This window comes from Xenorhabdus eapokensis, from assembly GCF_001908105.1.
In genome coordinates, this window is sequence record NZ_MKGQ01000011.1 from 57,672 (window position 1) to 115,342 (window position 57,671).

Sequence of the window (57,671 nt, forward strand, 5' to 3'; positions counted from 1 at the left end):
CTGGTGCCGAAAGTCGCCGCCATGCCATTTGCCATAACTTCACTGGCACCAGAATTTTTTAAGACGGCACTCAATGTCAGGCCACCACCGAACAGCATCAACACACCCCATTCGGTGTTATTCTGAATCTGTGACCATGTTGATACACCAGTGATACCAATCAGGATGGCTGCGCTCACGGCAATAATCGTATCCAAATCTTTGACACCACCCAACGCATCACTAATGAATGAACTGAAAATCCAGCACACTACGGTTAACAGGAAAATCCCCATAGCAATAACACGTTTGCCATTCCATTCCAGATGCTCCAATTCCAGATCAAATTTGTGATTCAAATTTGGCCGCAGCATGATATACATCACTCCCACCATAACAGGCAGGAGAATAATGACCATTGGCACGCCGTATTTCATCCATGTAAAGAAATCCATACCCAATTGTGCAGCCGCGATAGCATTGGGTGGACTACCGACCAACGTCCCCAGGCCACCAATACTGGCGCTGTATGCAACACCAAGCAGCACAAAAACAAAAGTATTGCGCTCAGTACGTACATCCAGATTAGCCAGAATGCCAAGAATGAGTGGTAACATCATGGCAGCAGTTGCGGTGTTACTTATCCACATAGAAAGCAGAGCAGTAATACCAAATATCAGCAATACCGCCACAGATAAACGACCACGAGCAATCATCAGCAAGCGGTTAGCTATCAATCTGTCCAGGCCTTGGATATGCAGCGCCGTTGCCAGTGCAAAGCCACCGAAGAACAAAAAGATTATTGGATTTGCAAAAGATTTCAGTGCATCACCGGTATTCATCAATCCCAGACCAACCGCCAGAATAGGAATACACAGAGCTGTAATGGTGACATGAATGGCTTCTGTTAACCATAACACGCCAACAAATACCATTAATGCCAAGCCTGCATTTGCTTTTTCACCATAGGGTAAAAACTTAAGTAATGTCACAAGCAAAATGATGTCCAGCGCGAGAATAATTAAACCTCTTTTATTTGAGGGTGTAGGCCCAATCGCTGGTGTTAAAGATTCAGAAGCGTCCATGAAGACTCCATAAACAATGAAACATAACTTTGTAATGTAAAAAGAATAATTGATGAATCATTGCCACAAATGTTAAGGAATTACATTACATGTGAAATAATAAGGAGTATTAGCAAAGAAGAAAATACGGGTTGTATAATTTTGGGATCTGCTACGCGGGATTTGTCTGGTTACCGCATTATTGTTCAAAAAAAGAACTAAATTTCTGTTGTCATATCACACTTTCGTCCTGTAATAAGATAAGTAACCAGTATGAAAAATAAAATTTTCTTTCAATAAAAAGGCGAAAGAGAATATCCTCTTTCGCCAAAACATAAAAAATATTTATTTTTTAGCAGGAAAAACCGACAATTATGCCTGGCCTTTCACTTCTTTCAGACCGTTGAAAGGTGCACGATTACCCAGTGCTTCTTCGATACGGATCAACTGGTTGTATTTAGCAACGCGGTCAGAACGGCTCATAGAACCCGTTTTGATTTGACCTGCCGCAGTACCAACAGCCAGATCAGCAATCGTTGCATCTTCAGTTTCACCAGAACGGTGAGAGATGACCGCGGTGTAACCTGCCTCTTTTGCCATCTTGATTGCAGCCAGAGTTTCAGTCAAAGAACCGATCTGGTTGAACTTGATCAGGATGGAGTTTGCGATACCTTTTTCGATACCTTCTTTCAGGATCTTGGTGTTAGTTACGAACAGATCGTCGCCAACCAACTGGATTTTGTCACCCAATACTTTAGTCTGGTAAGCAAAACCTTCCCAATCAGATTCGTTCAGGCCATCTTCGATGGAAACGATTGGGTATTCTTTGGTCAGTCCTTCCAGATAGTGGGTGAACTCCTGAGAGGTGAAAGTTTTACCTTCGCCTTTCAGTTCATAGTTGCCCGTTTCTTCGTTATAGAATTCCGAAGCTGCACAGTCCATCGCCAGAGTAATGTCTTTACCCAGTACGTAACCCGCTTTCTCAACCGCTTCTTTGATTGCTGCCAGCGCTGCTGCGTTAGATTCCAGGTTTGGCGCATAGCCACCTTCATCACCCACCGCAGTATTCATACCTTTGGCTTTCAGCACTTTTGCCAGATTGTGGAATACTTCAGAACCCATACGTACAGCTTCTTTCAGCGTGCTTGCGCCAACTGGCTGGATCATGAATTCTTGGATATCGACGTTGTTATCTGCATGTTCACCACCGTTGATGATGTTCATCATTGGCAGAGGCATGGAGAATTTACCTGGAGTACCGTTCAACTCGGCGATGTGCTCGTATAGAGGCATACCTTTCGCGGCAGCGGCTGCTTTGGCGTTCGCGAGAGAAACAGCCAAAATCGCGTTAGCACCGAAGTTAGACTTGTTTTCAGTACCATCCAGCTCGATCATGATTTTGTCGATGTTAGTCTGATCTTTCGCATCCTGACCGATCAGAGCCTGTGCAATCGGGCCGTTAACCGCAGAAACTGCTTTCAGTACACCTTTACCCATAAAACGAGATTTATCGCCATCACGCAGTTCCAGCGCTTCACGAGAACCGGTTGATGCACCTGATGGCGCAGCAGCCAAGCCGACAAAGCCCCCTTCCAGGTGTACTTCTGCTTCTACCGTTGGGTTACCACGGGAGTCGATGATTTCACGGCCAAGCACTTTAACGATTTTGGACATTAGGTTTTCCTCAGTACAAGTTAAATTCAGGACAATAGATTGAAACTAAAAGCCATTCTCTTAAAAGCTGCTATCTTAAAACTATGACTTCAACAGTAATTTGCTTAATATCAATCCATTGCCCCATATCTTATTTCAACTGGTCTTTCTGATACTTGCCAGCAGCTTCGACGAAGCCAGCAAATAACGGATGACCATCGCGAGGCGTTGAAGTGAATTCTGGGTGGAACTGGCACGCCACGAACCACGGATGTGCGGGGTTCTCGATGATTTCCACCAATTTGTTGTCGATTGAACGGCCAGCAATACGCAAGCCTGCATCTTCAATACGTTTCAACAGTAAATTATTCACTTCATAACGATGGCGATGACGCTCAACGATGTCATTCTGACCATAAAGTTTATGTACCAGACTGTTTTCAGTCAGATGGCACAATTGGCCACCAACGCGCATCGTTCCGCCGAGATCGCTCCCTTCGCTACGTACTTCTACGTTGCCGTTCTCATCGCGCCATTCGGTGATCAGAGCAACAACCGGTAACTTACATTCAGGATCGAATTCAGTCGAGTTGGCCTCAACCATTCCCGCAACATTGCGAGCGAATTCAATCAGAGCCACCTGCATACCCAAGCAAATGCCCAAATATGGGATCTTGTTTTCACGTGCATAACGTGCGGTCATGATCTTGCCTTCAATACCACGGCCGCCGAAGCCACCTGGTACCAGAATCGCATCCAGACCTTTCAATACGTCAACACCACGCGTTTCAACATCCTGCGAATCGATCAGCTTGATGTTGACCGTCAGGCGATTTTTCAGCCCGCCGTGTTTCAGTGCTTCAATCACTGATTTATACGCATCTGGCAATTCAACGTATTTGCCCACCATCCCAATGGTAACTTCACCCGATGGATTGGCTTCTTCATAAATGACCTGTTCCCATTCAGACAGATCCGCTTCTGGGCATTCGAGGCTGAATCGTTTACAAATATAATCATCTAAGCCCTGAGATTTCAAGAGGGCTGGAATTTTATAAATGGAATCAACATCTTTTAAAGAGATAACCGCTTTCTCTGGTACGTTACAGAAAAGCGCAATTTTTGCCCGCTCATTGGCAGGAACGATGCGATCAGAACGGCAGATCAATACGTCCGGCTGAATACCAATTGACAGTAATTCTTTCACGGAATGCTGGGTCGGCTTAGTTTTCACTTCGCCCGCAGCGGCCATATAAGGCACCAGAGTCAGGTGCATGAACAGCGTATTTTCACGGCCTACTTCCACCGCCATCTGACGAATGGCTTCAAGGAATGGCAGGGATTCGATATCACCGACAGTCCCCCCGATTTCCACCAACACAACATCATGGCCTTCTGCACCACGGATGATGCGGTCTTTGATTTCATTGGTGATGTGAGGAATAACCTGAATGGTTGCACCCAAATAATCGCCACGGCGTTCTTTGCGCAGCACTTCAGAATAGACACGACCTGTCGTGAAGTTATTGCGGCGTGTCATTTTGGTTCGGATGAAACGTTCGTAATGACCTAAATCAAGATCAGTTTCAGCGCCATCTTCGGTAACGAAAACTTCCCCGTGTTGGGTTGGGCTCATTGTGCCTGGATCGACGTTGATATACGGGTCCAGTTTCATAATGGTGACATTGAGTCCACGGGCTTCGAGTATAGCCGCCAAAGAGGCTGCGGCAATGCCTTTACCCAGAGAGGATACGACCCCGCCGGTCACAAAAATATAATTAGTTTTCATGCTGAACCTGAAAGTTTAGGTTTAAAAGGATGATGAATATAACAGGACGGGAAAGCAGTATACCCTAACCTTAATTTCGCTACAAACCATCTAAATGGGATGAGGTGCCACATAAACAGTAACATCACGAAACAAATACCCTATTTTCCATTTAAATTCATTAAGTTAATGATGTGAAATTTTTTCACCCAGTTCAGATGATTTAGCCGTTTAAGCGACATCCTTTTCGCTATGGCCATGCCATCAGGTTTGTGATTGCTATACCTTCTGACTTTTCACTCGCTGCCACATCGCTTCCATTTCATCTAACGTAGCCGTTTCCAGTGATAAGCCTTTGTCGAGGATCAGTTTTTCGACATTACGGAAACGATTTTCGAATTTCTGGCAGGCTTTTTGTAGTGCTATCTCTGGCTTATGTCCCAAATGACGGGATAAATTAACCACTGAAAACAGTAAATCCCCCAGCTCTTCTTCCAATCTGTCTTCGTCAACCACCACCTGTTTCGCTTCGTCCATGACTTCATCAATTTCTTCATAGACTTTGTCCAGCACCGGGCCAATGGTATCCCAATCAAAACCGACCGAAGCACAGCGTTTCTGAATTTTATAAGCCTTCATCAGAGCGGGTAAACTGGCGGGAATATCATCCAGTACCGAATGCTGATCTTTCTCCGCCCTTTCTGCGGCCTTACGTTGTTCCCAACTGCCGATTGCCTCTTCGCTGCTGATACCCGCTTGTTGATTGAAGATATGAGGATGGCGACGCTCCAGTTTGTCACACACTGCCTCACAGATATCGCCAAAATCAAATTGTTGCTGCTCCTGAGCCATCTGAGCATAAAACACGATATGAAACAGCAGATCCCCCAGCTCTTCTTTTAGCGCACTAATATCATTGCGCTCAATCGCATCAAGCACTTCATAGGTTTCTTCCAATGTATAAGGGGCAATCGTAGCGGAGGTTTGTGCCTTGTCCCAAGGACAGCCATCCTGGGGATGGCGCAACTGCGCCATAATCCCCTTTAGTCGTTCAATAGAGTTCGGTTTCATCTTAATCCAGGCTTTATCAATTACCGTGCAAACGTCTGGCTTCAATCACATCAGACAACTGGTTGAGCTTCGCCAATACCCGCCCAAGCACTTGCAAGTTATAAATCTCAATGTTCATATCAATGGTGGCAAGTTGTTGCTTAACATCACTACGGCTGCTGACGCCCAACACATTAATTTTCTCATTAGCGAGGATGGTCGTGATATCACGCAATAATCCACTGCGGTCATTGGCAACAACACGCACCACAAGTGAATAGCCGCTGGAATAACTCTCCCCCCACACTGCATCGACTATCCGTTCCGGTGAACTGGCTTCGAGTTCCGCTAACTGATCACAATCAGCACGGTGGATGGAGATCCCGCGCCCGCGTGTGATAAATCCAATAATCTCATCACCAGGGATAGGCTGGCAGCAACGGGCAATGTGGTGCATTAAATTACCCACCCCTTCCACGACAATACGGCCATTATCTTTGCTGGTATTACGTGGTGTATAGGTTTTGTTCTCCAGGTTGCGAAGCGCTTCGCGATCTTCTTCTTCTGCCGTAATTTTATTGAATTTGCTTTGCAGAAAATTTACTAACTGGTGGATGCGGATATCACCGACACCAATGCCCGCTAATACTTCTTCCAACGAGTGGACGTTATAACGGGCAATCAGCTCCTTCTCTGCTTCCTTGACCGTGAGCCCCAAATGTGCCAACTCATTGTCCAGCATCTGGCGGCCGGCAATGACGTTTTTGTCACGATCTTGTTTACGGAACCAATTGTGGATTTTTGCGCGTCCACGGCTGGTCGTTACATAGCCAAGGTTCGGGTTCAACCAGTCACGGCTTGGATTAGGTTGTTTCTGGGTAATAATTTCAATCTGATCGCCCATCTGAAGCTGATAGCTGAATGGTACGATGCGCCCACCAATTTTTGCCCCAATGCAGCGATGGCCGACATCACTGTGAATATGATAAGCAAAATCCAATGGCGTGGAGCCAATTGGCAAATCAATAACATCCCCTTTTGGCGTAAAGACATAAACGCGATCATCAAATACCTGACTGCGCACTTCATCCAGCATTTCACCGCTATCCGCCATTTCCTCTTGCCATGCGATCAATTTCCGCAGCCATGCAATGCGGCTTTCATAACTGTCGGATTTACCCCCTCCAATCGCCGTGCCTTCTTTATATTTCCAATGTGCTGCTACGCCAAGTTCCGCATCATCATGCATCTGACGGGTACGGATCTGGATCTCAAGCGTTTTGCCATTTGGCCCCAAAACGACAGTATGAATAGACTGATAACCATTCGGTTTCGGATTGGCAACGTAATCGTCGAATTCATCCGGCAAATGACGATAGTGAGTATGCACTATCCCCAGCGCTGCGTAGCAATCCTGCAAACGTTCGACAACAATCCGCACAGCACGCACGTCAAACAATTCATCAAAGGAGAGGGCTTTTTTCTGCATTTTGCGCCAAATGCTGTAAATATGTTTCGGACGCCCGTATATTTCAGCCCGAACCCCTTCTTTCAGCATATATTTACGCACAGTGGTCACAAATTTCTCGATATACTGCTCACGATCAATTCGGCGCTCATGCAATAACTTGGCAATTTTCTTATATTCATCGGGATGTAAGTAACGGAAACAGAAATCTTCCAGCTCCCATTTTAGCTGCCCAATTCCCAGTCGATTGGCAAGAGGAGCATAGATATTGGAACACTCTTTGGCCGCCAGCACCCGCTCATCTTCACTGGCGTCTTTCACTTCCCGCAAATGGGCAATGCGTTCTGCCAGCTTGATAATCACACAACGAAAATCTTCCACCATCGCCAGCAGCATCCGGCGAACATTGTCAACCTGTACCGAACAAGTCGCATCGGTATGCGTGGCTTTCAGTTGGCGAATGGCATCCATTTCCAATACCCCATGCACCAGATTCGTGATGGCCTTGCCAAATGTTTCGGTCACGGTTTCGCTATCGAGTAGCCTGGCATTAAGGATGGGAAAAAGTAGCGCGGCACGCATACTGTCATTATCCATGCTCAATGTGGACAGGATCTCCACCATTTCCACACCGCGCCATAGCAACAGTTCCGCATTGGGGTGACCCTGGACTTTTTCGTGACAATATCGCCAGGTTTCGACCAACTTTTCACTGGATTGTGGGTTAGTAATGTTTAAACTCGCGATCCATTTATCGACCGCAAATTCACCTGCCGGCGTGAGATGCGCACTTCTTACCGCAACCATAATTTCTCCCTACTCGATCTACTCGATCACCATTGGCTCACTGCTAAACAGCGCCATGGACTCTAGATGGCCTGTGTGCGGAAACATATCCAGCATCCGTACACTGACAAGATGATAACCCGCCTCCAACAAGACCTTGCTGTCCCGCGCGAGTGTGGTGGGGTTACAGGAAACGTAAACCACTTTTTCGGGGGCCAATTTTACAATATGTGGCATAACACCCGCCGCACCCGCGCGGGCGGGATCCAGCAACACTTTATTGAACCCTTGTGCTGCCCAAGGCTGCTGGTGAATATCTGATTCCAGATTTTCATGAAAAAAATCGACGTTATTAAGTTTATTGAGTCGGGCGTTATATTGCCCACTTGCCACCAGCTCAGCAACCCCTTCTACACCTACGGTTGCCTGTACTTGAGTGGCGATCGGCAAGGTAAAGTTCCCCATGCCGCAAAACAGATCCAATACTCTGTCAGTTGGTTGTAAATCCAGCCATGCCAATGCCTGTGATACCATTTGTTGGTTAACCACATCATTTACCTGAATAAAATCTTGTGGGCTGAACACCAGTTTCAATCCATTCACCTGATACCACGGTGCTGTTTGCCCTTCCATTAACGGCTCAAGGGATTTTTCATCACCCAGCAGATAAATCGCGACATGGTACTGCACCGAAAAGAGGCGCAGTGTTTCCTTATCTTCGGGCTTAAGGGGATCAAGATGGCGCAACACGACTAATGGACCACTATCAGCCAAGACCATTTCCACGTGCCCTAATCGTTTTACTGCATACAGGCTATTCAGGCACTGGGACAACGGCTGCAATAATTGTTCCAATTCAGGACGCATAACCGAACAATGTTTAATATGCACCAAATCGTTGGATTGGCTCTGGCGAAACCCCATCAATAATGTACGTTGCCTGGCGTGGTATTGCAGACCGAGCCTGGCTCTGCGCCGATAGCCATATTCTGGGCTGCGAATAATGGGATGAGCACTGATGCTAATGCCTGTTTCCCGCTGGATCAGGTGTTCCAGTACACTGGCCTTAGTTTTAACTTGCAACTCAGTGGCAACATGCTGTTGCTGGCATCCACCGCACACCTTGAAGTGCGGGCAACGAGGTGTAACGCGATGCGGGCTATCTGATAGCCTTTTCACGACCTTAGCTTTAGCAAATTGGCGTTTTTCTTCTGTCAGTTGGATTTGTGCCTGCTCATCTGGCAATAATCCTGCAATAAAGATGGTTTTTCCCTGATGGCGAGCAATGCCTTGCCCTTGTGCATCAAGGTTATCTGCGGTAACGGAAATAATGCCTCGGTTTACGGAGCGACGATTTGGGGAGTAAAATTGCACCATGATTCTGACTGACTTTGAAAAATTGAGTTCTGATTTTCCCACAATGGACGCCTATGACCAAATATAGCCTACGCACCCGTATGATGAGCCTGATATTGGTTCCTGTTTTACTGGTCGGAACGCTTGTGAGTATATCATTTATCTCATATCGCTATTACGAGTTGAAGAGCCTGATAGTCCGCAGTGGGATCAGCATTATTGAACCCTTATCCATTGCCAGCGAGGTTGGCATTAATCTGGATAATTGCCAGCAGGTTGATTCATTAATAAACAGCCTGCATCGCCGAAACTCTGAGATTGTCAGGGCAATTGCGATCTTTGATAAGCATAACAAGTTATTCGATATTTCGAATGACAAGTATGATGTCAATCGCTTGCGGCTCACTGCCAACGAAGCCATGCCGACAACCTTGGCCAAAACGGAATACGGCAACAGTATCATCCTGAAGATGCCCATTATCTCAGGCAACTCTTCTTCTAATCCCTGGAACACATCCACCAGCGATACGCCGCCGATTGGCTATATCGCCATTGATTTGGACTTACGCGTTGCCCAGCTCCAGCAATACAAAGAGATTGCCACCTCCATCATTCTGCTGATTTTGTGCCTTGGAGGCACAGCCTTATTTGCCCATGTGCTGGTGCGCAAAGTTACCCAGCCCCTCAACTGCATGGTTAAAGCCGTCGATCGCATCCGTCAAGGGCAACTGAACAGCCGTGTGACAGGGGCTATGCCTGGGGAATTAGCCGCGCTCCAAAATGGCATTAATACCGTGGCAGAATCGCTCTCGCAATATAAAGATGAGATGCAACTTCATATTGATCAAGCTACTTCCGACCTACAAATTACGATGGAGCAGTTAGAAATCCAGAATGTTGAACTGACTATCGCTAAAAAACGCGCACAAGAGGCGGTCAGGATCAAAACCGAATTTCTGGCCAATATGTCCCATGAATTACGCACCCCGCTTAATGGGGTCATTGGCTTCACCCGCCAGATGTTGAAAACCCCCATTACACCACAACAGATGGAGTATCTGTATGTCATTGACAGATCGGCTAATAACCTGCTGAAAATCATTAATGACATTCTGGACTTCTCACGGCTGGAATCCAATAAACTGGTATTGGATCAAGTGCCTTTTCTATTAAGGGATACTGTCAATGAAGTTATTGAACTGCTAACGCCTGCTGCCAACGCGAAAAATCTTCCCCTGCATCACCATATTGATGAAAAATTACCTAATCTGATGATTGGTGATCCCATTCGCTTACAGCAAATACTGACTAACCTGATTGGCAATGCCATTAAATTCACGGATAAAGGCCGCGTGATGCTGGATATCACATTACGCCAGCAACACCACCATCTTATACAGATCGATTTTACTGTGACTGATACAGGTATCGGTATTAAACCAGAATACCGCCCGATTCTGTTCCAGGCCTTCAATCAAGCAGATGCCAGCATTACCCGCCATTACGGGGGAACCGGACTGGGATTGAGTATCACTAAGCGATTGGTCAGTGAAATGAAAGGAGACATTGACTTTACCAGTGAAGTCGCTAAAGGGACGGTATTTTACTTTGATATCTGGCTGGAAAAAGATGAATATTCATTCGGATCATTGCCAGAGTATCTGCCAATCTATCCGGCATCATCGCGTTTACCCATGACCGTTATGGCCGTGGATGATAATCCCGCTAACCTGAAATTGATCGGCACACTGCTCAATGAACTCGTTGAGAATGCCTTGCTGTGCAGTAATGGCATGGAGGCACTGGAAATAGCAAAACAACATGCGCTGGATCTGATTCTGATGGATATTCAGATGGCGGATATGGATGGTATCCAAACCTCTAAGCAAATCCAACAACTCCCCCAACATCAGGAGACACCGATTGTGGCTGTTACGGCCTTTGCCTGCCACGAGGCAAAGAATGCCCCGTTTATTGACTGTCTTTCTAAACCCCTGGATGAAAACTGTCTGAAAACATTGCTGAACCAATACTGCCAGCAGAAAAAACCACAAGCCATTGATTGGGAGATAGCGTTACAGCAAACTGCCGGCAAAGCATCATTGGCGCGGGAGATGCTAGAAATGCTGGTAAAATCATTGCCCGACATGAAGAGCATGATTAAACAGGCTTTAACCGCCGATGGTGAGGCTATCCGCAAACACTTTCAGCATCATGTCCACCAACTGCACGGCAGTTGCTGCTACAACGGTGTGCCTAAACTGAAAGCAATTTGCGAACTGGTTGAAAAACAACTGCACCAAGGGGTTGCCCTGGCCGATCTGGAACCAGAATTACTGGAATTCATCGACGAGATCAATCATGTCATGGCAGCCGCTCCCGCTATACTTGAGGCTACTATGCCACTCGAACCCGTTACTTTGTGACCATAAACTTACGATATTCTTCGTAAGCATAATTATCCGTCATGCCACTGATATAGTCCTGAATAAGACGTGCCCGATAATAAAACTCAATCACCTCTTTTTCAGCCTCATCAGTGGCAACAATGCCTTCCACGGCCTCACCATAAGCTAAACGATGCTTGGTCGAAAGTTTGTGCAACAAGCGTGTTTCAATAAAATATTGTTTGTGGAAATTATTTTGGTTCAGTTCCATAAAATCCTGACGAGGTAACTCCAGCAAAGGGCTATATACATCCAGCAATCCGGTAATAATTCGGTATCCCTGTAACTCCAATTCTTCCACTTCAGGATGATTGAAAACCCGTTTACGGGTGACATTCTTTAAGGTTTTCAACAAACGATGCTCTTCCCCATTTCCTTCCAACAGGGCGTGATTAAATGTACCTGCATAAATTTCAGGCAAGTGTTCAATAAACAATTTGGCGGTATAAGGCACCAATTTACCGGTAATAAACACCCGTAAATACATGAAAAATTGTTCGTGGATATTACGACGAGCTTCGTTATTGGTGGTTTTCTTGTAGGCTTGTATCACCGTAGATTCGAACAAATCACCCTTCTGGTATCCTCCGTTTTCTTCCCACTCTTTTTTCAGGTATTCCACCAGTTGTTCGACGTTAAAAATGCCCTTTTCAACCGCATCATCTAAATCGGCAATGCAATATGAAATATCATCTGCGGCCTCCATAATGTATGTCAGCGGAAAGCGACAGAATTCCCCCATTTGCAGTTCTTTTTTCAATTCACGGATAAAGCTCTCTTCTGACCAGTAGTAACCTATTTTTTTCATCAGGTAACTGAATGCAGCAGGGGTTTCTTCCAGACGATAGGCCGGACAGGTATATTTCAATATGCAGCCGATCTGGGCATAAGTGAGATTCAAACGCAGCAGATTATGTGCCAGACGGATAGCCTGGGCATTACCTTCAAACTGACATAAATCTCTGCGCAATTGCCGACGGAAGAGATCTTTCTTTTCTTCTCCCGTCAGGCGCAATGCCGCGACCTTACAAGCATCCAGCCTATGCTCCATTTTCGGCAAATGGGGTGAATCGTCAGGATCTAATCGGCGGGAGAACCAATCTTTAATCGCTGCCTCGCCAAAATGGCCAAATGGGGGATTGCCAATATCGTGCATCAGGCAAGCCATCTCAATCAGGCTTTCAAAAGCAAGTAGACGATCATTCAACCCATATTTTTCCAATAAGTTCTGCTTTGCCAGCTCCGCGATAATCGTTTTTGATATATAGCGTCCTATTTGCTGCACTTCGAGCGAATGCGTCAGCCGGCTGCGTACAGCCGCATTGCGTTCTAATGGAAATACCTGTGTTTTCTGTTGCAACCGCCGAATCGCGGCTGAGTTGATGATCCGCCCACGATCACTTTCAAATTGGCGAATCACTTGCTCTTCATCATCGGGATGAATGGAAGATTTACTGAACTTACGTTGGTAATTCAACTTCTGCTTGAAATCAATATTAGACATTAATCCCCCATGCTAAATGAAACGATTATTTAGAACCGGAATCTGCGGTAAATAGCTATTCAATGATACACTCGCCGATTAAATCAGCCTGTAAATATAGGCATCAATCCATGAATAACAAGCGAGTATGACACAATGAAAATAGGTGTAATAGGTGCAATGGAACAAGAAGTGACTTTATTGCGTGACCAGATTGAAGGTCTGCAAACCTTGTCACGAGGTGGATGCGAAATTTATACCGGCAAACTGAATGGCGTTGATATCGCCTTGTTGAAATCGGGTATTGGTAAAGTTTCCTCCGCACTTGGCACCACCTTATTAATTGAGCATTGTCAGCCAGATATCGTGATTAACACGGGTTCAGCCGGTGGCCTTGACCCTAAACTGAAAGTGGGAGATATCGTGGTTTCCGAAGAAGTTCGCTACCATGACGCCGATCTTACCGCTTTCGGCTATGAAGCGGGACAAATGGCGCAATGCCCAGCCGCGTTTATTGCTGACGATAAATTGATCGCCTTGGCGGAAAAATGTATTCAGTCTCTTGATCTGAATGCCGTTCGGGGTCTGGTTTGCAGCGGTGATGCCTTTATCAATGGTTCAGAGCCATTGGCTCGCATTCGTTCTACTTTCCCGAAAGTGGCTGCGGTTGAAATGGAGGCGGCCGCCATTGGTCATGTTTGCTATCAATATAATATTCCCTTTGTTGTCGTCCGTGCGATTTCTGACGTTGCCGATCAAGAGTCCCATATCAGTTTTGATGAATTTTTGGTGGTCGCGGCGCGTGAATCGACACGGATGGTCAATGCCATGCTGACCGAACTGAGTAAACAGTAGTCCATATGTAAAGTGGAGCATCGATAATGCAATCATGGTTGAAAATAATTTCCCATCGATCCATTTGGCTGGCATTCTTATTCTTTTTGTATAGCTTTTGGTCTGGTTTCAGTGCTCCACTTTATGCGGCAGCGTCCCGTGTTATTAGCCTTGCCCCATCAACGACAGAGCTGGCCTATGCTGCGGGGCTGGGCGACCAGCTTATCGCTGTTAGCGCTTACTCTGATTATCCCGCAGCAGCCAAAAAGTTAGAACAAGTTGCTGATTGGCAAGGCGTCAATGTTGAACGGATCATCGCCCTGAAACCTGACCTGATTCTGGCATGGCGTGGCGGTAATCCCCAACGTCCTTTGGAACAACTCGCAGCTTTCGGCATCCCCATTTTTTATTCGGATGTGAAAAAAGTAGAAGATGTTGCGTCAGAACTGGAACGACTGGCTGCCTATAGCCCACACCCCGATATGGCTAAGCAATCAGCCACCGATATTCGCGCTAAGTTCAATCAATTAAAACAAAAGTATGCCAATCTGAACCCTAAGCCCGTGTTCTTGCAGTTTGGCACGCATCCGATTTTTACTTCCTCTAGCCATACCCTCCAAAGTGAAATTGTCTCCGTATGTGGCGGTAAAAATATTTTCGCTGATAGCCCCATTCCGTGGCCGCAGGTTAACCGTGAGCAAGTACTTACCCGCAAACCGGAAGTGATCATCATCGGCGGAACGGAAGAGCAAAAACAGCAGGTTGCCGATTTTTGGCGGCCACAAATGAATGTCGCTATTATCGCCCTGAACGATGACTGGTTTAGCCGTGCAGGACCGAGGGTTATTTTAGCGGCAGAACAGCTTTGTCAGCAGTTGAATCGTCCTAACTAAAATAATCTATCTTTTTATCTCAGTGTGTTTTTTCAGCACGCCATGAGCATTGGCGCCAGATGCGGTGACAAGGAAGCAGATAATTACCGCATCTCTTGTGCAATCGTTCTTGATCGCTTGATTCAGGCTATTTGTAGTGATCAAGAAATTCCGGACACATTTCTGGCCTCTTCCCACTGCCTTTCGTATTCAGCAGGAGAAATTCTCCCATTAAAACTATGAGGACGGATGTATTTCAGCGGGTGAATCTATGCGTTTTCATGCCAATTGTTGCCATGCTTACGCTAACTCAGGTGAAAACCCCGTTGTTATCCATAATCTTATTCACTATCCGCATCATTCAAAATAGCCATCGTGGAAACGATGGGATTATTGGGATTATTGGGATTATTGGGATTATTGGGATTATTGGGATTATTGGGGGAGGTTACTTTCATTTCTCGCAAATAGCCTCCTGTTTGGGAGGCTATTTATTACAATCATTGATTACAACAGTGAGTTTTCCAATCAGACACTGAAAGAAGAGCCACAACCACAAGTGGTTTTTGCATTCGGATTGGAAACAACAAAACGGGAACCTTCCAACCCTTCGGTATAATCCACACAAGCGCCTACCAGATATTGCAGACTCATGGGGTCAATAACCAATTCAACCCCTTGTTTCTGAATGGTCATATCACCTTCGTTAATTTGGTCATCGAAAGTGAAACCATACTGGAAGCCGCTACAACCACCACCGGTAATGTAAACCCGCAGGCGCAAGTTCGGGTTATCTTCATCAGCAACCAGTACTTTGACTTTATTGGCTGCGGCATCAGTAAACTGCAAAGGCAATGCAGCATCATCGCTCATATTTTTACTCCAGTCCGGTTCTCCGGTAAAAATTCTCGGAAAGTTATTTTATGCTTTCTGATCAGTTAGCCGAGATTATCCAATACCTGACTGATTCGTTCAAGTTTTGTCACATGAACGCCGTAATCCGAATGATGAGAAGATATGATAATTTGGCTTCCCTATCGGGGTAATTTAGAATGGAATTCCCATATCCCGCTATTTTTCAGGAGCTTTTATTAATGAGCCAGTCCGAAACACTTTACTCTCAGGCAAAACATGTGATCCCTGGTGGCGTCAATTCACCTGTACGTGCTTTTAACGGTGTTGGTGGGACACCTGTTTTTATTCAACGTGCTAATGGCGCTTATCTTTATGATGTTGATGGTAATGCCTATATCGATTATGTCGGTTCATGGGGACCAATGGTTCTTGGGCATAACCATCCGGCTATCCGCAACGCCGTTATTGAGGCTGCGGAACGTGGTTTAAGTTTTGGCGCACCAACCGCCGCCGAAGTGGAAATGGCAAAACTGGTCACTGAACTGGTGCCTTCCATGGATATGGTTCGTATGGTGAATTCAGGTACAGAAGCCACCATGAGCGCCATTCGTCTGGCTCGTGGTTATACCCAACGTGACAAAATCATTAAATTCGAAGGTTGCTATCACGGCCATGCCGATTGCTTACTGGTCAAAGCGGGATCGGGTGCCCTGACTATCGGTCAGCCAAACTCTCCAGGCGTACCCGCTGATTTCGCTAAACACACCCTGACTTGTGTTTATAATGATCTGAACTCTGTCCGTGAAGCCTTCGAAAAATACCCAGCAGAAATCGCCTGTATTATCGTCGAGCCTGTCGCAGGTAATATGAACTGCATTCCACCGTTACCAGAATTCCTGCCGGGTCTGCGTAAGCTGTGTGATGAATTTGGTGCGCTGCTAATCATTGACGAAGTGATGACCGGTTTTCGTGTCGCACTAGGTGGTGCGCAAGAATATTACGATGTTAAGCCAGATTTGACATCCCTTGGCAAAATCATCGGCGGCGGTATGCCTGTAGGTGCTTTTGGTGGCCGTCTGGAAATCATGGAAAAACTGGCTCCAACTGGCCCGGTTTATCAGGCCGGAACCCTTTCGGGCAACCCCATCGCGATGGCGGCTGGCCTTGCCTGCCTGAAAGAAGTGGCTCAGGTTGGTGTTCATCAACGCTTGAGCGAACTGACCGACAAACTGGCGGCTGGTTTAAAAAGTGCGGCATCAGCAGCCGGCATCCCGCTGGTAGTAAACCACGTTGGCGGCATGTTCGGTATCTTCTTTACTGATGCGGAAAGCGTTACCTGTTATCAGGATGTCATGAAGTGTGATGTAGAACGTTTCAAGCAGTTCTTCCACTTGATGCTGGATGAAGGTATCTATCTGGCTCCTTCTGCGTTTGAAGCAGGCTTTATGTCCATCGCTCATTCAGAGGAAGATATCCAACGTACTGTTGATGCGGCGGCACGTTGTTTTGCAAAACTGAAATAAAATATTCAACTTCCATTCAACTTCTCGGAAATCTCAGACGTCACTGTTTTCCATTTCAATGGCGTCTGGATAAATAGCCCGTATCGCCTGAATAGCTGACATCACCGCCAACATAGTTCGGGCGCCACCACAAAGAAAGATGAAACCATCAGAAAAAACCGAGGAAGACTCTCGACCAAAATCCATTTAAATACCGTCATTGAGTGGGAAATGCATTTGCCAGAATTAAACATTTTCGTGCAATAGAGAATAATCAATCAAATGCCTGCCCACCCTATGCTCATAGGATATTAAATAATCTGAATAAATATTCACATTTTTCTTCATATAACCTTTCTTTTTCCTCCAGATGTCTTACATAGCTATTCCATACAGGTTGATTTAAACCTTCCCAAGGTGGGAAAGTGGGTCTGCCATTCTCCCAGAATTGTACCTTTTTAATAACTTTGGGGTGGTTTCTGTGTCTGAAAATCCATCTTAATTCTTTCCCAGTTATATTTTTATCATCTTTTTTAGCTATCCGTTTAATATCTATACCATCAAGTATAAAATGTACATGTATATCCTGAGTTAACTCACTATTGCTTGTATTTACCCATGATAATCCTCCCTTACATTTTCTCCCAATAATTGATATATTATATTTCCTATGCCTTTCAGTTACATTTCGATATTTATTATCATTTCTTAGATGTGTAAAGAAATCTTTTTCATATTTTTTGTAATCATTAATATTAGCATTAACGAATTTGTGTTTTGCTTCAAATTTTTTTATCATATCCAGATGATCATTTTTTTCTTCCAAATCGTCGTAACGTTTTTTTTTGAGACATTTCTCCAAACGATTCTTATGTTCTAATTCCGCAGGAATTAAGTAATCATCAATTACGATTGGTGGGCAACGGTTTTCATTAAAGTGATCTTTAGCATCTCTAAAGTGGGGGTTTTTATCAAAATAATTGATTCTAGCCTCACTTAAACCATATATTAAATCACCTGCTTTAAATTTTTCTATGAAAGGAGGATGGAATGGCATATTTCTATTCTCTTTTAATTTAAATTAGTTTCATTATAATCACAAGTTTTTTAAAGATATGTATCTTATTTATATAGTTATTTAAATAAAATACAAAATGGATAAAAATAAGTAATTATCATACCTCAGGCACCGAGTTTTTTCTTAAGCAGTATTCGAGTCAATCGGGTTTTCTCCAAAGATAGTTCATTTAATTAAGCTCCCTACTCATTTTCGAGTCGGGAGCTTAATTTTATTATTTATCAAAAAATTATCACTGACCAAACATCTCACGTAGCCAGCCAGGCGCTTCTTCTTCATTCTCCTCTATCGGTTGTTGTACCGATTGCTGGCACAGTCTCTGTGGGTCATCAGTCCAAACTGGCAATACTCTGATACCACCTCCCTCACAGTTGAAACTGCCATCTTCATTGACTGACATATCCGCAATACCTTCCGGTGGACGGTTATTCAGCTCCAGTGGCGTTTCATTTTCCAGATAACGACGATAAATCGTCAGTGCACCCGTCGCTCCGGTTAAGTTGGTTGGGCCATTGTTATCACGTCCAGTCCAAACAATCGTGACTTCTTTGCCATCAATACCTGTAAACCAACTGTCACGCAGATCATTGGTTGTTCCGGTTTTCCCCGCCAGATTGTATTTACCATATTTTCCAATCAAAGAGCGTCCTGTACCTCGTGCTATGACTTGCTGCATACCATATAGCGTCAGATAGGCGGCCTGTGGCGGCACAACTCGCTCTGCCTGTGGATAGCTCTGGTAAAGCACCGTGCCATCTTCAGTAGTGATGGAGCGCAACGCAGAGAGTTTCGCCCGATTGCCACCGCTGGCAATCGTCTGAAATTCTTGTGCCATTTCCATTGGCGTTAGGTTAATCGCGCCCAATAACATAGAAGGGTTCTGTTGGATCTCTTTCGCGGGAATACCCAGTGCAATCAGGGTGCTGGCAATACGATCTAACCCAACATCCAGCCCCAAATTCACTGTCGGGACATTCATCGAACGTGCTAACGCGTCGATCAACATGACACGCCCACTGAAAGTACGGCTAAAATTCTTCGGTTCCCAGGGCTTTCCACCCGCCTGAGGGATAGAGATAGGTTCATCTGCCAGCCAGGTATTCAGGCGATATTTATCCGGCTGGCTCAATGCCGTCAGATAGGTGGCAGGTTTGGCAAGCGAACCAATCAAACGACGGGCATTCAAGGCTCGGTTAAATCCGGCATATTGTGGCTGGGAGCCGCCAACCATAGCACGAACTTCACCGCTGAAACGGTCAACAACGACCATCGCCCCTTCCAAATCATCAATCTTGCGTACTTTTCTCAGGGCAGCAATGCCCTCTTCAACCGATTTTTCCGCCGCATCCTGCGAAACAGGATCGAGGGTCGTAAAGATCTTCACCCCTGACAAATCATTGACTTTATCACCCATCTTTTCCTGCAATTCCTGACGCACCAATTGCATAAAGGCTGGCTGTGGCGTAATCACCCCACTTTTCGGTTTTACGCCTAACGGACGGGCACTGAGTAGATCATACAGCTCCTGATCGATAATTTTTCGGTTTTGGAGGATTTTCAAAACGATATTGCGCCGCTCCAGTGCGGCCTTAGGATTGCGCCACGGGTTATACCACGAGGCTCCCTTGACCATTCCCACCAGCAACGCCTGCTGATCCAAACTCAATTCATCAACCGGACGCCCAAAATAGTACAAACTCGCCAATGGGAAACCACGGATCTGTTCATCACCACTTTGTCCTAAATAAACTTCATTCAAATACAATTCCAGAATGCGATCTTTGCTATAACGTGCGTCCATCAGCAACGCCATGTATGCCTCATTCGCTTTACGGCTCAAAGTACGTTCATTGGAAAGGAACAGGTTTTTCACTAATTGCTGAGTCAGGGTGCTGCCCCCCTGAACCGCACGTCCCGCCATCAAGTTAGCTAAAACCGCACGGGCAATGGAAAACGGCCTGACGCCATCATGTTCATAAAAGTGCCGATCTTCTGTTTCCAGCAAAGTCTGAATCAGCAAATCAGGAAAGCCGGAACGCGGGACAAACAGACGTTGTTCACCATTCGGCGATTGCATCATGGTGATCAATTTCGGATCAAGGCGGAAAAAACCAAACTGGCGTTGGTTTTCCATGTTTTCAATGCCGGCAAGGTGGTTATTATCAAAGGTCAGTCGTGCCTGAATTTGCTCTTCTTTACCATCAGGAAAATCAAACGGACGGCGTAGCATCTCTATGCTATTCCCCCTGACTACAAATTCACCTGCTCGGGTGATTTTTGTCACTTTTCGATATTGCATACCTTCCAGCAGGTGGATCATTTCGTCCTTGCTGTAATTCATGCCAGGTTCAAGATTGACCATCCGTCCGTACACGGCTGCCGGTAAATCCCAGACTTTTCCGTCAATACGCTCACGAATTTTGTTATCCAGATAGAAACCATAAATGACAATGAGTACCGCTAGCACAATAAAGATCTTTAGCAACAACCACAAAAACCAATGCCCGCCTTTTTTAGGTGGGCGGGACTTAGGACTACGGGTGTTCTTCCCTTTTTTAGTCATGACGTCATCCTCATCATCGTCATTAAAATCATCATTTTTATCATAGTCATCCCGCCGATTGCGTTGGTTAGATGTTTGCCCACGACGAAGTTCAGATTTTTTACCCTTGCGTCCGATTGGCTGACGATCATCATCAGACATACCGAATTCTCCAACTGTTTATTAATTAACTGAAACAATTACATCTGTTTTTTCACACGCCTGGTTGGTGCCGTGTTGGCAGGATCATCAGGCCATAAATGTTTGGGGTAACGCCCTTTCATCTCTTTTTGCACCTCACGATAAGTTCCCTGCCAAAACGCGGCGAGGTCTTGCGTGATCTGTAATGGACGATGGGCAGGAGATAACAACTCAATGACAACCGGAACCCGTCCTTTCGCCAATACTGGATTTTGCTGCTCTCCGTACATTTCCTGCATTCTCACTGCCAGTACAGGAGGTTTATCATGGAAATACTGGATAGCGATTCTGCTCCCAGTTGGCACAGTGTAATTAGTAGGCAATTCATTATCCAGTATTTGCCGCTGTTGCCAATCAAGCAATCCTATCAAACAGGAGGACAGTTCAATCTGGCGCAAGCCTTTCAAGTCATCAACCCCCTCCAAGGCAGGAAGCAACCACTGTTCAAGGGTGTTCAACAATGCTTCGTCATCAATTGCAGGCCATTCGACCTCCGGTAACCATTCTGTCGCCCTTTGCAGACGAATACGCAACTGTAACGCTTCCTGTGACCAATTCAATGCCGACAATCCTTCCTGTCTGACCCAATTCAGCAAGGCTTCCTGTAATTCTGATGCCGAAGGCTTTGCCAATGGCTGTGCTTTGACAATTAATCGCCCACATTGCAAACGCTTCCACGCCCGTAACGAACCTTTACTATCATCCCACTCTACAGTTGTATGTTCAGTAAACAGAAGAGGGTGCTGTTTTATGGTCTGCTCAATGTCCAATGGACAAGCAAGTAAAACCCGCGCCTCAGGCTGGCTACTTCCTTGCTGTAACGAGGGAGCCACCAACCAGGCTTCTCCCGCAAGCGGCGCTTCACGTTCCAGTGCCACCCCCAAGCCATTGGCTAACTGAAAACGCCCAAGATTATCGCGGTTTTTGGCAATCCGATCTGGGAAACCCTGTACTAATAGTTCAGGTACAAGATCCAATCTGAGGTTCTTAATATGGCTTGCAAAATTCCTGACAAGTTGATTAGCCCTCTGCTGCCAATGACGCTGATTCGTCGTCATCCAATAGAGAAGATCAGGCTGTCCACGACGCGGAGGTTCTTCCAGAATAGCAACTAATTTCGCTGCTGTTATTAATGCTGCACTGCCTTCTCTTCCTTTACCTTCGCTCTCCTTGGCTGAACACAATATGGCAGCCAACCGCGGCTCACTACCGAATTCTGCCATTTGCCAACCACGGGCAGTCAGTTGCAAGTGATCGTCCAACGCTCCCAGACGCAGCAACAGAGATTCCGCAACGGCCAGTGCGGGTTGGGGTGGATTGTCCAGCCAATGAAGTTGGGTGCTGTCACGGCATCCCCATTGCAATAAAGAGAGCAGTAATCCACTTAGATCTGAATGTAAGATCTCTGGCTCACAGTGCTCTCTGGCTCTTTCTGCCTGATCCTGACTAAATAAGTGCCAACAAACACCGGCCTCTAATCGCCCAGCCCGCCCTGCTCGCTGAACCATAGATGCCTGGCTGATGCGTTGGGTAATCAAACGCGTCAGGCCACTCTTCGGTTCAAATCGGCCAGATCGTTCCAGTCCGCTGTCGACGACTAACCGGATACCTTCAATCGTCAAACTGGTTTCGGCAATATTGGTAGCCAGAACAACTTTACGCATCCCCACTGGCGCTGGCGTTATTGCCTTGCGTTGTTCTGACAACGACAATGCACCATATAATGGACACAACAACGTATCGTCATTGATCTTGCCTGCTAATTGCGACAACACCCGCTGAATTTCACCGACTCCGGGCAGAAACAGCAACAACGATCCCGTCTCCTGCTGCAATAACCGCAATACCGCCGATGCAACTGATTGTTCAAAAGGCTGATGAGAAGGAAGTGGATGATATGACCTTATTACCGGATAACTGCGCCCTTCTGACACAATCACAGGCGCATCGGCTAATAAAGCAGAAAGACGCTGGTTATCCAATGTTGCCGACATCACCAGAATACGCAGGTCATCGCGCAACCCTTCCTGTACATCCAGCAGCAATGCCAGTGCAAGATCGGCCTGTAAGCTACGTTCATGAAATTCATCAAGAATGACGAGAGAGACACCGCTTAATTCAGGGTCTTGTTGCAGCATACGCGTCAGAATTCCTTCGGTCACAACCTCAAGCCGTGTTGCAGCACTGACTTTGCTTTCTGAACGCATCCGGTAGCCTATGGTCATACCAACAGGCTCATTGAGTTGTTCGGCAAGGCGCTCAGCCACACTACGTGCGGCAATACGCCGCGGTTCCAGCATAATAATGCGCCCCGACAACTGTGCCTGATGTAAAATCGCCAATGGCAATCCGGTCGATTTTCCAGCTCCCGTTGGTGCATGTAATAACACTTGCTGCGACGTTTGCAATGCAGTAATAACGGATCCCACGACGTCATAAATGGGTAATACGTCACAAATAGGTAATGACAAAGGATCACCATAATGAATTAACTTTCAATGGATGCCATTGTAGCATTAGCGCTTTTGATTTCATTCGCCCACGGGTTATGAAGGAAAGTTTATGGAATTTTCACCTCCCCTGAAGCCTGCTACCTTAATCCGCCGCTATAAACGCTTTCTGGCCGATGTCCTCACGCCAGAAGGAGAAACACTCACCATACACTGTGCCAATACGGGGGCCATGACAGGATGTGCCACGCCAGGAGATACCGTGTGGTATTCCACATCCGATAATCCTAAACGCAAATATCCCAATAGCTGGGAATTAACACACACCCAAGATGGTCACTGGATTTGTGTCAATACTCTCAGAGCCAATGATCTGGCCTATCAAGCTATTGAAAAAAATACCATTTCAGAATTATCTGGATATGAGCACATGAGTCGTGAAATTCGCTATGGAAAAGAGAAAAGTCGTATAGATTTATTGTTGCAATCAAAACAAAAGGTTAACTGTTATATTGAAATCAAATCAGTCACATTGTTACAGGAAAATTATGGATATTTTCCCGACGCTGTCACAATTCGAGGGCAAAAACATTTACGTGAGCTATCATTGATAGCACAACAAGGCCAGCGGGCTGTTTTGTTATTTGCTGTCTTACATTCTGGGATTAGTCAGGTTGCAGCAGCAAAACATATCGACCCTGATTATGCTTTTCTTTTGGAACAAGCATATCAATCAGGGGTCGAAGTAATCTGTTATAAGGCCAACATGACAGAAAACGGCATGGTTATAAGTGACAAATTATCTTTTGTATCAATGGGATAATTTGTAAACAAATCATACTAACGAGAGGGGTTTTGCAACATATTTAGGCAGTAAACATGCCTGCCTTCACACCATTGCAAAACTAATGGCAGGAACAATTGCCAACCTCGCAGTCATCTGCTATTTATAGCGGCCTATTTTTTTCCCCCTCTTGTCGGGGGGTCGTTTGATAGTGCGTGTGTAAGGAGAAGCATTATGCAAGAAGGGCAAAAACGTAAAACCTCGTCCTTGAGCATTCTCGCCATCGCTGGGGTAGAACCTTACCAAGAAAAGCCAGGCGAAGAATACATGAACGATGCCCAGTTAAAGCATTTCAAGCTGATTCTGGAAGCATGGCGCAACCAACTCAGGGATGAAGTAGACCGTACTGTATCTCATATGCAAGATGAGGCAGCAAACTTCCCGGATCCAGTTGACCGTGCGGCGCAAGAAGAAGAGTTCAGTCTTGAATTACGTAATCGGGATCGTGAGCGTAAGTTGATCAAAAAGATCGAAAAAACGCTGAAAAAGGTCGAAGAAGAGGACTTTGGCTATTGTGAGGCCTGTGGAATTGAAATCGGCATCCGCCGTTTAGAAGCTCGCCCAACAGCCGATTTATGTATTGACTGTAAGACGTTGGCCGAAATTCGTGAAAAACAAATGGCTGGCTAACCAATAGGGTTAAGTACGGCGCTAAACGCGCCGTATGCCCCTATGTTGAATCCACTATGACTCAATCTGAACACTCCTCGTTATATATTGGGCGTTTTGCTCCCTCTCCTTCTGGCGATCTCCATTTTGGTTCTCTGGTAACGGCACTAGGCAGTTATCTGCAAGCCCGTGCTTGCCACGGAAAATGGCTGATGCGGATTGACGATATTGATCCCCCACGGGAAATTCCCGGAGCCGCCAACCGGATATTACAAGCCCTTGAGCATTACGGACTTTATTGGGATGGCGAAGTACTCTATCAATCTCAGCGTCATGACGCTTACCGTGCCATCCTTGATCAATTAAAACAGCAAGGAGATAGCTATTATTGCACCTGCACCCGCCAACGCATCCAACAATTAGGCGGCTTTTATGATAGCCACTGCCAACATTTACATCTGCCAGTTCACAACGCTGCAATTCGTCTAAAACAGCACCAGCCGATTTACGGTTTTTACGATAAATTGCAAGGCCATATCACTGTTCCTACAGAAATGGCCGAGGAAGATTTCATTATTTATCGCAAAGATGGTTTATTTGCCTATAATCTTGTCGTTGTTATTGATGATAACTATCAAGGTGTCACTGAAATTGTCAGAGGAGCTGATTTAATTGAACCCACAGTTCGCCAGCTATCTCTGTATCAGCATTTGAATTTTGCAACACCAAATTATGTGCATTTACCTCTCGTGTTAAATAAAGAGGGAAATAAACTTTCTAAGCAAAATCATGCCCAGCCGATCCCATTGAACGATCCAAGGCCATTGCTTATAGATGCGTTATCATTTTTAAATCAGCCCATTATTGCAGGCTGGCAGGATCTCACAACAGATCAACTGCTACAGCAGGCTATCATCGGTTGGAATATAAACGTGGTTCCGCCAAAAAAACCTAATTAATAGACTAAGTTAAATAAAGTCTTTCTATTGATACTGTAGGCATTCTCAAAAAATGTCCAGTAAGTTATGATTGGCGGCTGTTTTTTGTCTTAATTGATCAGTCACTACCGAGGTGTACCATTTTTAACCGAGTAGCAACTTTCTGCCGTAATCTGCTAATCCGCGATCACAGAGCAAAGCACGACACACCGGCAGTCAGTGAAAGGCCAGTCACCGTATCTGACCATTCTGCTCAAACAGAGAGCAGTCCTTTGCGTAAACATCGCAGAGGGAATTATTCATCTTCATCACATGCCGAAAACGACAAAATGAAGAAAAAATCCGCAAAGGCAGCGCCTTCGGACTCCCCGATCACGGTGATCCCACGCGAACAACACCAAATTTCACGCAAGGACATCAGTGATAATGCCTTGAAGGTTCTGTATCGCCTAAATAAATCAGGTTTTGAAGCCTATCTGGTCGGTGGCGGAGTTCGTGATCTACTGCTGCACAAAAAACCCAAAGATTTTGATATAGCAACCAATGCAACACCTGAACAAGTTCGTCAACTGTTCCGTAACTGTCGCCTTGTCGGACGTCGTTTCCGCCTTGCCCATATCATGTTTGGCCCTGATGTGATTGAAGTTGCCACTTTCCGTGGGCCACATGATCAAATTGGAAATAATGACCGCAACCAGTCACATAAAGCCCAAAGCGGCATGTTATTGCGTGATAATATTTTCGGTTCAATAGAAGAAGATGCGGTTCGTCGCGATTTCACGATCAATAGCCTCTATTATGGCATTGAAGATTTCGCACTGCGGGATTACGCGGGTGGCATGGCCGATCTGAATGCTGGCATTATTCGCCTGATTGGTGATCCAGAAACGCGCTATCGGGAAGATCCCGTGCGTATGCTGCGGGCAGTCCGTTTTGCCAGCAAACTGAATATGACTATCGAGCCAGCTACCGCTGAACCTATCCCGCGCCTTGCCTCTCTGTTGAAAGATATTCCAGCGGCACGTCTGTTCGAAGAATCTCTGAAACTGTTACAGACAGGACAGGGTTATAGGACTTATAAACTGCTGCGCGAATATCAGTTGTTCCAGCCATTGTTTCCGCTTATTCAACCTGGTTTCACCCAACGTGGTGATTCATCAATGGAAAAGCTACTGACACAAGTGCTGAAAAATACCGATTTTCGCTTACAAAGTGACAAAAGGGTTAATCCCGCTTTCTTATTTGCAGCCATGCTATGGTATCCATTGATTGAACATGCGGAAAAACTGACACAAGAAGGCGGATTACAATATTACGACGCTTTTGCGTTAGCCATGAATGATATTCTTGATGAACAGTGCCGTTCCATTGCGATCCCGAAACGCCATACCACAACCATGCGCGATATCTGGTTGCTTCAGCTTCGCTTGTCGCGCCGTCAAGGAAAACGAGCAAATAAATTGATGGAACATCCGAAGTTCCGTGCTGCGTATGATTTACTAGAATTACGCGCCAGCATTGAGCCACGCCATGAACTGAAAGAACTGGTACAGTGGTGGAGTGCATTCCAACAATCGACTGCATCACAACAGCGCGAAATGATATCAGGGCTGGGCAGCGAGCCCATTCGCCGCAGGACACGCCCCCACCGTGGTGGACGCATTCGCCAGAATAGGAATCATGGTTAATATGACGTTAGTCTATATCGCCATTGGCAGCAATCTGGCTGATCCTATGCAGCAAGTCAATAACGCACTTGCTGCCTTGCGCAAGATCCCTGATACCACCTTTGTGGTGCGATCATCTTTTTACCGAACTAAGCCAATGGGGCCACAGGATCAACCTGATTACCTCAATCTTGCTGTCGCATTGGAAACCCAATTATCTCCAGTTCGATTGCTTGATCACACCCAAGCAATCGAACTGGAACAAGGACGCATTCGTAAGGGCGAACGCTGGGGACCTAGAACGCTCGATTTGGATATCATGCTGTTTGGTCATCACATCATCAACACTGACCGCTTGACCGTTCCCCACTACGGGTTAAAACAGCGTGAATTCATGCTCTATCCACTTGCAGAAATCGCACCAGACCTTGTATTTCCCGATGGAGAAACTCTGGCAGAACAATTAAAAAAAGTGCCAGAAAACGGCCTGACGCTTTGGTTATAGCTTGTAATGTAGTAGAAAAGCAACTTGAAAAATAGAGGGTATAACGATTCAGGAGAGAATGATGAAACCAACAACCCTGGCTGATTTAAGTCAGTTAAAAAAAGAAAAGCGTAAATTTGCAACGATCACAGCTTACGATGCCAGTTTTGCCCACCTTTTTGCTGAACAAGGCATTCATGTCATGCTCATTGGTGATTCACTCGGCATGACCATACAGGGGTTCGATTCTACCCTGCCGGTTACGATTGAAGATATCTCTTACCACACCCGAAGTGTTCGCGCTGGCGCCCCTCATACTTTTCTCATCGCAGATATGCCTTTCATGAGCTACGCCACCCCCAAACAAAGTTTTGACAATGCGGCGGCATTAATGCGTTCTGGTGCCAATATGGTCAAAATTGAAGGCGGAGACTGGCTATGTGATACCGTCAACATGCTGACCGAGCGTGCCGTTCCCGTTTGCGGCCATTTAGGTCTGACACCACAATCAGTCAATGTATTCGGTGGCTATAAAGTTCAGGGGCGCGATGAATCCTCAGCCCAAAAATTATTTGACGATGCGATTGCTTTGGAAAAAGCCGGTATGCAACTCCTGGTGTTAGAATGTGTTCCGACTACACTGGCACAACGCATCACTGAAGCGCTGGACATTCCGGTTATCGGCATCGGCGCAGGCAATATGACTGACGGTCAAATTCTGGTTATGCATGATGCCTTGGGTATCACCGCAAAACCACCTAAATTTGCTAAAGACTTCCTCAAAGAAACTGGCAATATAAGGGACGCCATCCGCCTATACATTGAACAAGTAGAAAGCGGTGCTTATCCCGACTTGGCTCATTCATTCAACTGATTATTTTCCAGCATGACGGCTAATTAAAGGAGTACAGCAATGCTGATTATAGAAACGATCCCAATTTTACGCCGAGAAATTCGTCGCTGGCGCCAGGCAGGCAAGCGTATTGCTTTCGTTCCCACAATGGGAAACCTGCATGATGGTCACATGGCGTTAGTTGATACTGCCAAAGCGCAAGCTGACGTCGTTATTGTCAGCATTTTCGTCAATCCGATGCAATTTGACCGAGAAGATGATCTGGTCAATTATCCGCGAACTTTACAGGAAGATTGCGAAAAACTGAGCCGTCGCAACGTCGAATTGGTATTCGCCCCTAATGTTAACGAGATATACCCACACGGCTTAAACGGCAACCAAACTTTTATCGAAGTACCAGAACTCTCTCATATCCTTGAAGGTGCCAGCCGACCAGGACATTTCCGTGGCGTTACTACCATTGTCAGCAAATTGTTTCACCTGATCCAGCCTGATCTGGTTTATTTCGGCGAAAAAGATTTCCAGCAATTACAGATTATCCGCAAGATGATTGCCGATATGGCTTACGATATTACATTAGTTTCCGTGCCGATCGTCCGTGATAAAAATGGATTGGCGCTGAGTTCGCGTAATAATCTTCTGCCCGCTGAAGAGAAAAAAACTGCGCCTTTGCTGCACAAAATTATGCAATCGATGGCAGAAAAGCTGAAAAATGGCGAACGGGATACTGAACGACTCATTGAACAGGCATCTGCACATTTGCGTGAAGAAGGCTTTATGCCGGATGAGTTATTTATCCGTGATGCAGAAAACCTGATGCCATTAACAGCACAAAGTAAAAAAGCCGTGATCCTAATGGCTGCATGGTTAGGTCAAACACGACTGATTGATAATCAACAGGTTGATTTAGCTGACTGATTTTATGGGCTGCATGTATCCCTCACTCCGCCGCAATCAACGGCGGAGTATAAATTTTGGCTATTAGGTTCTTAGCCCTCGCCCTGATTCAATGAGATACCAGGCCAATGCATAGAATCCAACAATAAAGATCCCCAACATACCTAATGTCATCACCAGAGAAACATCCATAATACCGAGAAAACCGTAGCGGAAACCACTGACCATATAGACGATCGGATTAAGCTTTGACACTATCTGCCAAAAAGCAGGCAACAAGGTAAGGGAGTAGAATACGCCGCCTAAATAGGTCAACGGTGTCAGAACAAATGTTGGAATAATACTAATATCATCGAATGTTTTCGCAAAAATAGCATTCAGCAGCCCCGCCAATGAAAAGAGGATCGACGTTGCCAGCAAAGTGATCACCACCATGCCCCATGAATGTATCTGTAATGGTACAAACAATAGGGAAACCGATGTCACCATAATGCCAACGCATACCCCACGGGCTACTCCGCCCCCAACAAATCCAGCAATGATGATATGGGTTGGAACCGGAGCAACCAGCACTTCTTCAATACTGCGCTGAAATTTAGCGCCGAAGAAAGATGAAGAAACGTTAGCGTAAGAGTTGGTGATCACTGACATCATTATCAGCCCTGGCACAATAAACTGCATATAACCAAAGCCACCCATTTCGCCAATACGGGAGCCAACCAGATTGCCGAAGATGACGAAATAAAGGGACATAGTGATCACAGGCGGCAGTAATGTCTGCACCCAAATACGACCAAAACGAGTGACCTCTTTAATCCAAATGGTTTTCAGAGCTACCCAATATAGTTGGAACATCATCTATCTCCTTGATTATTATTGGTTAGTCCGACAAACAGTTCTTCCAGACGATTCGCTTTGTTACGCATGCTGCTGATTTGTATGCCCTGTGTACTTAGCTGGGTGAAAACATCATTTAATCCCTGACCACGTTTTACATCCACTTCCAGTGTTACTGCATCAATTTGACGGTAGTCGTAGCCTTCAACAATAGGCTTCGTCCCTTTCGGTGATAAATCGAGCAAGAATGTTTCACATTCAAGTTGGCTAAGCAGGTTTTTCATGCTTGTATTTTCCACCAGCTCACCATGTTGGATAATGCCGATGTTTCGGCACAACATCTCAGCCTCTTCAAGATAGTGAGTCGTCAGAATGATGGTAGTTCCCTGCGCATTCAATTCTTTCAAAAATTCCCACATAGATCGGCGCAATTCAATATCCACTCCCGCCGTAGGTTCATCAAGAATTAACAATTTTGGCTGGTGCATTAAAGCACGGGCAATCATTAAACGCCGTTTCATCCCACCCGATAAACGAATTGCCCGCTCGTTGCGCTTTCCCCAGAGATCCAATTGAGTAAGGTAGGTTTCCGCTCTCTCCAATGCCACATTGCGCGGAACACCATAATATCCCGCCTGGTTTAATACAATCTGAATCACCGTCTCGAACGGGTTGAAATTAAATTCCTGTGGAACAAGGCCAAGCTGCCGTTTAGCATTGACGAGAGCCGTATCAATATCGTAACCAAAGACCTTGACCTTACCCCCACTCTTATTAACCAAGGAACTAATAATACCTATCGTGGTAGATTTCCCAGCGCCATTTGGCCCCAAAAGCGCGTAGAAATCACCTTCTTCTACACGCAAATCAATTCCCCGCAGCGCTTTCACTCCAGTCTCATAGACTTTCGTGAGCTGCGTCAATTCCAATGCGTAAACCATAAGTAAAAAATACCTTTATTATTTGCTATTCCTGACTGCTGCAAGATAGAAATTATGCCATTATTTTTCCCCTATTTCTTAGCAATGGTAGGGGGAAATAAAAAACATGCTTCAATTAAATATTAAATTCTCAATTAATGTTGTATATGATTCTATCTCAAAAATGTTACCAGGCCATTTGTTATGATGAGAAAAATTGAAGAGCTGTTTGCCAGGAACAAGCAGTGGTCAAAATCCGTAAACGAAGAAAACCCACTTTTTTTCAAAGAATTATCAAAAGCACAAAAACCTCATTTTTTATGGATAGGCTGCTCTGATAGCCGAGTACCTGCCGAAAAACTGATTGATGCAGCCCCAGGCGATCTTTTTGTTCATCGAAACGTCGCTAACCTTGTGATCCATACCGATTTAAACTGTTTATCTGTTGTACAATATGCCGTTGATGTTTTACAGGTTGAACACATTATTATCTGTGGTCACTACGGTTGTGGTGGTATTGAAGCTGCCGTGAATGGGACTGAATTGGGCTTAATCAATAACTGGCTGCTCCATATCCGTGATTTATGGTACAAACACAGTTCCATGCTTGGTGAGTTACCTCCTAATGATAGGCTGAATCGCTTGTGTGAATTGAATGTTATTGAACAAGTTTACAACCTCGGCCATTCAACCATTATGCAATCTGCATGGAAACGTGGGCAGAAAGTGATGATTCATGGTTGGGTATATGGTTTAAAGGATGGTGAATTACATGATCTGGATATTACCGCTGACAGTCGTGAAAAATTGGAACTCAATTACCGTCAGGCGGTTTCCAAGTTATCCCAGGCTAAATAGCAGATCTAAGGACAACTTATTAATTATAAAAACAAATGGCAGCTTTTTTGCTGCCATTTGCTTATATCATATTGATTATTTCTGTTTGTCGCAGAAATTAATCTTCTAACAGAGTGACATGCCCAATATAAGGCAGATGGCGATAATGCTGTGCATAATCAATGCCGTAACCGACGACAAATTTATCTTCAATTGAATAACCAATCCATTCAACTGGCACATCAACTTCACGACGCGATGGTTTATTCAACAAAGTACAAATTGCCAGTGAATTAGGTTCACGCAGTGCGAGAATCTCGCGGATTTTGTTCAGTGTGTTGCCTGAATCGATAATATCTTCGACGATCAACACATCTTTACCACGAATGTCTTCATCCAGATCCTTGAGAATTTTCACATCACGGGTAGAACTCATCTCATTGCCATAGCTGGATGCAGTCATAAAATCCACTTCATGAGGAACCTGAATTTCACGACATAAATCGGCCATAAAGATAAACGATCCTCTCAACAGGCCAATCAACACTAATTCACGATCACTATGACGATAGTGCTCTGTAATCTGTTGTCCCAACTCAGCAATACGTTGCTTAACCTCCTGTTCGGAGATCATCACTTCTACAATATGTTTCTTCATTAATATAACCATTTGTTTTAATAACAAATTCATGTCAGGTTATGTGATAACTTTTTAAAACTGATACACCGATTGATACACAGTTCGCCGCACAAATACGCACACATAAGAAAACATGAGAACAAAATATTTTGCGGAGTATACCAGAAGGTATCGATTGCGGTAAAAGAAGAAGCCAAGCTTAGACTAAGGTGTATTGGTAAAGATTGTCATAAGTGAGTTGATTAGTGGGTACGTTTAATATTCTGGGTTATACAACCACCAGTGCTCCGTGCTGACTGGCAGCCATCTGAGCCAGATTGTTATTGATTTTTTTGGCTTAGTTTCTGCCATCAGAACAAACCTGTTCATTAACATATAACCCAATTTTCTCACTAGCAGAAAAAACGGTAATTTTATTAAAATTAAGCAAATAAAGTTTGGCTAACAAAGATATTAATATGTTAATTTAAGCAAAATGGTAAAAAATCAGTATAATAGAAATTATGCAAAAAATTGCCTTATTCGCGTACATTCTTGTTTTGTTTAGTTTTGCTCAACCAGCAAAAGCGCTGTCTGAGAATGAAGCTGAAGATCTCGCCGATCTGACAGCCGTTTATATCTATCTAAAACATGACTGCGGCTATAGCCAAATCCCAGATTTTCAAATTAAGCGCACAATTATCTATTTTGCCCAACGTAACAAGTGGGATCTCAGTAACTATGATAGCCAGTTAATGCAAAAACTAAATCAATTAGGTTACAACGATTTAAAGGAAATCAACTTATCCCATGAGGTTAAATGCCGCTCTCTAGCAAAGAACTCCCTCAGTCTGCTCTCGTATGTAAAAAATGCCTTTTAATACTTTAAGGTTAATTTCGTGCTTAAACTAAGTGACAACCATGTGAACGATTGGCTACTATGTGCACCTAATACGTGCACTCAATACCGATGAATATCACAATGGGGGAATAACGGAACATGTCACAAAAAGAAATTTGGTATGAAACGTTGCATCCCAATTTCGGTCAGTATTTCGCAGTTGAAAACGTGCTTTATCACGATAAAACAGAGCATCAAGATTTAATTATTTTTGAGAATACAGAACTAGGTCGCATCATGGCACTTGATGGTGTGATCCAAACCACAGAGCGCGATGAGTTTATCTATCATGAAATGATGGCCCACGTACCACTATTTGCCCACGGTCAGGCCAAAAAAGTATTGATCATTGGCGGTGGTGATGGCGGGATGTTGCGTGAAGTTTGTCGTCATCACTATCTCGACAGTATTATCATGGTCGAAATTGATGCGGGTGTAGTCGAATTCTGCCGCCAATATTTGCCAAACCATAACGCAGGAGCCTATAACGATCCCCGTTTCAAGCTGGTGATTGAAGACGGTGTTAAGTTTGTCAAAACCACATCTGAAAAATTTGATGTTATCATTTCTGATTGTACCGACCCTGATGGACCAGGTGAAAGCCTGTTTACTTCTGACTTCTATGCAGGCTGCGCTGATTGCTTAAACGACGGTGGCATTTTTGTTGCCCAAAATGGTGTCTGTTTTCTTCAACAGAATGAAGCCGTCAATAGCCATAAAAAATTGAGCCACTATTTTACTGACAGCAGTTTTTATCAGGCAGCCATTCCAACCTATTATGGCGGGATCATGACGTTTGCATGGGCAACCCAGCATTCTGCCTTGCGTCAAGTGCCTCTGACAACGCTGCAACAACGCTTTGAAGATGCGGCCATAACTTGCCGTTACTACACACCAGCCGTACATGCAGGAAGTTTTGCGCTGCCGCAATACTTGCTGAATGCACTATCTGAAAACCAATAATCCCCCATTAACCGGGAGGTGAACTAAATTGCGTAAACTGAAATTGCACGGCTTTAATAATCTAACAAAAAGCTTGAGTTTCTGTATTTATGACATCTGTTATGCAAAAACGAAAGCCGATCGCGACAGTTATATCGCGTACATTGATGAACAGTATAATGCAACCCGCCTGACTGAAATACTCAGTGAAACCTGTTCAATCATTGGTGCAAATATTCTTAATATTGCTCGCCAAGACTATGACCCCAAAGGAGCGAGCGTTACCATTCTGATTAGTGAAGAACCCATTACTGCCAAGCTGGTGGATAATAAAGAAAACCCAGTCCTATTCCCTGACTCTGTCGTCGCTCACTTGGATAAAAGCCACATCTGTGTACACACCTACCCAGAAAGCCATCCAGATGATGGCATATGTACCTTCAGGGCAGATATTGAAGTATCAACCTGCGGTGTTATTTCTCCTCTTAAGGCTCTGAATTATCTGATTTATCAATTGGAATCTGACATTGTAACAATGGATTATCGCGTTCGTGGTTTTACCAGAGATATTAATGGCATAAAATACTACATTGACCATGAAATTAACTCCATCCAGAATTATGTGACAGAAGAAATTCAATCTCAATACCGTATGATTGACGTGAATATTTTTCAGGAAAATCTCTTCCATACCAAAATGATGCTGAAAGAATTCGATCTGAATGAATATTTGTTCAATACCACAGCGGAAGAACTAAGTGAAACGGAAAAGAGAGAAATCACCCGTTTACTTAAAAAAGAGATACAGGAAATCTATTACGGCCGAAATTTACCCGATCTATAGATAATTGTATTCAACCTGATTTATTTGACTGGCAGAATATCAATCTGCCAGTTATTAATTTAGAATAAAAACTTAATTGATCGACCAATAAAAAATGTTACTCACATTACAAATTCACAATTCCAAGTTGAATAATTAATTTTCATTCTCCATTATCTATTTCCAAATACTTCATGATTTTTTTACCTTAAATAAAACAACGATAAGCGCTTGCTTTATTGATTGGAGTATAAACAAGTAAAATACAAAATTATGGACAGTAAGGAAATTATAATGAAACTAAAATTTTTCTCTTCCTTGATCGTTATGGGATTAACTCTCACGGCCATTACCAGCAATGTTCAAGCAGCAGGACGGCTCATTGTTTATTGCAGTGGCACCAATGCCCTTTGTGAATCAGAAACACGTGCCTTTAGCGAAAAATACAACGTTAAAACCACATTTATCCGCAATGGTTCGGGTAGCATATTAGCCAAAATAGAAGCGGAAAAACGCAACCCACAAGCCGATGTTTGGTATGGCGGCACACTTGATCCCCACTCCCAAGCGGGAGAAATGGATCTCCTGCATCCTTATAAATCTGCCAACTTAGATCAAATCATGCCTCAATTCCGTGATCCGGCAAAACGCAAGGGTAATTACACTTCTGCGGTCTATATGGGAATTCTGGGTTTTGGTGTAAATACAGAACGTTTGAAAGAGAAAAATTTGCCTATACCGACGTGCTGGAAAGATCTGACAAAACCAGAATATAAAAGTGAGATTCAAATTGCAGATCCACAAAGCTCAGGCACATCCTATACTGCACTGGCAACGTTTATCCAACTGTGGGGAGAAAATGAAGCTTTCGATTACCTGAAAAAATTAAACAGTAATATTTCCCAATATACCAAATCTGGTATTGCCCCTGCACGCAATACCGCGCGTGGTGAAACAGCCATCGGGATTGGCTTCCTACATGATTACTCGCTGGAAGTTGAAAATGGCGCGCCCATGCAATTAATTGCTCCCTGCGAAGGTACTGGGTATGAAATTGGTGGTGTTAGCATCATCAAAAACGCTCGTAATATAGATAACGCCAAATTATTTGTCGATTGGGTGCTGTCCAAAGAGGCTCAAGAGCTGAGTTGGAAGAAAGGCCAATCTTACCAGATCCTTACCAACACCACAGCAGAAGCATCTCCTATAACATTAAAACCTGCTGAGTTAAACCTTATCAATTATGACATGGAGAAATATGGCTCCAATGAAGTGCGTAAGGAACTGATCAACAAATGGCTCACTGAAGTCAAAATGAGACAATAAGCGCTCTAATCATCAATAAAATCCATTCAGGCAGCGAGCTATCAAAGCAATATGTGCTCGCGGCCTGATAATACGATTGACATACTCGCGTTATACAGTTTATTGGGGGAATTATGTCTCATACCCTTACCTTGCAGAAAAAGCAAGGTCGGGATTCTGTTTTCTGGTGGATTATTCTGGCATGGCTGTCATTTGCCCTGCTGCCATCATGGAGTCTGGATTACGGCCTTTTTGATTCAACACAGGAAGAAGTTCTGGCAGCTTACGGCTGGCATAGCATTAATATCAGCATTTTGTGGTTTCTGCTGCCATCTGTATTACTATTGCGTTCTCGTATTACCCGCCAACACCACTATTTTGATGCAGGATACGCCTTGCTATGCGTGTTGTTCATTATCACCAGCGCAGCACTGACGGGTCGCGGGCTTGGTTATTCTACGGTTATCCTGTTCATTTCACTAGGTGCAATTATTACCCTCGCACTGACCCGTTTAGAATGGTTGGGAGGTGACAGTTTCGTCATTGGTGCGCTAGTCGCGATCATTGCGTTGATTGGTGTATTTATTCTGTTCCCCAGTATCGCTATTTTTATCCCCATGTTTCGGGAGGAGTCCGGCCATTTCGCGCCATTCGCGTTTATATCAATACTCGGACAATCCCATATCCTGAAAATTATTACCAATTCCGTGTTACTTTCCGTTGCCGTTGGTTTGGGCTGTACATTCTTTGGGTTAGTTTTAGCAATTTATACCACTAGAGTTGCCAAACGTTCAGCCATCATTGGTCGAATATTTTCTATTCTGCCAATTGTCACGCCGCCGTTTGTTGTCGGCTTGGGTGTCACACTCATGATGGGACGCTCTGGTTATATCACAGAATTTCTGTCTACCTGGTTTGGGTTGACCAACACAAACTGGTTATATGGTTTTACCGGGATCTGGATCGCCCAGGTGCTGGCCTTTACGCCAATGGCATTTATGATCCTGGATGGTGCTATCAAGACGATTCATCCCTCTCTGGAAGAAGCTGCTTATACTCTGCGAGCCAATCGCTATCAAACTTTTTTCCATGTTTTTATTCCGTTGCTCAAACCCGCTCTCGCCAATGCCTTTTTGATTGTGATCGTCCAATCGCTGGCTGATTTTAGTAATCCATTGGTTTTGGGAGGCAACTTTGACGTTCTAGCGACCCAGATTTATTTCTATATCACAGGCTCACAACTCGATTATCAAGCCGCCAGTACGTTAGGCGCATCATTGCTGGTCTTCTCACTCTTGGTTTTCTGTATTCAATATCTCTGGATTGGCAAACGCTCTTATGTCACGGTTTCCGGTAAATCTTACCGTGGTGATGTACAACCTTTGCCTGTTTCTCTGGTATGGGGCGTTTGCACTCTGTTGTTTATTTGGGTGGTCTTTAACATCCTGCTGTATGGCAGCATTTTCTATGGCAGTTTCACCGTCAATTGGGGAGTGGATTACTCCCTGACGTTGGATAACTTCATCAAACTGTTTGGTCAGGGAATGAGTGATGGTGCATGGCCTTCGTTATTAGATACATTGCTGTATGCGGGCATTGCTGCCCCCATTACCGCCATTTTCGGGCTATTGATTGCCTATATCGTGGTACGTCAGCAATTCCGCGGCAAGAAAGTCATTGAGTTCACTACCATGCTTTGTTTTGCCGTTCCAGGCACAGTGGCAGGGATATCTTATCTTCTGGCTTTCAATAACGCGCCATTCTATATCACGGGTACAGCTTTCATTATCATCATCTCCATGACGATGCGAAATGTACCTGTTGGCATTCGAGCAGGTATTGCAGGACTTGGGCAAATTGATAAATCGCTGGATGAAGCCTCTCTCAGCCTGCGAGCAGGTTCAATGAGAACAATTTTGCATATTCTGCTACCACTCTTACGCCCCGCTATCTTATCTGCCTTGGTTTACAGCTTTGTTCGCGCTATCACTACAGTCAGTGCCATCGTATTTTTAGTGACACCGGACACTCGTGTCGCCACGGCTTATATCCTGAACCGCGTTGAAGATGGCGAATACGGTTTGGCTATCGCGTATGGCTCTATTCTGATTGTGGTCATGCTAGCGATAATTTTCTTATTTGACTATTTAGTTGGTGAAGCGCGGGTTTCCCGCTCAAAAGCCCAAAATACCCAGTAATCACGGAGTGACGATATGACACAGCAATATTTTGTCGAATTAAAAAATGTGACCAAAAAATTCGGGAATAACACCGTGATCGATTCGCTGAATTTAGCCATTCCACAAGGGCACATGGTGACTTTGCTGGGGCCATCTGGATGCGGTAAAACGACAGTACTAAGGCTGGTGGCAGGGCTGGAAAAACCAACAGAGGGCGATATTTTCATCGATAGTGAAGATGTTACCGACCGTTCTATTCAACAACGGGATATTTGTATGGTATTTCAGTCTTATGCCCTTTTTCCGCATATGTCATTGGGGGAAAATATCGGTTATGGGCTGAAAATGCTGGGACGGCCAAAAGCAGAGATCCGCCAACGTGTTAAGGAAGCATTAGAATTAGTCGATTTGGTTGGTTTTGAAGATCGCTATGTTGACCAAATATCAGGTGGGCAACAACAACGTGTTGCTTTGGCACGCGCGCTTATCCTCAAACCCAAAGTACTGTTATTCGATGAGCCATTGAGTAACCTTGATGCCAACTTACGCCGCAATATGCGTGAGAAAATCCGCGAGTTACAGCAACAATTTAATATCACTTCACTCTATGTAACCCATGATCAAAGTGAAGCCTTTGCCGTTTCTGATACAGTTTTAGTAATGAATAAGGGTAAGATCATGCAGATGGGTTCACCACAAACTTTATATCGCCAACCTACCTCAAAATTTATGGCAAATTTCATGGGAGACGCCAATATTTTTCCTGCCACATTAGGGACGGATTATGTGGAAATTTTCCAATATCGCCTGCCTCGTCCAGCCGATTTTACCACAATGCAGACATCAACCACCGTTGGCGTTCGCCCTGAGGCTATTACCTTAAACTTGCAAGGCAGTGAAAGCCAGCGCTGTAAGGTCAATCATGTCGCCTATATGGGGGCACAATATGAAGTCATCGTTGACTGGCGTGGACAAACGCTACTACTGCAAGTCAATGCCACTCAACGGCAACCAAAAGTTGGTGAGGATTATTATCTGGAGATTCATCCGATTGGGATGTTTGTTTTGGATGAGAAGATACAAGATTAGCGCTAACAATCCGATTGTAAGATAACCCAATTTACCGTGTTTGTTAGACTCTTTTAGAAACAAATTCTACAACACCAGACTCCTGCGGCAATTACCGCAGGAGATTGTTTATCCAATCGAATTCTTCGACAAACCAAAGATATAAATCACCTGTTCTGTCTATCAACTCATCAATAAACCCGGTAAAATCGTCTATGCTTTCTGGGTATACCACACCACAAAAGACCATTAATCTCATTTCTCTAATAAATAGGTTTTACTAATGCATCAGTCTGATGTTGTTGATCGCTCTCTTTTTTCATTAAGTTGGCCGATTTTCATTGATATCTTTCTGCATATGGCGACGTTATTAATCAATACATACATGGTCAGCCATATTTCTTCTTCTTATCTTGCTGCAATGGGAGTGGGTAATCATGTTTTTGATCTTTTTATTACAATTTTTAACTTCATCAGCGTAGGTTGCAGCGTTGTCATCGCACAATATCTGGGATCAGGAAAACGCGATAAGGCCAGTCAGGCGATTCATATTTCCATCGCCTTTAATTTTGTGCTGGGTTTTAGTTGTGCACTGATCACAGTGTTCTTCGGTTATAAAATCCTGCATATCATGAACCTGCCTGAAAATCTGATGGAAGATGGCTTCGCTTATCTGCATGTTCTTGGTATCTGTCTGATACCCGAAGCAATTTCGATTATTCTTGCGGCCTGTATGCGGGTTTATGGCAAGTCGAAATCGGCCATGTATGTCACGTTGATTGCCAACTTGCTTACCATTGTCGGCAATATGATCGTGCTGTATGGGTTCTTTGGATTGCCTCAATATGGACTTGAGGGCGTAGCGTGGTCTACGGTATTTGGCCGCACTGTTGCTGTCATTTTGCTCTGTGGATTACTATTTTGTGGTTTGAAGATCAAGTTCGAGCCTAAATTACTCGTGAACTGGTCTAAGAATATGTTGGGCAAAATCCTGCATATCGGCTTACCCGCCGCGGGTGAAAATTTGGTGTGGATCCTGCAATATATGACTGCACAGGCGTTTATCGGCCTGATGGGTGAAATGTCTCTGGCTGCGCAAACGCTGTACTTCCAGCTATCTCTGTTCATTATGTTGTTTGGTATCTCTATCAGCATTGGCAATGAGATTATGGTTGGTCACCTTGTTGGGGCAAAGCGTTTTGAAGATGCCTATCTTCGGGGGCTGAAGAGCCTGAAAATTGGTGTGATTGTTACAGTAGGCATCGTCTTGGCATTCTGGATTTTCAGAGAACCGCTTCTCTATGTCATGACGGAAGATCAGAAAATTGTTGAACTTCTTCTGCCGTTGTTCCTGCTTTCGGTCTTTTTAGAACCAGGACGCACGTTCAACATTGTGATGGTCAATGCCCTGCGTGCTTCTGGTGATGCCCGTTTTCCACTCTATACCGCGTTAATTTGTATGTGGGGAATATCTATTCCCGTCGGATATTTTCTGGGGATTACCATGGGTATGGGTCTCTTGGGGATCTGGATAGGATTCTTCTGCGACGAGTGGATACGTGGATTAGTGAATGCCTGGCGTTGGAAGTCTAAAAAATGGCAAACCAAGCGATTAGATGTCTAATTAAAAAATAACAGTAAAAATAAGTGTAAAAAATGCCGCAACTCTGCTTGCGGCATTTTAATTTCATAAAACAAATTAGGTCACTTAATTTCAGGCAAAATATAAATCACAATTTTTATTTATAATCTTACTAATTCTAATGAAATAGAATTTAATTTTATCAATGACACTGTTTCATTAATTTCTATTATCCTAAAATGATAGCAAAAGAAAGCTTGCTCATTAGAGACTGATTTTCTTTTATTTCTTATCAGAAAACAGGATTAAACTATGTACCATCCCCTTTAACCAGTAAAAAATTCTAGATTAATCCCCTAAACTGCCGCATAATATTAACAATAAGAAGGACTTAATTCTAACAAGGTGTTTTCAACAATTTTCTTTTTTTGCACAATTTCCCTTTGCAATTTCTTCTTCATGAAGCAGTTGTTCTCCTTGAAATCATTGACTATCAGCACACGATAATTCACTTACTAAAAGATATGAAAACAGCAACAAAAAACAATAATGTCACGCCACAGTTATCTCCATCAGCCAAACGCGCTAACATGACAGAGGAGGAATGGAAAAAAGCCATAAAATTTGACCATACCGATATTGGCTGGGTCATTATGAGTATTGGCATGGCAATCGGGGCTGGAATTGTTTTCTTGCCTGTTCAGGTTGGGTTGATGGGATTGTGGGTTTTTCTGCTCTCTTCCATTATTGGCTATCCTGCCATGTATCTCTTTCAGCGACTCTTTATCAATACCCTTGCAGAATCACCAGAATGCAAAGATTATCCTAGTGTTATCAGTGGTTACCTTGGTAAAAACTGGGGAATTCTGCTAGGTGTACTCTACTTCATTATGCTGGTGATCTGGATGTTTGTTTACTCCACCGCGATAACCAATGACAGTGCTTCTTACTTGCAAACATTTGGGGTCACCGATGAATTAATGTCGAAAAATCCACTGTATGGATTGGTATTAATCTGTGTATTAGTGGCTATCTCTTCCCGCGGTGAGAAATTACTGTTCAAAATATCCAGCCTGATGGTTATAACAAAGTTATTTGTTATTGCAGTATTAGGGTTTTCCATGATCGGTATGTGGCATCTTTACAATATCGGCGCATTGCCTCCCCTGGATCTATTGCTGAAGAAAGCCATCATCACATTACCTTTTACGCTCACATCTATCCTGTTTATCCAAACACTTAGCCCAATGGTGATTTCTTATCGCAATCGGGAGAATAACCGTGAAGTTGCCCGTCACAAGGCATTGCGAGCCATGAACATTGCCTTTGGTATCCTGTTTTGTACGGTATTTTTCTATGCCATCTCTTTTACGCTGGCAATGGGACATGACGAAGCGCTCAAAGCCTATGAACAGAATATTTCAGCACTCGCAATTGCTGCTCAGTTCTTTCCTGGCGGCTGGGTTATTGCCGTCAGTATTATGCTCAATGTCTTTGCCGTGATGACTGCCTTTTTTGGTGTTTACCTGGGCTTTCGCGAGGCCAGTCAAGGAATTGCCATTAATGTTCTTAGTCGCCTGATGCCTGCCGAAAAGATCAATGAAAAATGGGTTCAAAGAGGCATCATAGTTTTTGCCATCTTATTGGCATGGAGTGCGATCCTTCTGAATGCCCCAGTATTGAGCTTTACTTCTCTTTGTAGCCCAATATTTGGCATCGTTGGCTGCCTCATTCCGGCTTATTTGGTCTACAAAGTCCCTGGCCTGCGTCATTACAAAGGGATTTCGCTCATCTTGATCATCTTTACTGGGATCTTGCTATGTGTTTCTCCTTTCCTGGCCTTCTCCTGACATGGGTATGATTAAAAAATCAATGTTTAAGAACATCAATTACGATCAGCTTTATTATTAAGACTTACTCAATGCGCCATAAATTTCCATTATTCATGGATATAAGGCGCATTTTTACACCCCATCAACTTCTCTGCAAAATCTACGGAATTCATTAAATAATTCTTTTAATTATGACACTATATTTAATTAATCATAAAAAAATATCTATTTAATTAAATTTCACAAACAGCCCAAAAAACAACCAACACTCTAACTTCAAAACAGGAAATGATAAATTATAGAAACTATAACTAATGTTAGTAAATTGATTAAAATGCTTCCTCTAACCTAATGTTATTTTACATATTATTTCTGATTCATCCGAAAAAACCCTAATTTTAATCCAAAAATCACAAATATTCAGAATAAAAATCTAATAAAAAGAAAAAATAAAAATTTTATTTCAATAACATCAAATAGCAGTTAATTTTCAATCAATAATAAGGCATTATGTAAACAGCTTAGATAAATCATTTACTTTTTCCACTAAATGCAGTAAAAAGACAAACTCAATACACTTAAATGGATTTTTAAAAGAATAAAAAACTAAAAAGCAAACCAGGCTAAATGATTAGTTGTAAAGTTCAATAGAGTTGTTTTTATGTATGGAATTCTATTTATGATTGCCTCATTCTGTGTATCAGAATCACATAGCACGTATTTATACGATTTCAATTAGCATTTTCATTAAAAATAAGACAAAAATAAGCGGCAAATTTTTTTATTTGCTGTATTCCAATTAATTCAATCTGGTATTTGGCTAATCATATTTAAAAAACATTAATGTTTTATTGCATTCGATTGGCTTAAATACCTTGCTATCACAATTCATCTCTCTGATTTCATAGGAATGATAATTTCATGAAGCAACGTAAGTTTTTAACCCGATACGAAATAGACGCAATTTTGGCAGCAACAAGACAAGGACGTCACGCTGAGCGGGATTACTGCATGCTATTAATGTGTTTTATTCATGGCTTTAGGGTAAGTGAACTATGTAATCTGCGCCTATCTGATCTCGATTTAAATTCAGCAATTATTCACATCAGACGGTTAAAAGGTGGGCTTTCAACCACACATCCTTTAATTCCAGAGGAAATGGAAGCGTTAAATAAATGGCTAAATATTCGCCAAAAATGGCGGGAAGCTGATTCTCCGTGGGTCTTTCTCTCTCAAAAATCCGGTCATGTTTCACGGCAACAAGTTTATGGATTATTAAAACGTTATGGGAAGCAGGCATCTGTCAGTGTTTCGCCACATCCACATATGTTAAGACACGCTTGTGGTTATGCTTTGGCCGATCTAGGGCGCGATACCCGCTTGATTCAAGACTATCTTGGACACCGCAATATTTCACATACCGTCATTTATACCGCCAGTAATGTGAAACGTTTTTCCAGAATTTGGGAGTCTCACTCTAAATAACGATGTTATTTTTCTGCTGTTTTCACTGACATAATCTGTTATTGCAACAATCTCCACAAATTAATTAGTGGAGATTGCCGACAGATAAAATAGACAATACTATGAATACCTAAGATAAATTACTATTTTTTACGCATGACAAACTTAACTTGTAAATATATTTTATTTTTATTGTTTTTCATTTGTTAATGCGACAAGTTAGTTCTTTAAAAATATTTAAGTCTAACGGGTAAATATATAAATTAAACTTCTATTTAAACTTGAGCAGCGAATTTATATGACAATTTCACTGCTCAATAAGAAATAAAACTGAACAAGTAAAACGCCAAAAAATGATTACTCAATCAATTATTATTCAAACAATTTCGCAAATTTTTCACGAATTTTCGATTCTGGCAGATCTGTACCAATAAAAACCATAACACTTCCACGTACTTCACCATCACGCCATTCTCTATCCCAATCCGCGCTATACAGACGCTGAACGCCTTGAAACAGTAACCGGCGTGGCTCTTCTTTAATAGCCAGAATGCCTTTGTAACGCAGAAGATTATCCGCGAAACTCAGTAATAGCTCCTCCATCAGGTTAGAAATGGCTGGCAGTTCAACTGGGTACGCTAAGTTAATGACAATCGACTGCACCAAATTTTGTTGTTTGGGTGCAAATTGAAAAATGGGTGTCGAAACCGTCAGTTTGTCATTCAACATAAAACCTTCGATATCGAACAGTAAGTCTAAATCGGCTTCACCTTGAATAACCTTATGAATGGGTGCTCTGATATTGATTCGCTGCAAACGTTCAACTAAAGCATCATGAACTGGAGCAACATCAGTTTTGGTTAAAAGAACCCTGTCGGCATAGCCCACCTGCGCCTGGGCAATGGAAAAACGATCTAGCTGTTGTTCCGCATGAACCGCATCCACCAGCGTGATGATACCATCGAGGACAAAACGCTGGCACAAAACTTCATGAGAAAAGAAAGTCTGCGTGATCGGGCCGGGATCAGCCATGCCGGTACACTCGATAATCAAGCGGTCAAAGTTGATCTGCCCTTTATCCAGGCTATCCAACAAGTCTAATAATGCATCTTCCAGCTCATTTGAACGACTACAGCAGATACATCCGTTACTTAACGTCTTAATCTGAGTTGCCCGATCACCAATCAATTCATTATCAATGGGGACTTCACCAAACTCATTTTCAATGACGGCTATTTTATGACCATGATTAACATTGAGGATATGACGTAACAACGTCGTTTTACCTGACCCCAAAAAACCGGTCAGGATCGTGACTGATATTGGTTGCATTTTCGTTTCCCAGTGCTTCTTAACTGCTAAAAAATTGCTAATGAGTTAGTCGATTTTGCACTAACAGCAACGCATTCCACCTTTTCCATCGCCACCATAGCGAGCATTCTGTCGCTCGCGAAAAAATTCTTCATAGGACATATAGGGCTTATCGGGGTGATTTTCCTTCATATGCTGTACATATGTGTCATAGTCGGGAATGCCCACCAACATTCGGGCTGCCTGCCCCAAATACTTGCCTGCCCGACCAAGATTACCAAACATAAATTGTTCTCCACGGCTTGTTTTATAAAGAACAGCTTCCCAATAAAAAATACCCCACATAATACAAAGTCAATTATGTGGGGTATAGCGGTTACTGATACGAAATGATTTGGTCGGTATTAATTTATCGCATCAGTGCGTAGAAGAGATTTTCACCCCACCTTCAGGAACCGGAACATAAGGCGTTTCATTATCGGTACGTTCTGGATTTTTGCTTGCTTTAATCGCAGTTTTGATACCATAAATAATGATGCTATACACCACTACCAGGAACAGAATGCTTAAACCGGCATTGGTGTAGTTGTTTACAACTATGTGATTCATGTTACTGATTTGTCCAGCCGTCAATTCTGCACCACCTTCGGCAATCCGTTGCTTGTATTCTTTCGCCATGAAGAAGAAGCCTTCAAGCCGTGGGTTATCACTGAATAATTTCAGCCCCAACGCCCATGTGGTACAAATCAACAACCAAACCGCAGGAATAACCGTTACCCAGATATATCGGGTGCGTTTCATCTTGATCAGGACAACTGTACCCAATACTAACGCAACGGCAGCCAACATCTGATTGGAGATACCAAATAGCGGCCACAAGCTCTTAACGCCGCCCAATGGATCAACCACGCCTTGATACAGCAAATAACCCCATAAGCCGACGCAACCGGCCGTACCAATGATACCCGCAATCAGAGAGTCCGTTTTTTTCAGGAATGGAACAAAGTTACCCAAAAGATCCTGCAACATGAAACGGCCAGAGCGTGTACCGGCATCCAATGCCGTCAAAATGAACAGAGCTTCAAACAGAATACCAAAGTGATACCAGAAGCCCATGTCTGCCGCTGGGATGATCTGATGGAATACATGGGCAATACCCACTGCCAAAGTTGGCGCTCCCCCTGCGCGGTTCAAGACGGATGGCTCACCAATGTCTTTTGCCGTTTGCAGAATTTGATCGGGTGTAATAACAAAGCCCCAAGAACTCACGGTCGCTGCCGCATGACTCGTGACTTCTTTCAAAGAGGCCATAATCATTGGTGCTTCGGCAGTACCCAAATTATGCAGATCCGGCATGGTAATACCTAGCGCTGCCGGCGGGGTATTCATCGCAAAATACAGACCCGGCTCAATGATGGATGCCGCAACCAATGCCATGATCGCCACAAACGATTCCATCAACATCGCACCATAGCCAATGAAACGTGCATCTTTTTCATTTGCCAATAGCTTAGGTGTTGTTCCCGAAGAGATCAGAGCATGGAAACCAGACACCGCACCACAAGCAATAGTAATGAATAAGAATGGGAATAGCGTTCCTTTCCAGACTGGCCCTGTACCATCGATATATTGTGTGACGGCTGGCATTTTCAGTTCAGGGTTCAGAATGATAATCCCAACGGCAAGACCGACAATAACCCCAATTTTCAGGAAAGTTGCCAGATAGTCACGCGGTGCCAAAATAAGCCAAACTGGCAATAATGCAGAGATAAAGGCATATCCGATCAACGCATAAGTGATGGTGGTATCTTTGAAAGTCAACGCGGGTCCCCAGTAAGGATCGGCGGCGACAACCCCACCAAACCAAATGGCGGCAATCAGCAGGAAAATGCCGATCACAGAGACTTCACCCACACGCCCCGGACGGATATATCGCATATAGATCCCCATGAAAAGCGCAATAGGGACTGTTGAACAAACAGTAAATACGCCCCACGGACTCTCCGCCAATGCTTTCACGACGATTAAGGCCAGTACTGCCAGAATGATGATCATGATTAAGAAGCAACCAAACAGCGCTATTGTGCCTGGCACACGCCCCATCTCTTCCTTGACGATCTCACCCAATGATGCTCCATTACGGCGGGAGGAGATAAACAGCACGATAAAGTCCTGCACCGCTCCGGCAAGCACGACTCCGGCCAACAACCACAATGTTCCTGGCAGATAACCGACCTGTGCCGCCAATACTGGCCCGACTAACGGACCTGCCCCTGCAATGGCAGCAAAATGGTGACCAAACAGGACATTTTTGTTGGTGGGAACATAGTTCAAACCATCATTATTGACAACAGCAGGAGTTGCTCGCGTAGCATCCAGCTTCATCACCTTCGTAGCGATATACAGGCTGTAATAGCGATAAGCAACCAAGTAAACGGCTACGGAAGCGACAATGATCCACAAAGCGCTAACGTGTTCTCCCCGACGTAGCGCAACAACGCCAAGACAGAATGCGCCAATTATCCCCAATATCATCCAGGGGATATGTTTTAACAATTTATTATTGTTCATAAAACTTCCTTTTCCACAGTAAGACGAACAGCAAGTCATTATTTAGTTTTTACTTCCTTTTCCATAAACCGACCATATACAGCCGGCAGGAAGTGATGCCCATAAAAGGGATATACTCCTCGTCACACTGCACTATGATATAAAACTCTCCCTGATAAGAGGGGGAGGATCTTGCCCAGCGGTTGAATACCAACATTGAGCGGTCAAAATCCTCCAATCAGTGGTTCACACATATAAAGCATGAGCCAAGTTTTGTGAGATAACTCACTAACTTATTAACTCTCAAGACGAAGGTCTCTTCATCAATCGAAGTTAATAGCGTCATCCTTCAAATGGTCAAAATCTTTATATTCGTTACTGAATGAAATCACTGTATGTTGGTTCGGACACGCTTGGTTAGAAAACCATGCACATTTGGATACCAAGCGAGGTTCTTCAATTCCCAACCATGTAGATAACATAGGCAGTAGATTCAAACCACTGCGGTGAGCATCTATGATATTTTTGCTTGCTATGTGTTTGTTGGTGCTTTTACTTTTAATGGCATAGTCATAACCGGTAATAATAAAAGGAACTTGATAATTCTGTTTATTACTATCGTTATGGGTCAGATTCTCGTTATCTGTGTTTTTATTTACAAGTGACAAACCATGATCCGCAAAGTAAAGCATTGTCCAATGCAATTGATTTTTATTGGCAATATTTTCAATGTCAGCGAGCAGGCTATCCGTATTATGGATACTCTGGAGATAGCATGAAATATTTTGGGAATGAAAATAGGTGCCATATTTATCGTTCGTTCTGACACAAGGTTGGGGATGCGAACCCATTAAGTGAATAACAATCAGTTTCTTCTTCTGCTCATTCTTCACTAATGCCTTGCGAATATAAGGCAATAAATTTTCATCCGGCATATAACTGCGATCATCTGAATTGCCTTCTTTTAGAAAAGTATAATGATTGGCCTGCTGCCCAATCAGTGCTACAGGAGAATCAAACCCTCCCTTCATTCCCTGATTGGACAGCCAGTAAGTTTCAAATCCCGCTTTTTTCGCCAGTGAAACAATACTGTTGTTCAGTTGAATTTCATTTGCTTCACGGATCGCCAGAGAGTTAGTCAACGATAATTGTGTCGATGGTGCCGCAGAAATATAGTTGGTCAACACGGTGGCATTCGTGTTATCCAACCAAGGCGTGTTTTTATCCGGAAACCCATAGGCACTCATAAAATCTTTTCGGACGCTCTCACCAATCACCATGATATAGGTGTCATATTTCTCTTCTTTCACCACTGGCTGCCAGTCATCCCGATATTTAATAATCTTGGCAAATCGGCTATTTTCTGACATGACTTGCTGGTAGCTCTGATAAGCATCACTGAAAAAGCGAATTTCCGGTAAACTGGTATTCAAAAGGTTCGAGCTATCTTCAAAACCCGATTTTATATACCCTTTGACAGGAGACCAAAAAGCCGAAACTAAAAACAGGGTAAACAACCACTTTTTACTTTTGCTTGTTAAGGTGACATTTAGCTTAAGTGAAAATATCATCAGAACAAAAATAGCAATAGCCGTTAAATAAGTTGAAATAGAAAGGCCACTAATATATTCCGCTGTTTCATTCCTATTTGTATAGATTAATGATCCTACCGCATTGATGTCTGGATAACCGTAATTGAGGCCAATTGGGGTATAGAGCATTCCCACCAAAGAAAAAAACGTAATCAAAAAGACATATATTCGTCTACTGATAGACGCCAAAAATAAAAAGAGAGCACAAGCACTGAAAACATATATTAATTTTAGTTGATACCCTAAACACTTATGTATAAGAAAAATAAGGAAAAAGAGAAAAATAAAACAAGAGAGATTCTTGTTTTTATAAAGCCAAGACATAATCACCCTGTAATTTCACATAGCCGTAGTTAAATTTCTATAAGCCCAACACTGCACAACACAGTATTGGGGAAACTATCACATCATAAATTATAACTTATTGAGTGATCGACAAGTAACGTTCAAAAGCTTCGCGTTCTTCATCTCGCAACGTCAACACTTTAAAACCATCACGGGTTACCAAGATCGTATGTTCAAACTGAGCCGATAACCGACGATCTTTGGTTGTTACTGTCCAACCATCTTTATGCAGTTTAATATCCTTTTTGCCTTGATTGATCATAGGCTCAATCGTGAAAGTCATTCCCTCTTCCAAGATAATACCTTCTCCTATCTTGCCGTAATGCAGAACTTGTGGTTCCTCATGCATATTGCAGCCAATGCCATGCCCACAATATTCACGTACTACCGTGTAATCATTTGCTTCAGCATGTTGCTGTATCGTATGACCAATATCTCCCAAAGTAATGCCCGGTTTGACGATCTTAATTGCCTTATATAAGCACTCTTGAGTCACATTAACCAAACGTTTAGCATAGGACGGTACATCCCCGACACAGAATGTGATGCTGCTATCGCCGTAATAGCCCTCTTTTTTGACGGTGACATCCACATTAACGATATCCCCATTTTTCAGCTTTTTTTCTGAAGGCCAGCCGTGACAAACAACGTGATTTACTGAAGTATTAACCGTATAAGGAAAACCATATTGCCCTAAGCTACCTGGTATCGCATTGAGGGTATTGATAATGTAATCATGACAAAATGAATCAATCTCAAGCGTCGTGACACCGGGCACAATAATTGGGCGGACAGCTTCAAGTACCTGACCCGTCAAGCGCCCCGCTATTTCCATTTTCTCTATTTCATCCCTGTTTTTTATCAATATTCCGTTGCTTCTCGTCATATTATTTTTTCTCTTAATGCAAGTTATGTAGGTTCCTTTTTAATCATGCATCTGCAATAGTGAATAATTCAAGCTAACATTTATCTAAAATTTTCTTAACTACCCGATACGCCAATAGCCTCCTTTCTTCGCCCCAACACGAATCAAACGCCCAATATCCTGTAATATTTTAATATTTCGCTCGATTGTGCGCCGGCTTACCCCCAATTCATCAGCCAATTGGGTTATGGTGGTGGCCGGATGAGCAGCAATAACCAACAAGATTTTTTGCGCCGTAACATTCAGTGGTTGTGGATTTTCCACCGACATTTGTACCGACATTTCTACCGGCACTTCTACCGACATTACGACAGAATTCTGTTTTTGCAGATCCAGGCTTTCTTTAAGTGCTTCGGCTAATTTTTCCAGCATAAAATCGATAAATAGCGTACAGTCGCTGGTACGATCACACTCTCTAAGCACATGATAATAATCCTGCTGTTGATAATGAATTAACGTTTCTACCGGTAACCACGCTAACTCAGGGCGCCATTCGCTCAAAATCAATGTTTGCCACAAACGCCCCATACGGCCATTACCGTCGGCAAATGGATGTATAAATTCAAATTCATAATGGAAAATTGAACTGGCGATCAATGGGTGAATATCCGTCTGTTTCAACCATGCCAGCAACTCTTCTACTAACCGCGGTATCTGGCTAGCAGGGGGAGCCATATGAATTAACTGTTTTTCTCGATAAATGCCCACATCTCCCCGTCGTAATTGCCCAGGATGATCAACCAACCCAGTCATCAGCAACCGATGTGCAGACAGTAAATCCGTTAATCGGGAGCTATGCCAATCAGGTAATTTTTCATAAGCTAATATGGCATTACGCACTTCCTGAATATCCCTTGCTGGTGCCAGTACACGTTTCCCATCAATAATTGCCGTCACCTGCTCCGTAGACAGACTATTATGCTCAATTGCCAATGACGCCTGGATGGTGCGAATGCGATTCTTTTTACGTAATACAGGCGAAGAAGTTTCCTTTTGCATTGACCAACGCCCTAATAGTTCAGCGATTTCTACCACGCGATTAAGTATTTCTGGAGTAATAGTGTAAGGGGGTTGGTAAATAGCCACGATAATTTCCTCTCAGTCCGTCAATTCTCAATATCTCTAATCGAATTCAAGTGCTTTATGCCATCTGCTTTCTTATTATTTGTTATTTGATCGTATGACTCAAACCAAACAACAATCGAGCCGCTTCGCAATCCTGCCGAATTGTGAAAAAATCTGATACATACCTGCGAGTAATCCTGCTAACCTACCATTCAAATCCTCTAATCGCATCCACAGATGAATCACACAGATTATCAATGATAAGATAGCGTTTTCGCCCAGGATGAGGTCTATAGCGTTCCATCCTTAGCTGATTATATTTAGGTTTTGTCATTTAGATGGGTTGACTGAGCGTCGATGACCCAACTGAGTCAACAGGAATAATAGAATTGAATCAAGTCAATATGAAAGAATCTCCAGCAAAGGATATAGATAGCCATACTCCCATGATGCAGCAATATCTGCGTCTGAAAGCGCAGCATCCCGATATTCTGCTGCTGTATAGAATGGGAGATTTTTACGAGTTGTTCTATGATGATGCCAAAAAGGCGGCGAAGTTACTGGATATCTCGCTAACCAAGCGCGGACAATCGGCTGGTCAGCCTATTCCAATGGCGGGAGTTCCTTATCACGCAATCGAAAACTATCTGGCAAAATTGGTACAACTCGGTGAATCTGCGGCGATCTGCGAACAAGTTGGTGATCCTGCAACCAGTAAAGGCCCTGTTGAACGCAAAGTTGTGCGCATTGTCACTCCCGGCACCGTAACGGATGAAGCTTTACTACAAGAACGTCAGGATAATCTGCTCGCCGCTATCTGGCATGATAATCAGGGATTTGGTTACGCAACGCTGGATATCACTTCTGGCCGTTTCCGCGTTTCCGAAATGTCCGATCACGATAGTATTGCCGCAGAATTACAACGCACCCGCCCAGCGGAATTGCTTTATCCTGAAACCTTTGAGCATATGGCGCTGATTGAACGCTGTCATGGTCTGCGCCGACGCCCAATGTGGGAATTTGAGCTGGATACAGCAAGACAACAACTTAATTTGCAATTTGGCACCCGTGACCTGATTGGCTTCGGGGTGGAAAAAGCGACGCTCGCCCTGCGTGCCGCGGGGTGTTTGCTGCAATATGTCAAAGATACTCAACGTACCACTTTACCTCATATTCGCAGCATGACGATGGAACGCCCGCAGGAAACGGTGATTATGGATGCCGCTACCCGTCGTAATCTGGAGCTGACCCAAAATCTGTCCGGTAGCACGGAAAATACGCTGGCATCGGTACTTGATCAATGTGTGACCCCGATGGGCAGCCGAATGTTGAAACGCTGGCTGCATGCACCAACCCGCAATAAAGATATGCTGGAAAATCGCCATCAAGCCATTTCCGCATTACAAGAAATCGGTTATGAATTACGGCCATTTTTACGTCAGGTCGGTGACTTAGAGCGGGTGCTTGCCCGTCTTGCCCTCCGCTCCGCCCGTCCCCGTGATCTGGCCAGAATGCGCCATGCTTTCCAGCAATTGCCTGATATTCATCAGATTCTGATATCCTCAGATGCCCCTTATATTCAAGCACTACAGCAACGTGTGGGGCATTTTGATGAATTGCAGACTCTGCTAGAGAATGCGATTGTCGAAACGCCTCCTGTTCTGGTGCGTGACGGGGGGGTCATTGCCACGGGCTATAATACTGAATTGGATGAGTGGCGGGCATTGGCTGACGGCGCCAGTGATTATCTGGATAAACTGGAGATCCGCGAACGCGAAAAACTTGGCATTGATACCCTGAAAGTGGGCTTTAACGCAGTACATGGTTACTATATTCAGGTCAGTCGTGGACAAAGCCATTTAGTCCCTATCCATTACGTTCGTCGGCAAACGCTGAAAAATGCAGAACGCTATATCATTCCTGAATTAAAGGAATATGAAGACAAGGTGCTGACTTCCAAAGGCAAAGCACTTGCCATCGAAAAAGCCCTGTACGAAGAGTTGTTCGATCTGTTGTTGCCCCATCTGGCCGATTTGCAAATCTGTGCCGAAGCACTGTCAGAACTGGATGTACTGGCAAACCTTGCTGAACGCGCTGAAACGCTAAATTACACCCGCCCGATACTAACCGATAAAGTGGGTATTCAGATCACTGGCGGTCGGCATCCGGTTGTTGAACAAGTCTTAAGCGAGCCATTTATTTCTAACCCATTGACGCTCTCATCCCAGCGCCGTTTGCTGATTATTACAGGGCCGAATATGGGGGGTAAAAGTACCTATATGCGACAAACGGCTTTGATTACCTTGATGGCTTATATTGGAAGTTTTGTTCCTGCCGAAAAAGCGGTTATCGGCCCTGTAGATCGTATCTTTACCCGTGTCGGGGCATCCGATGATCTAGCATCAGGACGCTCTACCTTTATGGTGGAAATGACCGAAACTGCCAATATCTTACATAACGCGACTGAACACAGTCTGGTTTTGATGGATGAGATCGGTCGCGGTACATCAACCTATGATGGTTTATCTCTGGCGTGGGCCTGTGCTGAAAACTTAGCTAATCGCATCAAAGCAATGACACTGTTTGCGACTCACTATTTTGAACTGACAACCCTGCCTGAGAAGCTGGAAGGGGTCGTCAATATTCATCTTGATGCTGTCGAGCATGGCGATACCATTGCTTTCATGCACAGTGTGCAAGAAGGAGCAGCAAGCAAGAGTTATGGACTGGCTGTTGCCTCGCTGGCAGGTGTTCCGCGTGATGTCATTAAGCGTGCGCGCCAAAAATTGAAGGAGCTGGAATCACTCTCCAATAGTGCGACAGCAGGTCATGTTGATACACCACAGCTAACCCTGCTGACAGAAGAGACATCTCCGGCAGTTGACGCATTGGAAAACCTTAATCCAGATACCTTAACACCGCGTCAAGCATTGGAGTGGATTTATCGTCTGAAAGATATGGTTTAACAATGAATGAAACAGCTATGAATGGAACAGCCATGAAGTTTGATACCACTCTATTAGCGCCCATTTATCAATTTTTACAGTGCGAAACTCCCGATCAATGGGTAGAAAAAGCGCGGCAGCCTGAGAATCTGCCAATTTTATTGCGCGATCATCTGCTATGTGAATTAAAAGCGGCACAAAGTGCTATGTTCTTAATTCGTAAATATGCCGTTGATCCTGAAAGTGCCGATGCTCTGCTAGCGTGGTTTCAGCCCTATGAAGATTTTGCCTATAAAAAAGTGGGCGATATCCATTCATTGAAAGGAAAAAATCAGGCCACCAAGCAAATTACCGCTCGGACAAAATCACCTTATAGTCAGGATCTAATCGATAAGATGGTGTTATTAATAAAGGAAGAGTTACATCATTTTTATCAAGTATTAGAAATCATGGATGCCAGAGAGATAAGCTATGACAGTATCAGTGCTAGCCGCTATGCTAAATCCTTATTTCAGCATATTACCAACCATGAGCCTTATACGCTGGTCGATAAATTGATTATTGGTGCTTATATTGAAGCACGCTCATGTGAACGTTTCGCAAAACTCGCTCCTCATCTGGATGAGGATCTGGGTAAGTTTTATATTTCTCTGTTGCGTTCAGAAGCTCGCCATTACCAAGATTATTTGACGCTCGCTCAGTCAATATCTAAAGAAGATATTACAGATAGGGTGAATTATTTCGGCCAGGTTGAAGCAGAGCTTATTCAAACTCCCGATCATGATTTTAAATTTCACAGTGGTATTCCAATTATCTAAAATCGATAAATGACACGCCAAATGGTAATGAAAATTATAAATAAATGAATAAAAGGTGGGCTTATTTAGCCCACCTTGGGATTACCATCGATATACCTTGATCTTTTTATACCGTTATCTTTCCAACCGTCACTTCGGGAATTTCTATTCCCCTTGCCATCACCAAGTTGTCTAATTATCTTTGTTTCTGGAAATTCGTCCATTTTCCACTACACAGCAATTTGAAATTTCTTAGGTATACGTTCTCAGGTATAAAGAATTAAGTTCGGAATAATGATTCTATATTCAAACCTTGGGTATGCAATATATCTCTAAGGCGACGCAATCCCTCAACTTGAATTTGACGAACTCTCTCTCTTGTTAAACCAATTTCTCGCCCAACATCTTCCAATGTTTCTGCTTCGTATCCAAGCAAACCGAAACGACGGGCTAAAACTTCGCGCTGTTTTGCGTTAAGTTCAAACAACCATTTCACGATACTCTGTTTCATATCATCATCTTGAATAGTTGTTTCTGGCCCTGAATCATTTTCATCAGATAAAATATCCAATAAGGCTTTATCTGAATCGCCACTAATTGGTGTATCGACAGAAGTAATGCGTTCGTTCAGCCGCATCATACGACTTACATCTTCAACAGGTTTATCCAGTTTTTCCGCAATTTCTTCGATACTCGGCTCATGATCCAATTTATGTGCTAGTTCTCTTGCAGTACGTAAATAGACATTCAATTCTTTGACGATATGAATAGGCAGGCGAATTGTGCGAGTTTGATTCATAATGGCTCGTTCAATTGTTTGACGGATCCACCATGTCGCATAAGTGGAAAAACGAAAACCTTTTTCAGGATCAAATTTTTCCACTGCACGAATAAGCCCAAGGTTACCTTCTTCAATCAGATCCAGCAGTGCTAATCCACGATTGCTATATCGGCGGGATATTTTTACAACCAATCGCAAGTTACTTTCAATCATGCGTTGGCGTGCAGCAACATCCCCTCGCAGTGCTCGTCTGGCAAAAAAAACCTCTTCCTCTGCTGTCAGCAGAGGTGAGAAACCAATCTCCCCAAGATAAAGTTGTGTTGCATCAAGTACCCGTTGGTTTACTCCCTGCAACAAATCCAGATCTTCA

43 protein-coding genes and 2 pseudogenes (2 of these 45 cut by a window edge) are annotated in these 57,671 nt (G+C 43.8%); 24 read left to right on the forward strand and 21 right to left on the reverse strand.

The window, feature by feature from the left end; all coding sequences use genetic code 11:
• The 6 genes from Xedl_RS39055 to rlmD all read right to left on the reverse strand — a co-directional run.
• A protein-coding gene (locus Xedl_RS39055) for an SLC13 family permease (protein WP_074022973.1) crosses the window boundary here: on the reverse strand, nt 1–1,064 show its 5' portion. 322 nt of this gene lie to the left of the window's left edge; the window shows 1,064 of its 1,386 coding nt (coding positions 1–1,064); the start codon lies at nt 1,062–1,064; the stop codon falls past the left edge of the window.
• Nucleotides 1,065–1,415: 351 nt separating this feature from the next.
• Nucleotides 1,416–2,717 carry a phosphopyruvate hydratase gene (eno, locus tag Xedl_RS39050; protein ID WP_074022972.1) on the reverse strand — a complete coding sequence of 434 codons (1,302 nt, stop codon included), beginning with the start codon at nt 2,715–2,717 and terminating at the stop codon, nt 1,416–1,418.
• A gap of 130 nt (nt 2,718–2,847) precedes the next feature.
• Complete coding sequence (gene pyrG, locus Xedl_RS39045) at nt 2,848–4,485, reverse strand: glutamine hydrolyzing CTP synthase (RefSeq protein ID WP_074022971.1); 1,638 nt, start codon at nt 4,483–4,485, stop codon at nt 2,848–2,850.
• 258 nt (nt 4,486–4,743) lie between these two features.
• Nucleotides 4,744–5,535 carry a nucleoside triphosphate pyrophosphohydrolase gene (gene mazG / locus Xedl_RS39040; protein WP_074022970.1) on the reverse strand — a complete coding sequence of 264 codons (792 nt, stop codon included), beginning with the start codon at nt 5,533–5,535 and terminating at the stop codon, nt 4,744–4,746.
• 16 nt (nt 5,536–5,551) lie between these two features.
• Nucleotides 5,552–7,789 carry a GTP diphosphokinase gene (relA, locus tag Xedl_RS39035; protein ID WP_074022969.1) on the reverse strand — a complete coding sequence of 746 codons (2,238 nt, stop codon included), beginning with the start codon at nt 7,787–7,789 and terminating at the stop codon, nt 5,552–5,554.
• Nucleotides 7,790–7,807: 18 nt separating this feature from the next.
• Nucleotides 7,808–9,145: a 23S rRNA (uracil(1939)-C(5))-methyltransferase RlmD gene (rlmD, locus tag Xedl_RS39030; protein ID WP_074023063.1), complete on the reverse strand. Its 1,338-nt coding sequence runs from the start codon at nt 9,143–9,145 to the stop codon at nt 7,808–7,810.
• Nucleotides 9,146–9,198: 53 nt separating this feature from the next.
• Here rlmD and Xedl_RS39025 point away from each other — a divergent pair, with 53 nt between their 5' ends.
• Nucleotides 9,199–11,550, forward strand: a complete 2,352-nt coding sequence (locus Xedl_RS39025) for an ATP-binding protein (protein ID WP_074022968.1) — start codon at nt 9,199–9,201, stop codon at nt 11,548–11,550.
• On the opposite strand, the gene dgt is transcribed toward Xedl_RS39025, so the two are convergent.
• Entirely contained in the window at nt 11,540–13,075 is a 1,536-nt protein-coding gene (dgt, locus tag Xedl_RS39020) for a dGTPase (RefSeq protein ID WP_074022967.1), read from the reverse strand. The two genes, Xedl_RS39025 and dgt, sit on opposite strands and share 11 nt — an antisense overlap.
• A gap of 135 nt (nt 13,076–13,210) precedes the next feature.
• On the opposite strand from dgt, the gene mtnN reads away from it, so the two are divergent.
• Both mtnN and btuF read left to right on the forward strand, forming a co-directional pair.
• Entirely contained in the window at nt 13,211–13,909 is a 699-nt protein-coding gene (gene mtnN, locus Xedl_RS39015) for a 5'-methylthioadenosine/S-adenosylhomocysteine nucleosidase (RefSeq protein WP_074022966.1), read from the forward strand.
• Between the two features lie 26 nt (nt 13,910–13,935).
• Complete coding sequence (gene btuF, locus Xedl_RS39010; RefSeq protein ID WP_083600281.1) at nt 13,936–14,781, forward strand: vitamin B12 ABC transporter substrate-binding protein BtuF; 846 nt, start codon at nt 13,936–13,938, stop codon at nt 14,779–14,781.
• A gap of 507 nt (nt 14,782–15,288) precedes the next feature.
• On the opposite strand, the gene erpA is transcribed toward btuF, so the two are convergent.
• Nucleotides 15,289–15,633: an iron-sulfur cluster insertion protein ErpA gene (gene erpA, locus Xedl_RS39005; RefSeq protein ID WP_074022964.1), complete on the reverse strand. Its 345-nt coding sequence runs from the start codon at nt 15,631–15,633 to the stop codon at nt 15,289–15,291.
• Nucleotides 15,634–15,854: 221 nt separating this feature from the next.
• Between erpA and hemL the strand changes: the two genes are divergently transcribed.
• Both hemL and Xedl_RS38995 read left to right on the forward strand, forming a co-directional pair.
• Nucleotides 15,855–17,138 carry a glutamate-1-semialdehyde 2,1-aminomutase gene (gene hemL / locus Xedl_RS39000; RefSeq protein WP_074023061.1) on the forward strand — a complete coding sequence of 428 codons (1,284 nt, stop codon included), beginning with the start codon at nt 15,855–15,857 and terminating at the stop codon, nt 17,136–17,138.
• Nucleotides 17,139–17,246: 108 nt separating this feature from the next.
• Nucleotides 17,247–17,327: pseudogene (locus Xedl_RS38995) on the forward strand (IS5/IS1182 family transposase); the annotation flags it as partial.
• A 91-nt stretch (nt 17,328–17,418) separates the two neighbouring features.
• Here Xedl_RS38995 and Xedl_RS38990 read toward each other — a convergent pair.
• From Xedl_RS38990 to hrpB, 3 genes are all read right to left on the reverse strand, one after another.
• Nucleotides 17,419–18,174 carry a hypothetical protein gene (locus tag Xedl_RS38990; protein WP_074022963.1) on the reverse strand — a complete coding sequence of 252 codons (756 nt, stop codon included), beginning with the start codon at nt 18,172–18,174 and terminating at the stop codon, nt 17,419–17,421.
• A 253-nt stretch (nt 18,175–18,427) separates the two neighbouring features.
• Nucleotides 18,428–20,899 (reverse strand): bifunctional glycosyl transferase/transpeptidase, encoded by a 2,472-nt coding sequence (mrcB, locus tag Xedl_RS38985; protein WP_074022962.1) that lies wholly within the window; start codon nt 20,897–20,899, stop codon nt 18,428–18,430.
• Nucleotides 20,900–20,937: 38 nt separating this feature from the next.
• Nucleotides 20,938–23,409: an ATP-dependent helicase HrpB gene (gene hrpB / locus Xedl_RS38980; protein WP_074022961.1), complete on the reverse strand. Its 2,472-nt coding sequence runs from the start codon at nt 23,407–23,409 to the stop codon at nt 20,938–20,940.
• A gap of 91 nt (nt 23,410–23,500) precedes the next feature.
• Here hrpB and sfsA point away from each other — a divergent pair, with 91 nt between their 5' ends.
• The 7 genes from sfsA (at nt 23,501) to panC (ending at nt 29,701) form a co-directional block, all read left to right on the forward strand.
• Nucleotides 23,501–24,211 (forward strand): DNA/RNA nuclease SfsA, encoded by a 711-nt coding sequence (gene sfsA / locus Xedl_RS38975; RefSeq protein WP_074022960.1) that lies wholly within the window; start codon nt 23,501–23,503, stop codon nt 24,209–24,211.
• Nucleotides 24,212–24,406: 195 nt separating this feature from the next.
• Nucleotides 24,407–24,862, forward strand: a complete 456-nt coding sequence (gene dksA, locus Xedl_RS38970) for an RNA polymerase-binding protein DksA (protein WP_074019168.1) — start codon at nt 24,407–24,409, stop codon at nt 24,860–24,862.
• 56 nt (nt 24,863–24,918) lie between these two features.
• Nucleotides 24,919–25,800, forward strand: coding sequence for a tRNA glutamyl-Q(34) synthetase GluQRS (gene gluQRS / locus Xedl_RS38965; RefSeq protein WP_074022959.1), 882 nt, complete (start codon nt 24,919–24,921; stop codon nt 25,798–25,800).
• A 308-nt stretch (nt 25,801–26,108) separates the two neighbouring features.
• Nucleotides 26,109–27,467 (forward strand): polynucleotide adenylyltransferase PcnB, encoded by a 1,359-nt coding sequence (gene pcnB, locus Xedl_RS38960; RefSeq protein WP_208605033.1) that lies wholly within the window; start codon nt 26,109–26,111, stop codon nt 27,465–27,467.
• 1 nt (nt 27,468) lies between these two features.
• Complete coding sequence (gene folK, locus Xedl_RS38955) at nt 27,469–27,951, forward strand: 2-amino-4-hydroxy-6-hydroxymethyldihydropteridine diphosphokinase (protein WP_074022957.1); 483 nt, start codon at nt 27,469–27,471, stop codon at nt 27,949–27,951.
• Nucleotides 27,952–28,012: 61 nt separating this feature from the next.
• Nucleotides 28,013–28,804, forward strand: coding sequence for a 3-methyl-2-oxobutanoate hydroxymethyltransferase (gene panB, locus Xedl_RS38950; RefSeq protein ID WP_074022956.1), 792 nt, complete (start codon nt 28,013–28,015; stop codon nt 28,802–28,804).
• 39 nt (nt 28,805–28,843) lie between these two features.
• Nucleotides 28,844–29,701, forward strand: coding sequence for a pantoate--beta-alanine ligase (gene panC / locus Xedl_RS38945; RefSeq protein WP_074022955.1), 858 nt, complete (start codon nt 28,844–28,846; stop codon nt 29,699–29,701).
• A gap of 63 nt (nt 29,702–29,764) precedes the next feature.
• Here panC and Xedl_RS38940 read toward each other — a convergent pair whose 3' ends face one another.
• The gene (locus tag Xedl_RS38940) at nt 29,765–30,535 is read right to left on the reverse strand and encodes an ABC transporter permease (protein ID WP_074022954.1); all 771 of its coding nucleotides are present in this window, start codon (nt 30,533–30,535) and stop codon (nt 29,765–29,767) included.
• The gene (locus Xedl_RS38935) at nt 30,535–31,458 is read right to left on the reverse strand and encodes an ABC transporter ATP-binding protein (protein ID WP_074022953.1); all 924 of its coding nucleotides are present in this window, start codon (nt 31,456–31,458) and stop codon (nt 30,535–30,537) included. The genes Xedl_RS38940 and Xedl_RS38935 overlap by 1 nt, the downstream gene beginning before the upstream one ends.
• A 183-nt stretch (nt 31,459–31,641) precedes the next feature.
• Here Xedl_RS38935 and can point away from each other — a divergent pair, with 183 nt between their 5' ends.
• Nucleotides 31,642–32,295, forward strand: a complete 654-nt coding sequence (gene can, locus Xedl_RS38930) for a carbonate dehydratase (RefSeq protein WP_074022952.1) — start codon at nt 31,642–31,644, stop codon at nt 32,293–32,295.
• A 97-nt stretch (nt 32,296–32,392) separates the two neighbouring features.
• Here the strand turns inward: can and hpt are convergent, their stop codons facing one another.
• Entirely contained in the window at nt 32,393–32,932 is a 540-nt protein-coding gene (gene hpt, locus Xedl_RS38925; RefSeq protein WP_074023060.1) for a hypoxanthine phosphoribosyltransferase, read from the reverse strand.
• Nucleotides 32,933–33,417: 485 nt separating this feature from the next.
• Here hpt and Xedl_RS38920 point away from each other — a divergent pair, with 485 nt between their 5' ends.
• From Xedl_RS38920 to Xedl_RS38880, 9 genes and pseudogenes are all read left to right on the forward strand, one after another.
• On the forward strand, nt 33,418–33,774 hold the full coding sequence (locus tag Xedl_RS38920) for a YacC family pilotin-like protein (RefSeq protein ID WP_074022951.1): 357 nt from the start codon (nt 33,418–33,420) through the stop codon (nt 33,772–33,774).
• Between the two features lie 119 nt (nt 33,775–33,893).
• Nucleotides 33,894–34,757, forward strand: coding sequence for a polyamine aminopropyltransferase (speE, locus tag Xedl_RS38915; RefSeq protein WP_074022950.1), 864 nt, complete (start codon nt 33,894–33,896; stop codon nt 34,755–34,757).
• A gap of 28 nt (nt 34,758–34,785) precedes the next feature.
• On the forward strand, nt 34,786–35,580 hold the full coding sequence (speD, locus tag Xedl_RS38910; protein WP_074022949.1) for an adenosylmethionine decarboxylase: 795 nt from the start codon (nt 34,786–34,788) through the stop codon (nt 35,578–35,580).
• A gap of 273 nt (nt 35,581–35,853) precedes the next feature.
• Nucleotides 35,854–36,885 carry an ABC transporter substrate-binding protein gene (locus Xedl_RS38905; protein ID WP_074022948.1) on the forward strand — a complete coding sequence of 344 codons (1,032 nt, stop codon included), beginning with the start codon at nt 35,854–35,856 and terminating at the stop codon, nt 36,883–36,885.
• 113 nt (nt 36,886–36,998) lie between these two features.
• Nucleotides 36,999–39,062 (forward strand): ABC transporter permease, encoded by a 2,064-nt coding sequence (locus Xedl_RS38900; RefSeq protein WP_074022947.1) that lies wholly within the window; start codon nt 36,999–37,001, stop codon nt 39,060–39,062.
• Nucleotides 39,063–39,077: 15 nt separating this feature from the next.
• The gene (fbpC, locus tag Xedl_RS38895; RefSeq protein WP_074022946.1) at nt 39,078–40,133 is read left to right on the forward strand and encodes a ferric ABC transporter ATP-binding protein; all 1,056 of its coding nucleotides are present in this window, start codon (nt 39,078–39,080) and stop codon (nt 40,131–40,133) included.
• Nucleotides 40,134–40,395: 262 nt separating this feature from the next.
• Nucleotides 40,396–41,736, forward strand: a complete 1,341-nt coding sequence (locus Xedl_RS38890) for an MATE family efflux transporter (protein ID WP_074022945.1) — start codon at nt 40,396–40,398, stop codon at nt 41,734–41,736.
• A gap of 482 nt (nt 41,737–42,218) precedes the next feature.
• Entirely contained in the window at nt 42,219–43,544 is a 1,326-nt protein-coding gene (locus tag Xedl_RS38885) for an SLC5/6 family protein (RefSeq protein ID WP_074023059.1), read from the forward strand.
• 900 nt (nt 43,545–44,444) lie between these two features.
• Nucleotides 44,445–45,011: pseudogene (locus Xedl_RS38880) on the forward strand (tyrosine-type DNA invertase); the annotation flags it as partial.
• A gap of 351 nt (nt 45,012–45,362) precedes the next feature.
• Here the strand turns inward: Xedl_RS38880 and yjiA are convergent.
• From yjiA to Xedl_RS38850, 6 genes are all read right to left on the reverse strand, one after another.
• A complete protein-coding gene (yjiA, locus tag Xedl_RS38875; protein WP_074022943.1) occupies nt 45,363–46,322 on the reverse strand; it encodes a GTPase in 960 nt (319 codons plus the stop codon).
• A gap of 60 nt (nt 46,323–46,382) precedes the next feature.
• Nucleotides 46,383–46,586 (reverse strand): YbdD/YjiX family protein, encoded by a 204-nt coding sequence (locus Xedl_RS38870; RefSeq protein WP_074023058.1) that lies wholly within the window; start codon nt 46,584–46,586, stop codon nt 46,383–46,385.
• A 132-nt stretch (nt 46,587–46,718) separates the two neighbouring features.
• Nucleotides 46,719–48,872: a carbon starvation CstA family protein gene (locus Xedl_RS38865; RefSeq protein ID WP_074022942.1), complete on the reverse strand. Its 2,154-nt coding sequence runs from the start codon at nt 48,870–48,872 to the stop codon at nt 46,719–46,721.
• Nucleotides 48,873–49,174: 302 nt separating this feature from the next.
• Nucleotides 49,175–50,572, reverse strand: a complete 1,398-nt coding sequence (locus Xedl_RS38860) for a phosphoethanolamine transferase (protein WP_244149676.1) — start codon at nt 50,570–50,572, stop codon at nt 49,175–49,177.
• A 292-nt stretch (nt 50,573–50,864) separates the two neighbouring features.
• Complete coding sequence (gene map / locus Xedl_RS38855) at nt 50,865–51,674, reverse strand: type I methionyl aminopeptidase (RefSeq protein ID WP_074022940.1); 810 nt, start codon at nt 51,672–51,674, stop codon at nt 50,865–50,867.
• A 99-nt stretch (nt 51,675–51,773) separates the two neighbouring features.
• Nucleotides 51,774–52,799 carry a Fic family protein gene (locus tag Xedl_RS38850; RefSeq protein WP_074022939.1) on the reverse strand — a complete coding sequence of 342 codons (1,026 nt, stop codon included), beginning with the start codon at nt 52,797–52,799 and terminating at the stop codon, nt 51,774–51,776.
• A 383-nt stretch (nt 52,800–53,182) separates the two neighbouring features.
• Here Xedl_RS38850 and mutS point away from each other — a divergent pair, with 383 nt between their 5' ends.
• Entirely contained in the window at nt 53,183–55,744 is a 2,562-nt protein-coding gene (gene mutS / locus Xedl_RS38845) for a DNA mismatch repair protein MutS (protein WP_074022938.1), read from the forward strand.
• A gap of 2 nt (nt 55,745–55,746) precedes the next feature.
• Nucleotides 55,747–56,541 carry a tRNA isopentenyl-2-thiomethyl-A-37 hydroxylase MiaE gene (miaE, locus tag Xedl_RS38840; RefSeq protein ID WP_208605031.1) on the forward strand — a complete coding sequence of 265 codons (795 nt, stop codon included), beginning with the start codon at nt 55,747–55,749 and terminating at the stop codon, nt 56,539–56,541.
• Nucleotides 56,542–56,800: 259 nt separating this feature from the next.
• Here miaE and rpoS read toward each other — a convergent pair whose 3' ends face one another.
• Nucleotides 56,801–57,671: the 3' portion of an RNA polymerase sigma factor RpoS gene (rpoS, locus tag Xedl_RS38835; RefSeq protein WP_074022937.1), read on the reverse strand. The gene runs 125 nt beyond the window's last position; 871 of the gene's 996 nt are visible here — the last part of the coding sequence; its start codon lies off the right edge, out of view — the gene reads right to left on this strand; it ends in the stop codon at nt 56,801–56,803.

Bases quoted from the DNA above. Each gene is read 5' to 3' on its own strand.
- Xedl_RS38860 (WP_244149676.1), bottom strand. From the start codon at position 50,572: ATGCTCTATACCCCAATTGGCCTCAATTACGGTTATCCAGACATCAAT.
- gluQRS (WP_074022959.1), top strand. From the start codon at position 24,919: ATGACTCAATCTGAACACTCCTCGTTATATATTGGGCGTTTTGCTCCC.
- mrcB (WP_074022962.1), bottom strand. From the start codon at position 20,899: ATGTCTGATGATGATCGTCAGCCAATCGGACGCAAGGGTAAAAAATCT.
- Xedl_RS38870 (WP_074023058.1), bottom strand. From the start codon at position 46,586: ATGTTTGGTAATCTTGGTCGGGCAGGCAAGTATTTGGGGCAGGCAGCC.
- Xedl_RS38920 (WP_074022951.1), top strand. From the start codon at position 33,418: ATGCAAAAAATTGCCTTATTCGCGTACATTCTTGTTTTGTTTAGTTTT.
- Xedl_RS38865 (WP_074022942.1), bottom strand. From the start codon at position 48,872: ATGAACAATAATAAATTGTTAAAACATATCCCCTGGATGATATTGGGG.
- dgt (WP_074022967.1), bottom strand. From the start codon at position 13,075: ATGTCTAATATTGATTTCAAGCAGAAGTTGAATTACCAACGTAAGTTC.
- dksA (WP_074019168.1), top strand. From the start codon at position 24,407: ATGCAAGAAGGGCAAAAACGTAAAACCTCGTCCTTGAGCATTCTCGCC.
- mtnN (WP_074022966.1), top strand. From the start codon at position 13,211: ATGAAAATAGGTGTAATAGGTGCAATGGAACAAGAAGTGACTTTATTG.
- Xedl_RS38885 (WP_074023059.1), top strand. From the start codon at position 42,219: ATGAAAACAGCAACAAAAAACAATAATGTCACGCCACAGTTATCTCCA.
- Xedl_RS38940 (WP_074022954.1), bottom strand. From the start codon at position 30,535: ATGTTCCAACTATATTGGGTAGCTCTGAAAACCATTTGGATTAAAGAG.
- rlmD (WP_074023063.1), bottom strand. From the start codon at position 9,145: ATGGTGCAATTTTACTCCCCAAATCGTCGCTCCGTAAACCGAGGCATT.
- folK (WP_074022957.1), top strand. From the start codon at position 27,469: ATGACGTTAGTCTATATCGCCATTGGCAGCAATCTGGCTGATCCTATG.
- Xedl_RS38905 (WP_074022948.1), top strand. From the start codon at position 35,854: ATGAAACTAAAATTTTTCTCTTCCTTGATCGTTATGGGATTAACTCTC.
- fbpC (WP_074022946.1), top strand. From the start codon at position 39,078: ATGACACAGCAATATTTTGTCGAATTAAAAAATGTGACCAAAAAATTC.
- mutS (WP_074022938.1), top strand. From the start codon at position 53,183: ATGAAAGAATCTCCAGCAAAGGATATAGATAGCCATACTCCCATGATG.
- mazG (WP_074022970.1), bottom strand. From the start codon at position 5,535: ATGAAACCGAACTCTATTGAACGACTAAAGGGGATTATGGCGCAGTTG.
- panB (WP_074022956.1), top strand. From the start codon at position 28,013: ATGAAACCAACAACCCTGGCTGATTTAAGTCAGTTAAAAAAAGAAAAG.
- map (WP_074022940.1), bottom strand. From the start codon at position 51,674: ATGACGAGAAGCAACGGAATATTGATAAAAAACAGGGATGAAATAGAG.
- pcnB (WP_208605033.1), top strand. From the start codon at position 26,109: ATGAAGAAAAAATCCGCAAAGGCAGCGCCTTCGGACTCCCCGATCACG.
- speE (WP_074022950.1), top strand. From the start codon at position 33,894: ATGTCACAAAAAGAAATTTGGTATGAAACGTTGCATCCCAATTTCGGT.
- erpA (WP_074022964.1), bottom strand. From the start codon at position 15,633: ATGAGCGATGATGCTGCATTGCCTTTGCAGTTTACTGATGCCGCAGCC.
- hemL (WP_074023061.1), top strand. From the start codon at position 15,855: ATGAGCCAGTCCGAAACACTTTACTCTCAGGCAAAACATGTGATCCCT.
- panC (WP_074022955.1), top strand. From the start codon at position 28,844: ATGCTGATTATAGAAACGATCCCAATTTTACGCCGAGAAATTCGTCGC.
- relA (WP_074022969.1), bottom strand. From the start codon at position 7,789: ATGGTTGCGGTAAGAAGTGCGCATCTCACGCCGGCAGGTGAATTTGCG.
- miaE (WP_208605031.1), top strand. From the start codon at position 55,747: ATGAATGAAACAGCTATGAATGGAACAGCCATGAAGTTTGATACCACT.
- Xedl_RS38900 (WP_074022947.1), top strand. From the start codon at position 36,999: ATGTCTCATACCCTTACCTTGCAGAAAAAGCAAGGTCGGGATTCTGTT.
- hpt (WP_074023060.1), bottom strand. From the start codon at position 32,932: ATGAAGAAACATATTGTAGAAGTGATGATCTCCGAACAGGAGGTTAAG.
- Xedl_RS38935 (WP_074022953.1), bottom strand. From the start codon at position 31,458: ATGGTTTACGCATTGGAATTGACGCAGCTCACGAAAGTCTATGAGACT.
- Xedl_RS38990 (WP_074022963.1), bottom strand. From the start codon at position 18,174: ATGCCATTCCATCCTCCTTTCATAGAAAAATTTAAAGCAGGTGATTTA.
- Xedl_RS39025 (WP_074022968.1), top strand. From the start codon at position 9,199: ATGACCAAATATAGCCTACGCACCCGTATGATGAGCCTGATATTGGTT.
- btuF (WP_083600281.1), top strand. From the start codon at position 13,936: ATGCAATCATGGTTGAAAATAATTTCCCATCGATCCATTTGGCTGGCA.
- Xedl_RS38890 (WP_074022945.1), top strand. From the start codon at position 40,396: ATGCATCAGTCTGATGTTGTTGATCGCTCTCTTTTTTCATTAAGTTGG.
- yjiA (WP_074022943.1), bottom strand. From the start codon at position 46,322: ATGCAACCAATATCAGTCACGATCCTGACCGGTTTTTTGGGGTCAGGT.
- pyrG (WP_074022971.1), bottom strand. From the start codon at position 4,485: ATGAAAACTAATTATATTTTTGTGACCGGCGGGGTCGTATCCTCTCTG.
- sfsA (WP_074022960.1), top strand. From the start codon at position 23,501: ATGGAATTTTCACCTCCCCTGAAGCCTGCTACCTTAATCCGCCGCTAT.
- can (WP_074022952.1), top strand. From the start codon at position 31,642: ATGATGAGAAAAATTGAAGAGCTGTTTGCCAGGAACAAGCAGTGGTCA.
- eno (WP_074022972.1), bottom strand. From the start codon at position 2,717: ATGTCCAAAATCGTTAAAGTGCTTGGCCGTGAAATCATCGACTCCCGT.